Annotated in this window: 57 protein-coding genes and 1 riboswitch (2 of these 58 cut by a window edge); of the genes, 24 read left to right on the top strand and 33 right to left on the bottom strand. The window is 74.6% G+C overall.

The features are described 5' to 3' along the window. A protein-coding gene (locus IE109_RS14120) for a uracil-DNA glycosylase (RefSeq protein ID WP_189551180.1) crosses the window boundary here: on the top strand, positions 1-326 show its 3' portion. The gene continues 457 nt to the left of window position 1, outside the view; only the last 326 of its 783 coding nucleotides appear in the window; the start codon falls outside the window, past its left edge; it ends in the stop codon at positions 324-326. On the opposite strand, the gene IE109_RS14115 is transcribed toward IE109_RS14120, so the two are convergent. Genes IE109_RS14115 through IE109_RS14105 form a run of 3 tightly spaced genes read right to left on the bottom strand, consistent with a single transcriptional unit; the run spans position 313 to position 4261 of the window. Next, positions 313-1452, bottom strand: coding sequence for an FAD-dependent oxidoreductase (locus tag IE109_RS14115; RefSeq protein ID WP_229891005.1), 1140 nt, complete (start codon positions 1450-1452; stop codon positions 313-315). The two genes, IE109_RS14120 and IE109_RS14115, sit on opposite strands and share 14 nt — an antisense overlap. Beyond that, positions 1449-2828: an FAD-dependent oxidoreductase gene (locus IE109_RS14110; RefSeq protein WP_189551179.1), complete on the bottom strand. Its 1380-nt coding sequence runs from the start codon at positions 2826-2828 to the stop codon at positions 1449-1451. Before IE109_RS14110 ends, IE109_RS14115 begins: the two co-directional genes overlap by 4 nt. Beyond that, the gene (locus IE109_RS14105; RefSeq protein WP_189551178.1) at positions 2825-4261 is read right to left on the bottom strand and encodes an FGGY family carbohydrate kinase; all 1437 of its coding nucleotides are present in this window, start codon (positions 4259-4261) and stop codon (positions 2825-2827) included. Before IE109_RS14105 ends, IE109_RS14110 begins: the two co-directional genes overlap by 4 nt. Positions 4262-4691: 430 nt before the next feature. On the opposite strand from IE109_RS14105, the gene IE109_RS14100 reads away from it, so the two are divergent. Continuing rightward, the gene (locus IE109_RS14100) at positions 4692-5687 is read left to right on the top strand and encodes a hypothetical protein (protein ID WP_189551177.1); all 996 of its coding nucleotides are present in this window, start codon (positions 4692-4694) and stop codon (positions 5685-5687) included. A gap of 35 nt (positions 5688-5722) precedes the next feature. Then, positions 5723-7249, top strand: a complete 1527-nt coding sequence (locus IE109_RS14095; protein WP_189551176.1) for an amino acid permease — start codon at positions 5723-5725, stop codon at positions 7247-7249. A gap of 10 nt (positions 7250-7259) precedes the next feature. Here the strand turns inward: IE109_RS14095 and IE109_RS14090 are convergent, their stop codons facing one another. Continuing rightward, positions 7260-7991, bottom strand: coding sequence for a GntR family transcriptional regulator (locus tag IE109_RS14090; protein ID WP_189551175.1), 732 nt, complete (start codon positions 7989-7991; stop codon positions 7260-7262). A gap of 194 nt (positions 7992-8185) precedes the next feature. Between IE109_RS14090 and IE109_RS14085 the strand changes: the two genes are divergently transcribed. Further along, positions 8186-9376: a zinc-dependent alcohol dehydrogenase gene (locus IE109_RS14085; protein WP_189551174.1), complete on the top strand. Its 1191-nt coding sequence runs from the start codon at positions 8186-8188 to the stop codon at positions 9374-9376. 61 nt (positions 9377-9437) lie between these two features. Here the strand turns inward: IE109_RS14085 and IE109_RS14080 are convergent, their stop codons facing one another. Then, positions 9438-10871: an FAD-dependent oxidoreductase gene (locus IE109_RS14080; protein ID WP_189551173.1), complete on the bottom strand. Its 1434-nt coding sequence runs from the start codon at positions 10869-10871 to the stop codon at positions 9438-9440. Positions 10872-10894: 23 nt separating this feature from the next. Then, positions 10895-11272, bottom strand: a complete 378-nt coding sequence (locus IE109_RS14075) for an ArsR/SmtB family transcription factor (protein WP_189551172.1) — start codon at positions 11270-11272, stop codon at positions 10895-10897. Between the two features lie 104 nt (positions 11273-11376). On the opposite strand from IE109_RS14075, the gene IE109_RS14070 reads away from it, so the two are divergent. Then, complete coding sequence (locus IE109_RS14070; protein ID WP_189551171.1) at positions 11377-13305, top strand: heavy metal translocating P-type ATPase; 1929 nt, start codon at positions 11377-11379, stop codon at positions 13303-13305. Between the two features lie 79 nt (positions 13306-13384). Here IE109_RS14070 and IE109_RS14065 read toward each other — a convergent pair whose 3' ends face one another. From IE109_RS14065 to IE109_RS14005, 13 genes are all read right to left on the bottom strand, one after another. Beyond that, positions 13385-13633 (bottom strand): hypothetical protein, encoded by a 249-nt coding sequence (locus IE109_RS14065; RefSeq protein WP_189551170.1) that lies wholly within the window; start codon positions 13631-13633, stop codon positions 13385-13387. Positions 13634-13834: 201 nt separating this feature from the next. Further along, complete coding sequence (rpmF, locus tag IE109_RS14060) at positions 13835-14005, bottom strand: 50S ribosomal protein L32 (protein WP_189551169.1); 171 nt, start codon at positions 14003-14005, stop codon at positions 13835-13837. 59 nt (positions 14006-14064) lie between these two features. Next, complete coding sequence (locus tag IE109_RS14055) at positions 14065-14619, bottom strand: PadR family transcriptional regulator (protein ID WP_189551168.1); 555 nt, start codon at positions 14617-14619, stop codon at positions 14065-14067. A 26-nt stretch (positions 14620-14645) separates the two neighbouring features. Then, on the bottom strand, positions 14646-16673 hold the full coding sequence (locus IE109_RS14050) for an NADPH-dependent 2,4-dienoyl-CoA reductase (protein ID WP_189551167.1): 2028 nt from the start codon (positions 16671-16673) through the stop codon (positions 14646-14648). 205 nt (positions 16674-16878) lie between these two features. Next, complete coding sequence (locus IE109_RS14045) at positions 16879-17724, bottom strand: energy-coupling factor ABC transporter ATP-binding protein (protein ID WP_189551166.1); 846 nt, start codon at positions 17722-17724, stop codon at positions 16879-16881. Then, positions 17721-18470, bottom strand: coding sequence for a cobalt ECF transporter T component CbiQ (gene cbiQ, locus IE109_RS14040; protein ID WP_189551165.1), 750 nt, complete (start codon positions 18468-18470; stop codon positions 17721-17723). The genes IE109_RS14045 and cbiQ overlap by 4 nt, the downstream gene beginning before the upstream one ends. A 6-nt stretch (positions 18471-18476) precedes the next feature. Continuing rightward, the gene (locus IE109_RS14035) at positions 18477-18962 is read right to left on the bottom strand and encodes an energy-coupling factor ABC transporter substrate-binding protein (RefSeq protein WP_189551164.1); all 486 of its coding nucleotides are present in this window, start codon (positions 18960-18962) and stop codon (positions 18477-18479) included. Continuing rightward, positions 18959-19642: an energy-coupling factor ABC transporter permease gene (locus IE109_RS14030; RefSeq protein ID WP_189551163.1), complete on the bottom strand. Its 684-nt coding sequence runs from the start codon at positions 19640-19642 to the stop codon at positions 18959-18961. Before IE109_RS14030 ends, IE109_RS14035 begins: the two co-directional genes overlap by 4 nt. Positions 19643-19672: 30 nt before the next feature. Continuing rightward, a riboswitch (cobalamin riboswitch) is annotated at positions 19673-19877 on the bottom strand. Positions 19878-19944: 67 nt separating this feature from the next. Beyond that, positions 19945-20349 (bottom strand): PTS-dependent dihydroxyacetone kinase phosphotransferase subunit DhaM, encoded by a 405-nt coding sequence (locus IE109_RS14025; protein WP_189551162.1) that lies wholly within the window; start codon positions 20347-20349, stop codon positions 19945-19947. Then, on the bottom strand, positions 20346-20960 hold the full coding sequence (gene dhaL, locus IE109_RS14020) for a dihydroxyacetone kinase subunit DhaL (RefSeq protein WP_189551308.1): 615 nt from the start codon (positions 20958-20960) through the stop codon (positions 20346-20348). The genes IE109_RS14025 and dhaL overlap by 4 nt, the downstream gene beginning before the upstream one ends. Before the next feature lie 8 nt (positions 20961-20968). Continuing rightward, on the bottom strand, positions 20969-21955 hold the full coding sequence (gene dhaK / locus IE109_RS14015; RefSeq protein WP_189551161.1) for a dihydroxyacetone kinase subunit DhaK: 987 nt from the start codon (positions 21953-21955) through the stop codon (positions 20969-20971). 295 nt (positions 21956-22250) lie between these two features. Next, on the bottom strand, positions 22251-22472 hold the full coding sequence (locus IE109_RS14010; protein WP_189551160.1) for a hypervirulence associated TUDOR domain-containing protein: 222 nt from the start codon (positions 22470-22472) through the stop codon (positions 22251-22253). 69 nt (positions 22473-22541) lie between these two features. Then, positions 22542-22721 carry a DUF6480 family protein gene (locus tag IE109_RS14005; RefSeq protein ID WP_189551159.1) on the bottom strand — a complete coding sequence of 60 codons (180 nt, stop codon included), beginning with the start codon at positions 22719-22721 and terminating at the stop codon, positions 22542-22544. Between the two features lie 301 nt (positions 22722-23022). Here IE109_RS14005 and IE109_RS14000 point away from each other — a divergent pair, with 301 nt between their 5' ends. Continuing rightward, entirely contained in the window at positions 23023-23763 is a 741-nt protein-coding gene (locus IE109_RS14000; protein WP_189551158.1) for a class I SAM-dependent methyltransferase, read from the top strand. A 155-nt stretch (positions 23764-23918) separates the two neighbouring features. On the opposite strand, the gene IE109_RS13995 is transcribed toward IE109_RS14000, so the two are convergent. Beyond that, positions 23919-26021: an MMPL family transporter gene (locus tag IE109_RS13995; RefSeq protein WP_229891003.1), complete on the bottom strand. Its 2103-nt coding sequence runs from the start codon at positions 26019-26021 to the stop codon at positions 23919-23921. 77 nt (positions 26022-26098) lie between these two features. On the opposite strand from IE109_RS13995, the gene IE109_RS13990 reads away from it, so the two are divergent. Beyond that, entirely contained in the window at positions 26099-26614 is a 516-nt protein-coding gene (locus IE109_RS13990) for a MarR family transcriptional regulator (protein WP_189551156.1), read from the top strand. 42 nt (positions 26615-26656) lie between these two features. On the opposite strand, the gene IE109_RS13985 is transcribed toward IE109_RS13990, so the two are convergent. Then, complete coding sequence (locus IE109_RS13985; protein WP_189551155.1) at positions 26657-27457, bottom strand: N-formylglutamate amidohydrolase; 801 nt, start codon at positions 27455-27457, stop codon at positions 26657-26659. 53 nt (positions 27458-27510) lie between these two features. On the opposite strand from IE109_RS13985, the gene IE109_RS13980 reads away from it, so the two are divergent. The 9 genes from IE109_RS13980 (at position 27511) to IE109_RS13940 (ending at position 36877) form a co-directional block, all read left to right on the top strand. Next, a complete protein-coding gene (locus IE109_RS13980; RefSeq protein WP_189551154.1) occupies positions 27511-28386 on the top strand; it encodes a DUF72 domain-containing protein in 876 nt (291 codons plus the stop codon). Between the two features lie 30 nt (positions 28387-28416). Next, the gene (locus IE109_RS13975) at positions 28417-28563 is read left to right on the top strand and encodes a hypothetical protein (protein ID WP_189551153.1); all 147 of its coding nucleotides are present in this window, start codon (positions 28417-28419) and stop codon (positions 28561-28563) included. A 28-nt stretch (positions 28564-28591) separates the two neighbouring features. Continuing rightward, positions 28592-28999, top strand: coding sequence for a DUF3662 domain-containing protein (locus tag IE109_RS13970; protein ID WP_189551152.1), 408 nt, complete (start codon positions 28592-28594; stop codon positions 28997-28999). Between the two features lie 100 nt (positions 29000-29099). Further along, positions 29100-31499 carry a SpoIIE family protein phosphatase gene (locus tag IE109_RS13965; RefSeq protein ID WP_189551151.1) on the top strand — a complete coding sequence of 800 codons (2400 nt, stop codon included), beginning with the start codon at positions 29100-29102 and terminating at the stop codon, positions 31497-31499. Between the two features lie 10 nt (positions 31500-31509). Next, complete coding sequence (locus tag IE109_RS13960; RefSeq protein ID WP_189551150.1) at positions 31510-32646, top strand: sugar ABC transporter substrate-binding protein; 1137 nt, start codon at positions 31510-31512, stop codon at positions 32644-32646. 3 nt (positions 32647-32649) lie between these two features. Beyond that, entirely contained in the window at positions 32650-33435 is a 786-nt protein-coding gene (locus IE109_RS13955; protein ID WP_189551149.1) for an ATP-binding cassette domain-containing protein, read from the top strand. Further along, complete coding sequence (locus IE109_RS13950; RefSeq protein ID WP_189551148.1) at positions 33435-34703, top strand: sugar ABC transporter permease; 1269 nt, start codon at positions 33435-33437, stop codon at positions 34701-34703. Before IE109_RS13955 ends, IE109_RS13950 begins: the two co-directional genes overlap by 1 nt. 61 nt (positions 34704-34764) lie before the next feature. Beyond that, a complete protein-coding gene (locus IE109_RS13945) occupies positions 34765-35241 on the top strand; it encodes a MarR family winged helix-turn-helix transcriptional regulator (RefSeq protein ID WP_189551147.1) in 477 nt (158 codons plus the stop codon). A gap of 46 nt (positions 35242-35287) precedes the next feature. Continuing rightward, positions 35288-36877 (top strand): MFS transporter, encoded by a 1590-nt coding sequence (locus tag IE109_RS13940; RefSeq protein WP_189551146.1) that lies wholly within the window; start codon positions 35288-35290, stop codon positions 36875-36877. Positions 36878-37001: 124 nt separating this feature from the next. On the opposite strand, the gene IE109_RS13935 is transcribed toward IE109_RS13940, so the two are convergent. The 4 genes from IE109_RS13935 to IE109_RS33145 form a co-directional block, all read right to left on the bottom strand. Continuing rightward, positions 37002-37448, bottom strand: coding sequence for a DUF4383 domain-containing protein (locus tag IE109_RS13935; protein ID WP_189551145.1), 447 nt, complete (start codon positions 37446-37448; stop codon positions 37002-37004). A gap of 215 nt (positions 37449-37663) precedes the next feature. After that, positions 37664-38002 carry a DUF3140 domain-containing protein gene (locus IE109_RS13930; protein WP_189551144.1) on the bottom strand — a complete coding sequence of 113 codons (339 nt, stop codon included), beginning with the start codon at positions 38000-38002 and terminating at the stop codon, positions 37664-37666. 331 nt (positions 38003-38333) lie between these two features. Further along, a complete protein-coding gene (locus IE109_RS13925) occupies positions 38334-39026 on the bottom strand; it encodes a type 1 glutamine amidotransferase domain-containing protein (protein ID WP_189551143.1) in 693 nt (230 codons plus the stop codon). A 94-nt stretch (positions 39027-39120) separates the two neighbouring features. After that, on the bottom strand, positions 39121-39477 hold the full coding sequence (locus IE109_RS33145) for a hypothetical protein (RefSeq protein WP_229891001.1): 357 nt from the start codon (positions 39475-39477) through the stop codon (positions 39121-39123). Between the two features lie 171 nt (positions 39478-39648). Here IE109_RS33145 and IE109_RS13915 point away from each other — a divergent pair, with 171 nt between their 5' ends. Next, a complete protein-coding gene (locus IE109_RS13915) occupies positions 39649-39924 on the top strand; it encodes a DUF1876 domain-containing protein (RefSeq protein ID WP_189551142.1) in 276 nt (91 codons plus the stop codon). A gap of 429 nt (positions 39925-40353) precedes the next feature. On the opposite strand, the gene IE109_RS13910 is transcribed toward IE109_RS13915, so the two are convergent. Then, entirely contained in the window at positions 40354-40758 is a 405-nt protein-coding gene (locus IE109_RS13910) for a ChaB family protein (RefSeq protein WP_189551141.1), read from the bottom strand. 180 nt (positions 40759-40938) lie between these two features. Here IE109_RS13910 and IE109_RS13905 point away from each other — a divergent pair, with 180 nt between their 5' ends. From IE109_RS13905 to IE109_RS13895, 3 genes are all read left to right on the top strand, one after another. Then, positions 40939-41388, top strand: a complete 450-nt coding sequence (locus IE109_RS13905; RefSeq protein WP_189551140.1) for an SRPBCC family protein — start codon at positions 40939-40941, stop codon at positions 41386-41388. 309 nt (positions 41389-41697) lie between these two features. After that, the gene (locus IE109_RS13900; protein ID WP_189551139.1) at positions 41698-42117 is read left to right on the top strand and encodes a DUF6153 family protein; all 420 of its coding nucleotides are present in this window, start codon (positions 41698-41700) and stop codon (positions 42115-42117) included. A gap of 91 nt (positions 42118-42208) precedes the next feature. Further along, on the top strand, positions 42209-42862 hold the full coding sequence (locus IE109_RS13895; protein WP_189551138.1) for a DUF305 domain-containing protein: 654 nt from the start codon (positions 42209-42211) through the stop codon (positions 42860-42862). A gap of 69 nt (positions 42863-42931) precedes the next feature. Here IE109_RS13895 and IE109_RS13890 read toward each other — a convergent pair whose 3' ends face one another. Continuing rightward, complete coding sequence (locus IE109_RS13890; protein ID WP_189551137.1) at positions 42932-44017, bottom strand: ABC transporter permease; 1086 nt, start codon at positions 44015-44017, stop codon at positions 42932-42934. A 137-nt stretch (positions 44018-44154) separates the two neighbouring features. Between IE109_RS13890 and IE109_RS13885 the strand changes: the two genes are divergently transcribed. After that, the gene (locus IE109_RS13885) at positions 44155-44505 is read left to right on the top strand and encodes an STAS domain-containing protein (protein WP_189551136.1); all 351 of its coding nucleotides are present in this window, start codon (positions 44155-44157) and stop codon (positions 44503-44505) included. 5 nt (positions 44506-44510) lie between these two features. Next, on the top strand, positions 44511-45476 hold the full coding sequence (locus IE109_RS13880) for an anti-sigma factor RsbA family regulatory protein (protein ID WP_189551135.1): 966 nt from the start codon (positions 44511-44513) through the stop codon (positions 45474-45476). Between the two features lie 218 nt (positions 45477-45694). Here IE109_RS13880 and IE109_RS33715 read toward each other — a convergent pair whose 3' ends face one another. Beyond that, positions 45695-46684, bottom strand: a complete 990-nt coding sequence (locus IE109_RS33715) for a DUF6777 domain-containing protein (RefSeq protein ID WP_268251474.1) — start codon at positions 46682-46684, stop codon at positions 45695-45697. 415 nt (positions 46685-47099) lie between these two features. Between IE109_RS33715 and IE109_RS13870 the strand changes: the two genes are divergently transcribed. Continuing rightward, positions 47100-48413, top strand: a complete 1314-nt coding sequence (locus IE109_RS13870) for a streptophobe family protein (RefSeq protein ID WP_268251473.1) — start codon at positions 47100-47102, stop codon at positions 48411-48413. A gap of 9 nt (positions 48414-48422) precedes the next feature. Here the strand turns inward: IE109_RS13870 and IE109_RS13865 are convergent, their stop codons facing one another. The 5 genes from IE109_RS13865 to IE109_RS13845 all read right to left on the bottom strand — a co-directional run bounded on the left by IE109_RS13865 (position 48423) and on the right by IE109_RS13845 (position 54555). After that, on the bottom strand, positions 48423-49376 hold the full coding sequence (locus IE109_RS13865) for a serine/threonine-protein kinase (RefSeq protein WP_189551133.1): 954 nt from the start codon (positions 49374-49376) through the stop codon (positions 48423-48425). Continuing rightward, positions 49376-50290, bottom strand: a complete 915-nt coding sequence (locus IE109_RS33135) for a hypothetical protein (protein WP_229890999.1) — start codon at positions 50288-50290, stop codon at positions 49376-49378. The genes IE109_RS13865 and IE109_RS33135 overlap by 1 nt, the downstream gene beginning before the upstream one ends. Before the next feature lie 9 nt (positions 50291-50299). After that, positions 50300-52768, bottom strand: a complete 2469-nt coding sequence (locus tag IE109_RS13855; RefSeq protein ID WP_189551132.1) for an FHA domain-containing protein — start codon at positions 52766-52768, stop codon at positions 50300-50302. A gap of 142 nt (positions 52769-52910) precedes the next feature. Continuing rightward, positions 52911-53855: a zinc-dependent metalloprotease family protein gene (locus tag IE109_RS13850; RefSeq protein ID WP_189551131.1), complete on the bottom strand. Its 945-nt coding sequence runs from the start codon at positions 53853-53855 to the stop codon at positions 52911-52913. A 136-nt stretch (positions 53856-53991) separates the two neighbouring features. Then, positions 53992-54555, bottom strand: a complete 564-nt coding sequence (locus IE109_RS13845) for a TetR/AcrR family transcriptional regulator (protein WP_189551130.1) — start codon at positions 54553-54555, stop codon at positions 53992-53994. Positions 54556-54646: 91 nt separating this feature from the next. Between IE109_RS13845 and IE109_RS13840 the strand changes: the two genes are divergently transcribed. Continuing rightward, positions 54647-54678, top strand: the start of a protein-coding gene (locus IE109_RS13840) for a nuclear transport factor 2 family protein (RefSeq protein ID WP_189551129.1). Its footprint extends 379 nt past the window's final position; the window shows 32 of its 411 coding nt (coding positions 1-32); its start codon is at positions 54647-54649; its stop codon lies beyond the right edge, outside the window.

The following is a 54678-nucleotide window of genomic DNA, read 5'->3' as shown; positions in this document are numbered from 1 at the left end:
AACGCGACACGTGCCGCCCCTGGCTCGCCGGCGAACTGCGGCTGCTGCGCCCCACCCTGCGTGCCGTCGTCGTCCTCGGTGCCTTCGGCTGGCAGGCCACCCTGCCGGCCCTGGCGGCGGGCGGCTGGACGGTGCCCAGGCCCCGGCCGGTGTTCGCCCACGGGGCGCACACCACCCTGGCCGCCACCGACGGGGGAGCGGACCTGGAACTCTTCGGCTGCTACCACGTCAGCCAGCGCAACACCTTCACCGGCCGGCTCACCCCCGCGATGCTCACGGACGTCCTCGGCCGCGCCGCCACGGCCGCCGGCCTCACCACACCCTGACGCGCACCGGCCCACCGCCCGGATCGACCCGCGCCGCCCACCCGGCGGGCAGCGGCAGCGAACGGGACGGCACGAGCGCGCGCCACACGCGGCGCCGCAGCAGCAGCACGCCGTCCTGGCTCACCACCACCACGGGCCGCACCAGCGGCCGGGCCGCCCGCACCAGGAACCGCCCGCCTCCGGCCCCGAGCCGGTTCGGCACCACCCACCGCAGCGGCGCGTCCGCCACCACCGGCACACCGGCCCCCGGCCAGGGCGCGCGGCCCGACAGGTACGCCAGCACCGGCGCCGCCACCGCCCGTCCCCGCACGACCGCCCCCACGGTCGATGCACCGCCGTGCAGCAGGGCACCCACCGCGAACACGCCCGCCACCGACGTGCGGAACGCGCCGTCCACCGCCGGACCGCGCGTCCCCGGAGCCAGGGCCACCCCGCCCGACCGCGCCAGTTCGTGCTCCGGGACCCACTCACCGGTGAACACCACGGTGTCGCACGCCAGCGTCGCCTCGCGCCCGTCCCCGCGCCGCACCCGCACGCCCGACAACCGACCCCGCCCCAGCAGCCCGGTGACCGCCGTGCCGTCCAGCACCGGCAGCCGCCCGGTGAGCGCGCCGGGCGCCCGCCACCGCTCCCGGGTGACCAGCGCCGCCACCTCCACGCCCGCCCGGCGCAGCGTCCGCACCGCCCGCCGGGCGGCGTCCGGCTCGGTCCCCACGACCACCGCGCGCGTGCCCACGTCCTGGCGGTGGCGGCGCACCGCCCGCCGGAGCTCGCCCCCGGTCAGCACCCCCGCCGGGCGCGTCCCCGGCACCAGCCGGGCCGCGCGCGGGCGTTCCCGGGCGCCCGTCGCCAGAACCACCGCCCGCGCCGCGACCCGCTCCCGGCCGGCCGGGCTCGTCGTGTCGAGCGTCAGCGGGCCCGCCCAGCCCGTGACGGTGACACCGGTACGGAGCACCGCCCCGGCCCGCCGCGCCGCGACCGCCCATCGCCTCACGGCCCCGAGGTCCCGCTCCCGCTCCAGCACCTCCACGGTGCCCGCGCCCAGGGCGGCCAGCCGGGCGGCGGCGCCGAGCCCGGCGGGCCCCGCCCCCACGACGAGCACGTCGACCGTACGCACCGGGGTCACCGCGCCTCCTCGAACAGCGCCCGGACCGCCGCGCCGCAGTAGTACCCCTGGCAGCGCCCGGCGCCGGCCCGGGTCCGGCGCCGCAGCCCGGCCGGTGAGGCGGGCGGGACCGCCGAGGCGAGCGCGTCGCGGATCTCCCCGCGCGTCACCCGCTCGCAGAAGCACACGATCTCGCCGTACGCCGGATCGGCGGCGATGGCCCGCGCGTCGGCGTACGGACGGGGGAACGCCTCGCCCAGGTTGGGCATCCGCACGGCGGGCAGTTCGCGCGCGGGGCCCGGTTCCAGCCCGGCGCCGGCCAGCAGGTCCACCACGTGGGCGGCGATCGCCATGGAGGCGGTCAGTCCCGTCGAGCGGATGCCGCCGACGGTGACGTACCGCTGTCCGGGGTGGCAGGCGATTCGGTAGTCGTCCTCCTCGGTGGCCGCCCGCAGTCCGGCGTAGACGGCCGTGACCTCCTCGTCCAGCAGCGCGGGCACGATCCGCCGGCCCTTCTCCCGCAGGAACGCCAGGCCCTCGGCCGTCGACCCGGTCGCCGTCCTGTCGTCGACGTCCTCGGCGGTGGGGCCGAGCAGGACCTTGCCGTGGACGGTGGGGGAGACCAGCACCCCCTTGCCCAGGGCGGTCGGCACCGGCAGCAGGATGTGCCGGACCAGGTCCCGGGCGAACGCGTCGAACACGATCAGCTGGCCGCGCCGGGGCCGCACGTTGAAGTCGCGGTGTCCGAGCAGCCGGTCCAGCTCGTCCGCGTACAGCCCCGCCGCGTTGACCAGGTACCGGGCGCGCAGCACGCCCCGCGTCGTCACCAGTTCGTGCCCCGGCCGGACGTCGCGCACTTCGCAGCCCAGCAGCAGGTCCACGCCCGCGCGGACGGCCTGCGTGGCGTAGGCGAGCACGGTGGTCCACGGGCAGATGACGCCCTCGCCGGGCACGTCCAGCGCGCCGAGCGCGCCCGGCCCCAGGTGCGGTTCCCGGGCGCGCAGTTCAGCGGCGCCGATCGGCCGGGCGTCCCGGTAGCCGTTCTCCCGTGCCTTGCGCGCCAGCCCCGGCAGCGCGGCGAGCTGCTCCTCGTCCCAGGCGACGAGCAGCGCGCCCAGCGGTTCCACCGGGATGCCGGCCTCGGCGGCGTACCGGGTGAGGAGCCGCTGCCCCTCCCGCACCAGCCGGGCCTCCAGCGAACCGGGGACGGCGTCGAAACCGGTGTGCAGGATCGCGGTGTTGGCCTTCGAGGTGCCTTCGCCGACGTCGTCCGCGGCGTCCACCAGGGCCGTGCGCAGCGGGTAGCGGGCCAGCTCCCTGGCGATGGCCGAGCCGACGACCCCGGCGCCGACGACGACCACGTCGTACGGCTCGGCCGGCAGCGGGCCGCCGGTCACGGCGCGCGCTCCGGCAGCGCGTCCACCGCGGCGCGGAAGGCCGCCATCCGCTCGGCGGCCCTGTCGGCGCCGAGGCGCGGCTCGTACACGGCGGACGGCCGCCACCGGGGCACCGCCTCCCGGAGCGGCAGGCGCGGGTCGAGGCCCAGTCGGGCGAGGGCGCCCGCGCCGAGCGCGGTGGCGTCCGGTGACTCGGCCACCTCCACGGGCAGTCGCAGGAGGTCCGCCTGCGTCTGCATCAGGAGCGCCGAGCGGGTCAGGCCGCCGTCGACGCGCAGGGACGTGAGCGGGGCGCCCAGGTCGGCCCCGGCCGCGGCGGCCAGTTCCACCACCTGGGCGGCGATGCCCTCGCACAGCGCCCGGACCAGGTGCCCGGCCGTCGTGTCGAGCCCGAGGCCGGTCACCGACCCCCGGGCGTCCCCGCGCCACCAGGGGGCGGCGAGACCGGCCAGCGCCGGTACGAAGGTGACGCCGCCCGCGTCCGGGACGGTGGCCCCCACCCGGTCGAGGTCGGCGGCCCCACCGATCACGCCGAGGTCGGTGAGCCAGCGCACGGCGGAGGCGGCGGTGTACACCTGCCCGTCCAGGCAGTACGAGGCGCGCCCGGCGAGCCGCCAGGCCACGCAGCTGACCAGCCCCGAGCCGCCGCGCCGGGGCCGGTCGCCGGTCTGCGCGAGCAGGAACGCCCCCGTACCGTAGGTGCACTTGGCGGCGCCTGGCTCGACGGCGCCCTGGGCCAGCAGCGCGGCCTGCTGGTCGACCAGCAACCCGGTCAGCGGTACGTCGGGGCCGAACGCGCGTGTGCCGCCCACGGGGCCCGCCGCGTCCACGACGCGCGGCAGCCGCTCGCCGGACAGCCCGTACGTCTCCAGCGCCTCCGGCGACCAGGCCACCCGGTCCAGGTCGAGCAGCTGGGTGCGCCCGGCCGTCGCCGCGTCCGTGACGAACTCCCCGGTGAGCCGGTGCACCAGCCAGGCGTCGCTGGTCGTCACCACACCTTCGCGGGTCAGGTGGCGACGGATCCAGGCCATCTTCGGGGCGGCGAAGTACGGATCGAGCGGCAGTCCGGTCAGCTCCCGCAACCGGTCGGCGTGCGGGGCGAGTTCGGAGCAGATCCCCGCGGCGCGTCTGTCCTGCCAGACGACCGCGTCGGTCAGCGGCGTGCCGGTCGCTGGGTCCCAGGCCAGGACCGTCTCGCCCTGGTTGGACAGGCCCACGGCGGCGATCGGCTCCCCGGCGGCGGCCACCGCGCGCCGCCCGGCGTCGACGACCGAACCGAGCAGCTCCTCCGGGTCGACCTCCACCCGGCCGTCCGGCAGGTGACGCGGCCGCACCGGGGAGCGGGCGGAGCCGATGACGCCGCGTTCCGGGCAGATCACCAGGGCTTTGGTGCCCGACGTGCCCTGGTCGACGGCCAGTACGGGGCCCGTCATCGCCCACTCCCGTCCGTTCGTGTCCGTTCGTTCCGGTTCCGTGTCCGCGAGGGGGCGCCGACCCGGCCGGTTGCGGCCGGTCCGGCCCGTCGCGGAACGGTGAAGATCACCGATCGGAAGCGTGGTCCAGACCGGCTCCCCACGTCAAGACCCGTCCGTGACCGGGTGGACACGGAGGGAGGCGGAACCGGCACCGAAGGTTACTGACGGATCATCAATGTCCGCTTCCGAGCGCCTGGTTGCCCTTCTCGCTCGAAAGGCGACCACGATCGTCCACCTGGGCCTATAGTGATCGCCGATCAACGGCCGGTAGTCGTGGAGTGTGTGACCGCTCTCCGTGGCGCGCCGGCCGCACCCCCCACCGTGTGCCCAGAGGACCCATGACCACCGTCTCACCGATACCGGCCTGCCCACCGACGGGGACGGGGTGATGCCCGGCCAGGATTTCCGGCCGGTGTACCACCCGGCGGGCCACGACAGCGCCCTGCGCGGTGTCCTCCAGGACCTGCGTACCGGGCGGTGGCTGTCCATGGCCCAGCTCCTGGCCGACACCGCCCGGACCGCCGACCGCTCGTCATGGACCCGGCGCACCCAGGTGCTGGCCGCGGTGGCCGCCGGCTCCGACGTCGTCCAGGCCTGGCGCGTCGAACAGCCCCACAGCATCGCGGCGACGGTCATGCACGCCAGGGTCGTCGTGGAGCGCTCCCTGCGTGCCCACCGCGAGGGGCACCCGCGCACCGGTGAGCTGTGGCGGCTCGCCTGGGAGGCGTGCCGCGACGCCGCCCGCGTGGCCCCCGCGGACCCGGTGCCCTGGGTGTGCCTCCTGGCCCTCGCGGTGCTGGACGACGACCGGACCATGGACGAGCACCGGGTGCGGCCGCCCGGGCCCATGCTGCCGCCCGGGCCGTGGGGCCTGCTCGCCGAGGCGGACAAGCGCGACCCGCACAACCGTGAGGCGTACCACCGGATGCTCCAGTTCCTGTACGCCGGCCGCGCGGGCGGCGCGTCCTTGTCGCAGGCCGTCAACTTCGTCCAGTGGGCGGCCGCCTCGGCACCGCCCGGGTCGGCGCTGCACGTGCTGCCGCTGTACACCCGGGTCGAGCGGTACCGCCGCGACCGGGGGCAGGAGCGGGCCCTTGACCTGCACTGGGTCGCCGAGGACGCGACGCGTGACGCCGACCGGGCCCTGCGCGCCTGGTTCGACCACGCCGACCCTGCCGGTGAGTCGCTCCTCGACCTCAACCACCTGGCGCACGCGCTGTGGGGAGCCCTCCGGTTCGACGACGCCGCCCGCGTCTTCGAGGCGCTGGGCCCGTACTACACGCCGCAGCCGTGGGCGTACCGCACCCGCGACCCGGGCGACCAGGCCCTGGCCGAGGAGCTGTTCACCCGCGCCCGCGCCCGCTGCCTGCACGCCCCCAGCTGACCACCACACCCCACCCACCACTCGGAGGTAGCGCCATGTCCCGCACCCTATGGGCCGGCCCGGAGCAGCCGGCCCCGGTCACGGACGAGGAGGAGCGGCTGAGGGAACTCGGCTACCAGCCGGTCCTGGCCCGCCGCATGGGGGGCTTCGGCAACTTCGCCATCAGCTTCTCCGTCATCTCCGTGCTGTCCGGCTGCATGACCCTCTACGGCTTCGGCCTCGGCACCGGTGGCCCCGCCGTGATGATGTGGGGGTGGGCCGGCGTCGGCCTGTTCGTGTTGTGCGTCGGCCTGGCGCTCGCCGAGGTGACCAGCGCGTACCCGACCTCCGGCGCCCTTTACTACATGGCCGACCGGCTCGGCGGGCGCCGCTGGGGCTGGTACACGGGTTGGCTCAATCTGCTCGGTCTGCTCGGCGCGATCGCCGGCATCGACTACGGCGCCGCCCTGTTCACGGGGGCCTTCCTCAACCTGCGCTTCGGCTTTGAGCCCACGCCCGGCTCCACCTTCGTCATCTTCCTGTGCATCCTGCTGCTGCACGCCGTGCTGAACCTCTTCGGCGTCCGCCTGGTCAGCGTGCTCAACTCCATCAGCGTGTGGTGGCACCTGACCGGTGTCGCGGTCATCGTCGGGGCCCTGGCGATCGTCCCCGACCAGCACCGGTCCGCCTCGTTCGTCTTCACCGAGTTCGTCAACGACACCGGCTGGTCGAACCCCCTCTATGTGGCGGCGATCGGCCTGCTGCTCGCCCAGTACACCTTCTCCGGGTACGACGCCTCCGCCCACCTCTCCGAGGAGACGTCCAACGCCTCCGTGTCCGCGGCCAAGGGCATCGTGCGGGCCATCTGGGTGTCCTGGCTCGCCGGGTTCGCCCTCCTCGCCGGGCTGACCTTCGCCATCCAGGACTACGCCGGCACGCAGAACAGCGCCACCGGCGTACCGCCCGCGCAGATCATGCTGGACGCGCTCGGCTCCGGAGGGGCCACCGCGCTGCTCCTGGTGGTGATCGTGGCGCAGTTGTTCTGCGGCAACGCCGAAGTGGCCGCCGCCAGCCGCATGGTGTTCGCCTTCAGCCGGGACAACGCGCTGCCCGGCTCGGCACTCTGGCGCAGGGTGAGCGGCCGGACCCAGACCCCGGTCCCCGCGGTGTGGCTGTCGGTCGCCGTCGCCGCCGTGCTCGCCGTGCCGTCGCTGTACTCGGCCACCGCCTATGGCGCGGTCACCGCCATCAACGTCATCGGGATCACCCCCGCGTACGCGATCCCGATCTACCTGCGCCTGCGGGCCGGCAACCGGTTCCGGCCGGGGCCCTGGTCGCTGGGCCGCTGGAGCCGGCCGGTCGGCTGGACGGCGGTCGTGTGGGTGGCGGTGGTGACCGTCCTGTTCTGTCTGCCGCAGAAGTCCCCGGTGACGATGGACACGATGAACTACGCGGTCATCGCCCTCGCGGTGGTGCTCGTCCTGGCGACCGCCTGGTGGTACGTCGCCCGCCGCTCCTACGGCACCCCGGCCTCGTACGGGACCGCCCGTGAGCAGGCGGAGCTCTCCGAGGGCATCGTCTGACGCCGACGCCCTAGCTCATGAACTCGTAGGTCCAGGAGGCGGACTCGGGCGAGAACCGGATGTCCGTCACCTCCAGCACGTGGCCGTGCTGGTCGCTCACCACCCGGTGCACCGTGAGGCACGTGGTGGCGATCGGGCCGGGGCCGACGCCGATCGACTCGCGGCGGGTGAGCCGCAGCCCCGCGCGGTGCATCCAGTGGTACAGCAGTCGCAGGTCGGGCCGCGCCGGCCAGGACTCGGGCCGCCGGTAGCGGGCGAGTTCGGGCACCTCGGCGAGCGCGTGCCGGGAGAACCGGGACAGCGCCTCCTGCACGGGCGTCTCGCCGGCGCCCGGCACCTGGTGGCGGTGCACCAGCGACGGCTCGCCGGGCGGCAGGCCCAGCTGTTCGGCGAGGCCAGTCGGCGTGGGCTCCCAGGCGAGGCCGGTCACGGCGGACACGTCGGGAGCGCCGGTGACGTAGGGGAAGTGCAGCCGGCTCGGCGCGAGGACCGGACCGGAGGTGTCCGGCGCGGTCGCCGCCGCGAAGGTGCCGCGCCGCTCGGTCACCACGAGCCGCTCGTCGCGCAGCAGTTGCAGCGCGTTGCGCACGGTGTGCCGGTTCACCCGGAAGCGGTGCACCAGCGAGCGCTCGGACGGCAGCCGGGCGCCGGGGGCGATGCGCCGCTGGGTGAGGTCATCGCGCAGCGCGGCGGCGACGCGGAGGTAGAGCGGAAGTCCCGCGGAGGTCTGGGGCTCAGCCATGTTCAACCCTCAATTTCCTTCGCTCACAGTAGTCGAGCGTGCCGTGTCGGTGAGCAATCACTATCATTGGTCTAAACCTTTACGGAAGGGGTTCCCCCGCATTGCCCCGCACTCTGGCCGAATCGGATTCACCGGCGCGCGGCACGGGTACCCGGGCCGCGCCCCCGCAGGAGACCGGCGAAGGGAAGCGCACGATGAGGGCCGTGACATGGCAGGGAAAGCGCGACGTACGGGTGGAGACGGTGCCCGACCCGAGGATCGAGGAGCCGACCGACGCGGTCATCAAGGTCACCTCCAGCGGTCTGTGCGGCTCGGACCTGCACCTCTACGAGGTCCTCACCCCCTTCATGACCCCCGGTGACATCCTGGGGCACGAGCCGATGGGCATCGTCGAGGAGGTCGGCGCCGGTGTTCCGCACCTCAAGCCGGGCGACCGCGTGGTCGTTCCCTTCCAGATCGCCTGCGGGCACTGCTGGATGTGCACCTCCGGCCTGCCGACCCAGTGCGAGACCACCCAGGTCACCGAGGAGGGCATGGGCGCCGCGCTCTTCGGCTACACCAGGCTCTACGGCGCCGTACCCGGCGGCCAGGCCGAGTACCTGCGCGTCCCGCAGGCCCAGTTCGGCCCCATCAAGGTCCCCGAGGGCCCGGCGGACGACCGCTTCCTGTACCTCTCGGACGTCCTGCCCACCGCCTGGCAGGCCGTCGAGTACGCGGCCGTCCCGCCGGGCGGCTCGGTCGCCGTCCTGGGCCTCGGCCCCATCGGCGACATGAGCTGCCGCATCGCCCTCCACCGGGGCGCCGCGCAGGTGATCGGCGTCGACCTGGTACCCGAACGCCTCCAGCGCGCCCGCGAGCGCGGCGTCGAGGTGTTCGACCTGAACGCGTTCGACAAACAGGGCGAACTCGTCGACGCCATCAGGGAACGCACCGCGGGCCGCGGCCCCGACGCCGTCATCGACGCGGTCGGCACCGAGGCCCACGGCAGCCCGGTCGCCCGCACCCAGCAGAACGCGGCGGGCCTCCTGCCCAAGGCGTGGGCGGCGCGGCTGCACCAGAAGATGGGCGCCGACCGGCTGGCCGCCCTCTACCTGGCGATCGACCTGGTGCGCCGCGGCGGCACCATCTCACTGAGCGGGGTCTACGGCGGGGCGGCCGACCCGCTGCCGATGCTGACGCTCTTCGACAAGCAGGTCCAGCTGCGCATGGGCCAGGCCAACGTCCGGCGCTGGGTCGACGACATCCTGCCGCTCCTCACCGACGACGACCCGCTCGGCGTGGACGGCTTCGCCACTCACCACGTCCCGCTGACCGACGCGCCGCACGCGTACAAGATGTTCCAGCAGAAGCAGGACGGCGCGGTGAAGGTCGTCATGCACCCCTGACCCGCGCCGGCCGGTACGGGGCCGGGCGCCGGTACCGGGCCGGGCCGGCACCGGCACGGGGTCAGCCGGTGCCGCCTCCGGGGGCGTCGGTGTCCGTGGCCTCCGTCGTGCGCTCCGCCCGCAGTGGTGGCTCCGCCGGGGACGGCGGCACCGGCGAGAACAGCACCGCGCGGGCGACCCGCGGGGCGAACAGGGCGGACAGCGGCTTCGTGAGCGTCAGCACGGAGCGGAAGGCGCGCCCCACGACGGGGTCACCGGTGTACCGCTCCTGCACCCGCTCCAGGTACCACGCGGCGGGCCGGTCCAGGGGGCCGGCCCGCAGCGCGTTCCCGACGGCGCCCGGCATCGTGCGGTCGGACCCGGCGGAGATGTCCCAGGCCTGCGCGGACGCCCGGCACAGGGCACGCTGTACGCGCAGCGTCGTCGGCGTCCTGCGCGGGTCCGCCAGCGCGTCGCGCAGCGCCACGGCGCTCATCGCGGCGACCGCCATGCCCTGCCCGTAGATCGGGTTGAACGTGCACAGCGCGTCCCCGGTGGCGAGGAAGCCCGCCGGGCGGCGCCCCGGCCGGTCGTAGCGCCGCCGCACGTTGGCCGTCCGGCGGAAGCTCCGCACGGTGGACTCGGGGTGCGCCCGGGTCAGCCAGTCGTGCACGATCGGGTGCGGGAGCCGCTTCGCGTACTCGACGAACGCGTCGCCGTCCGTGGGCGGTTCGTCGCCGCGCAGCCCCGACAGGGTGACCAGGAAGCGCCCGTCCTCGATGGGCAGCGCCCCGCCGCCGTACGTCTGCGAGGCGTTGGGAACGATGTAGTAGCCGAGGCAGTCGGCCAGAGTGCCGTCCGAGCCGTCCCGGTACACGCCCGTCGCGTACGCGAGGCCGGTCTCGATGGTCTCCTCGTGCGGCGGCTCGGCGCCGATCGCGGACAGCCACTGGGGCGCCTGCGAACCGCGGCCCGACGCGTCCACCACCAGGTCCGCCTCCAGAGGCCGGGGTTCGCCCCCCGCGCCGCGCTCGCGCACCAGCACCCCGCGCACGCGCGTGGCGTCACCGAGCAGCCCGACGGCGTCCGCGCCCTCCACCGTCCCGATCCGCGGATCCGCCAGGACGCGCCGCCGGACGAGGTGTTCCAGCCGGGGCCTGGCACCGGTGTAGAGGTAGGACGTGCTGGCGGTGCGGCGGAACCACCGGCCGCCCTGCCACTGCACCATGTCGCCCGGCATCCCCAGCCGCGGCGCCCCCTGGTCCCGCAGCTCCGCCGTCACGCCGGGCAGCAGCTGCTCCAGGGCCAGTTGCCCGCCCTCCAGCAGGACGTGCGTGTGCCGCCCCTGCGGCACCCCCGCGCGGTGCTCGGGTTCGTCGGGGAAGCGGTCGCGCTCGACGACGGTGACCCGCTCCGCGTGCTCGGCCAGCACCCGTGCCGCCAGCAGTCCCGCGATGCTCCCGCCGATGACCACGGCGTGCCGTGCCCCGCGCCTCGTACCCAACCCGTCGGCCATGCGAGCCCCTTCGCGTCGTCGGTCTACGACTGACCAGTATCCACGGTGGGTTGGGGAAGATCACGCGCTCCGAGACGGAGGTGCTCGATGTGGTACACGGCTTCGTCGAGGAGCTGGGCGACGTGGTTGTCGTAGAGGCTGTACTCGATGCGCCGGCCCTGGCGCGTGCCGGTGACCAGGCTCAGCGCGCGCAGGAGCCGCAGCTGGTGCGAGACGGCCGACTGCTCCATGGCGACCGATTCGGCCAGTTCCGTCACCCCGCACGGTCCCTGGCGCAACCGGGTGAGGATCATCAGCCGGGACGGGGTGGCGAGGGCCTGGAGCGTGGCGGCGATGGTGGCCGCGGACTCCGCGTCCAGGCGTGCCGCCGGGGTCGTCTCACCGTTCGCTCCGTGTCCCATGCGGGTCATCGTAACCGCGCGTACGGTGGCATGAATGAAGAGATCTTCATGTGTTCCGCTATGGTGGTGCCGTTCCCGCCCGCTCCGTGAAGAGGTGCACGCCCATGGCTTCCCCGGTGCTCGACGCCAGGCTCGCGGCCACGCCCGCCGATGCCGCCCCGCCACCCCGACGGACCAGGGTGTTCGCCCTGCCGGAGGTCCGCTGGGCCGCGCTGTCCGCCGCGGCCTTCCTCGCCGCGCTGCCGCTCGACCTGGCCGGGGCGCCGGCGTGGGCCTGGGGCCCGCTGTACGCCGTCTGCTACGTCGCCGGGGGCTGGGAGCCCGGCTGGGCGGGACTGTGCGCCCTGCGGGAGAAGTCCCTCGACGTCGACCTGCTGATGGTGGTCGCCGCCGTCGGCGCCGCCGCGATCGGGCAGTACCTGGACGGCGGGCTGCTCATCGTCATCTTCGCCGTCTCCGGCGCCCTGGAGGCGCTCGCCACCCGGCGCACCGCCGACTCCGTGCGGGGCCTGCTGGACCTGGCGCCCGCCACGGCCGTCCGGCTGACGGCCGGCGGCGAGGAGCCGGTGGAGGTGGCGGACCTGCGGGTCGGGGACACCGTCCTCGTACGGCCGGGGGAGCGGCTGCCGGCGGACGGCACCGTCCTGGACGGCGCGAGCGAGGTCGACCAGGCCACCATCACCGGCGAGCCGCTGCCGGTCCCCAAGGCGCCCGGCGACGAGGTCTTCGCGGGCACCCTCAACGGCACCGGGGCGCTGCGCGTACGGGTCGGGAAGGACGCCTCCGGGTCGGTCATCGCCCGGATCGTCGCCATGGTGGAGGAGGCCAGCGCCACCAAGGCCCCCACCCAGCTGCTCATCGAGAGGATCGAGCAGCGCTACTCCGTCGGCGTCGTGGTCGCCACCCTCGCCCTGTTCGCCGTGCCGCTCGCCTTCGGGGCGGACCTCACCGAGACGCTGCTGCGGGCCATGACGTTCATGATCGTGGCGTCGCCCTGCGCGGTGGTCCTCGCCACCATGCCGCCGCTGCTCTCGGCGATCGCCAACGCCGGCCGGCACGGCGTCCTGGTCAAGTCGGCCGTGGTGATGGAACGGCTGGGCCAGGTGGACCGGGTGGCGCTCGACAAGACCGGCACGCTGACCGAGGGCACGCCCCGGGTCGACGCGGTACGGCTGACCGGGGCCCTGGCGGAGGCGGAGGTCCTCGCCCTGGCCGCCGGTGCCGAGCTGCCGAGCGAACACCCGCTGGCGCGCGCGGTGGTGGCCGCCGCCCGTGAACGGGGCCTGCCGGTGCCCCGCGCCACCGAGTTCTCGTCCACCCCCGGGCGGGGCGTGCGCGCCCTGGTCGAGGGACGCGAGGTCACGGTGGGCCGCCCCGCCGAACCGTGGCCCGCCGTCCGGGAGCTGGAGGCCGCCGGCCGGACGGCCGTCGTGGTGACCGTCGACGGCGCGCCCGCCGCCGTTCTCGGCGTCGCCGACCGGCTGCGCGACGGGGCCGCGTCCGCCGTCGCCGCGCTGGCCCGGCTCAGCGGCACCGGCCCGGTGCTCCTGACCGGCGACAACGACCGCGCGGCGCGCCGCGTCGCCGCCGACGCCGGGATCACCGACGTACGGGCGGGGCTGCTGCCCGAGGACAAGGTCGCGGCCGTACGGGAGTGGGAAAGCGCCGGCCTGCGCACCCTCGTGGTCGGTGACGGCGTCAACGACGCGCCCGCGCTCGCCGCCGCGCACACCGGCGTCGCGATGGGCCGGGCCGGGTCCGACCTCGCCCTGGAGACCGCCGACGCCGTCGTCGTGCGCGACGAACTGGCCACCGTCCCCGCCGTCGTGGCCCTCTCGCGGCGCGCCAGGCGGCTCGTCGTGCAGAACCTGGTGATCGCGGGCGGGTGCATCGGCGCCCTGGTGGTCTGGGACCTCGCCGGCCACCTGCCGCTGCCCCTCGGGGTGGCGGGTCACGAGGGTTCCACGGTCCTCGTCGGCCTCAACGGCCTGCGGCTGCTGCGCGAGTCGGCCTGGCGGAAGGCCGGCGCGTGAGCGTGTCGGCGCCTGAGCGGCGTGGCGCGCGTGGGGGTCCGACCGCGTGGCGAGCGGGGAGGGCGGGCCACGCGCGGAGTCAGTAGACGTAGTGCCGCGAGAAGGGATGCGGACAGTTCTCGCATTCGATGCGCCACGGCTGCGTGTTGGGCTCCCATGCCTCGCAGTGGCAGCCGTCGGCCAGGCAGAAGGGTCGGGGCCCGTCGAACCGCACGTCCGCCGTGGCCAGGCGGGCCCGGGCTTCCTCGAACGCCCTGTCGAGGTAGGAGGCGGCCTCCTCGACGGCCTGCCGCTGTTCGCCGGTCAGTTTTCCGTCATTGGGCAACATGGCGTGCCCTCCGTGGGGTGCGGTGTGTCACTGGGGGGGCGCGGCCCGTGGCCGACCCTGCCTCCTTCCAGGACAGCACGCGTCCCCCGCTCCGGCAACCGGTGAACGGCCCGCGTGAAGCAGGGCCGTTCACCGCCGTATCCGCAAGCCGCAGCAGCCGCAAGCAGCAGCCGCAAGCCGCAGCCGTGAGCCCTCGCCGGCTCAGCCCGCCGGGTGGATCAGGCCGCGCTCGTACGCCTTCACCAGGCGCTGCGGCACCTGGTACACGGTTCCGTCCACCGTGACGGGTACCAGCTGGGGGGTGGACGCCTTCCACTGGGCGCGGCGGTGGCGGGTGTTGGAGCGGGACATCTTCCGCTTGGGTACGGCCATGACCGGGGAACCTCCGTCGTCGGTGCGATGGCCGCCACGCTACATGAAAATGATTACCGTTAACAATTTGTGGGGCCATCCCGGCCGTCGAACTCCGCCAGCGCCTCCGTCAGCCACGCCGTCCAGAACCGCTCCAGCTCGATGCCCCCGCGCAGCACCAGGTGCCGCAGCCGGTCCGCCTCCGCGGTGCGGCGTTCCGGCGGGAACTGCCGGTCCTCCATGTCCCGGTACTCGTCCAGCTGGGTCCGGTGCAGCGCGAGGTGGCGGCGCAGCTCGTCGGCGAAGCCCTCCGTCCCCACCACCGCCGCCGCCCGCAGCCGCAGCAGCAGGGCGTCCCGGATCGGCTTGGGGTCCTCGGCGCGCCGTACCCAGTCGGTCAGCTCCGCGCGGCCGGCGGGGAGCACCTCGTACTCCTTCTTCTGCCCCCGGGAGGGGACCGGGGCCGGCAGGGCGCGGATGTGCCCCGCCTGCTCCAGCTTCCCCAGCTCGCGATAGATCTGCTGGTGCGTCGCCGACCAGAAGTAGCCGATCGACCGGTCGAAGCGCCTGGTCAGCTCCAGACCCGAGGACGGCTTCTCGAGCAGAGCGGTGAGGATCGCGTGCGGGAGTGACATGACCGCATCCTAGGGAGGCGGGACGGTCACAGGACGGCCGCCAGTCGCGTTCCCTGGTCGATGGCACGCTTGGCGTCCAGCTCCGCCGCCACGTCGGCCCCGCCGATGAGGTGGACCGACGCCCCCGCCGCCACGAGCTCCTCGTACAGGTCGCGCCGCGGCTCCTGGCCGGTGCACAGCACCACGGTGTCCACCGGTACGGTGCGGGCCTCGCCGTCCACGGTGATGTGCAGGCCCTCGTCGTCGATCCGCTCGTACGTCGCGCCCGCGACCATGGTCACGCCCCGGTGCTTCAGCTCGGTGCGGTGGATCCAGCCCGTCGTCTTGCCGAGCCCGGCGCCCACCTTGGACGCCTTGCGCTGGAGCAGGTGCACGGTGCGCGGCGGCTTCGGCCGCTCCGGCGCGCGCAGCCCGCCGCGCCCCGCGTACGACGTGTCGACGCCCCACTGCCGGAAGTACGTCTCGGCGTCCCGGCTCGCGCCCTCCCCGCCGTCCGTCAGGAACTCCGCCACGTCGAAGCCGATCCCGCCCGCCCCGATGACCGCGACCCGCTCGCCGACCGGCGCCCCGTCGCGCAGCACGTCCAGGTAGCTGACCACGGACGGGTGGTCGACGCCCTCGATCGCGGGCGTGCGCGGGGTGACCCCGGTCGCGACCACCACCTCGTCGTAACCGCCCAGCAGCTCGGCGGTGGCGTACGTACCGAGCCTCACCTCCACGCCGCGCAGCGCCAGTTGCGTGCGGAAGTAGCGCAGCGTCTCGTCGAACTCCTCCTTGCCCGGTACGCGCCGGGCGACGTTCAGCTGTCCGCCGATCTCGTCCGCCGCGTCGAACAGCGTGACGTCGTGGCCGCGTTCGGCGGCCGAGACGGAACAGGCGAGTCCGGCCGGGCCCGCGCCGACGACGGCGATCCGCTTGCGCAGCCGGGTGGGGGAGAGGACCAGCTCGGTCTCGTGGCAGGCGCGGGGGTTGACCAGGCAGGAGGTGATCTTCCCGCTGAAGGTGTGGTCCAGGCACGCCTGGTTGCAGCCGATGCAGGTGTTGATGGTCTCCGGCCGGCCGTCGGCCGCCTTGGCCACGAACTCGGGGTCGGCGAGGAAGGGACGGGCCATGGAGACCATGTCCGCGCGTCCCTCGGCCAGGATCGCCTCGGCGACCTCGGGGGTGTTGACGCGGTTGCTGGTGATCAGCGGGACGGACACCGCGCCCATGAGCCGCTTGGTGACCCAGGTGTACGCGCCGCGCGGCACCGAGGTCGCGATGGTGGGGATGCGGGCCTCGTGCCAGCCGATCCCCGTGTTGATCATTGTGGCGCCGGCCGCCTCGATCTCCTTGGCGAGGGCGACGACCTCCTCCAGGGTGGAGCCGCCCGGCACCAGGTCCAGCATGGAGAGCCGGTAGATGAGGATGAAGTCCTCGCCGACCCGCTCCCGGGTGCGGCGGACGATCTCCAGCGGGAAGCGGACCCGGTTCTCGTAGCTGCCGCCCCAGCGGTCCTCGCGCCGGTTGGTCGCCGCGGCGATGAACTCGTTGATCAGGTAGCCCTCGGAGCCCATGATCTCCACGCCGTCGTAGCCGGCCGACCTCGCCAGCTCCGCCGCCCGGACGTAGTCCTCGATCGTCCGCTCGATCTCGGCGTCGGTCAGCTCGTTCGGCACGAAGGGGCTGATCGGCGCCTGGAGGGCGCTCGGGGCGACCAGGTCGCGGTGGTAGGCGTACCGCCCGAAGTGCAGGATCTGCATGGCGATCCGCCCGCCGGCCGCGTGCACCGCGTCCGTCACGACGCGGTGCTCCGCGGCCTCCTCCTCGGTGGTGAGCCTGGCCCCGCCCTCGTAGGGCCGGCCCGCGTCGTTGGGCGCGATGCCGCCGGTGACGATCAGGCCGACGCCGCCGCGGGCGCGCTCGGCGTAGAACGCGGCCATGCGCGCGAACCCGTTCTCGGCCTCCTCCAGCCCGACGTGCATCGACCCCATGAGCACCCGGTTGGGCAGGGTGGTGAACCCGAGGTCCAGGGGCTGGAGCAGATGCGGGTACGGGGTCGGGGTCGCAGTCATGGGGGCGCCTCCTCGCGCGGTGTCGTCGCCCCAGTTGTAGACGACGCCCGACCCCTTGTGCAACAAGTTGCATAACGATCGGAGGGTGACCTGCGCTACGTGGCGCGCCGAGGCCGCCGTCTGGACCGTCGCCGCCCCGGACCGTCGCCCCGGAGCGCCCGCCCCCTGCGTCCCCTGCACCCTGCGTCCCGCACCCTGCGGCCCCTCAGGCCCCCCGCGTCGCCGCCGCCCACTCGTCCAGCTCCTCCGCGGTGCGCGGGCCCGGCGCGTCGTCCTCCAGCAGCCCCCGGTCCCGCAGCACCCGGGCCACCGCCATGCCCCAGGGCCGCCGCAGCCCGGCCGCGTCCAGCAGCGCCCGGTCGGCGAGCAGGCCGGCGACCGGCCCGGTGCGCAGGCCGTCCGGGGTGAGGACGGCCGCGTCGTCGGCCCAGCGCAGGGCCAGGTCCACGTCGTGCGTCGCCATGACGACCGTGGTCCCCGAGGCGCGCAGCCGGTCCAGTACGGCCAGCAGCCGCTCCTGGCCGTGCGGATCGAGGCCGGCCGTCGGTTCGTCCAGGACGAGGACCCGGGGGCGCATGGCGACGGCGCCCGCTATCGCGGCCCGCTTGCGCTGGCCGTACGACAGCAGGTGGGTCGGCCGGTCCTCCAGTGCCGTGATGTCCAGCGCCTCCAGGGCCTCGCGCACCCGCTCCCGGACCTCCGGCTCCGGCAGCCCCAGGTTCAACGGCCCGAACGACACGTCCTGGCCCACCGACGCCGCGAACAACTGGTCGTCCGGGTCCTGCACGACCAGCTGCACCGTGGTGCGCAGCCGGGTCAGCCCCGCCCTGTCGTACGACACCTCCCGCCCGTCCAGGCGCAGCCGGCCGCTCCCGCACCGCAGACCGCCGCTCAGCAGCCGGAGCATCGTCGTCTTGCCGCTGCCGTTGCGGCCGAGCAGCGCGATCGACCGCCCCTCCGGCACGGCGAAGTCCACGCCCCGCAGGACGGCGGGCCCGTCCTCGTAGGCGTATCCCGCGCCCACGAGCTCCACGACGGCAGAAGGGTTCACGGCAGCAGCCTTTCGAGTACGAGGGTGAGGGCGACGAGCCCCGCGAGCAGCGCGCCCGTCGCCCCCAGGAACCGCCGGGACACCGCAGTCCGCGGCACCAGCACCCGCAGCGTGCCGTCGTAGCCGCGTCCGGCCAGCCCCGTCTGGAGCCGGGCGGCCCGGTCGAAGGCGCGCACGAACGCCGTCGCGCCCAGGCCCGCCAGGGAACGCCAGGCGGCCGCCCGGCCGGTCAGTCCGAGCCGCGCCGCCTGCGCCTCCCGGATCCGGCGGACGGCGTCCAGCAGCAGGAAGCTGATCCGGTACATCACGAGCGCGACGTCCACCACCGGGGCCGGCACCCCCGCCCGTACCAGTCGCGGCAGCACGTCGGACACCGGCGTGGTGAACGCGAACAGCAGCACGCCCAGCGAGGCCGCCGACGTGCGCAGCAGCAGCCGCGCCGCGTGCAACGGCCCGTCCGGGGCGAGTGTGACGAGCCCGCCCGCCCCGCCCACCTGGAACAGCAGGGGCACGGCACCGGTCACGCAGAACCCCAGCGGGATGCGCCACGCCCGCCACAACTGCCGCGGTGGTACCCCGGCCGGGCCCAGCAGCACCGAGAGGGCCGCGGCGGCCACCAGCACGGCCCCCGGCCAGGGCGGCAGGCACACCGCCAGCGCCGTCAGGCCGAAACCCAGCACGGCCTTCTCGCACGGATGACGGCGGCGCCAGCGACTGCTGTGCGCCGCCGCGTCGATCGGCAGCACCGGCGGCTAGGCCGGGGTCCGGGGCGAACCGGCCTCGGTGCCGGCCGGACCGGAGCCCGCCTTGGCGACCGGACGTCCCGCGTCCGAGGGCTGCGCCGCCGGAACCTCACCGTCCGGAACGCCGCCGTCCGAGGGTTTCGCGTCCGGGAGGCCCGGGTCCGGGCGGTCCCCGGCGGGGGGTGCGGCCTGCGCCCGGGCCTCCCCCTGCCGGCGCCCGCGCCGCAGGCCGAAGTAGTACGCGAGCACACCGGCGCCCAGCGCGGCCTGGAGCGAGAAGAGCGCCGACTCGATCTCACCGGACGGCGGTTCGTACAGGGGGCTGAACCACGGCTCGTAGTCCGGGTGCGTCTCCGTGATCGCCGTCTCGGCCTGACTGTCCGCGCCCGTGAACGGCTCCTCCTTGTGGTCGCCCATCCCCAGCGCCAGCGGCAGGACGGCGAGCGCGACCACCACGAGCAGCAGCAGCGTGTTGATCCTGGCGTTACGGCTCATCGGGCCACCGCCTCCTTCCGGACGGAGACGACGCCGAGCCGGGCGAGATCGCCCTTGCTGGACTGCATCAGCAGCCGCATCACCAGCACCGTGAGCAGCCCCTCGCTGACCGCCAGCGGTACCTGCGTCACCGCGAAGATCCCGCCGAACTTCGCCAGCGCGCCGGCCACACCGCTGCCCGGGTCGGGGAAGGCCAGCGCGAGCTGCACGCTGGTGACGCAGTACGTGGACAGGTCGGCGACGAAGGCCCCGAAGAACACGCTCACCATCAGCGGCGCGGCGCAGCGGCGCAGCAGGCGGTACGCCCCGTAACCCGCCCACGGGCCGACGATCGCCATGGAGAACGCGTTGGCGCCCAGGGTCGTCAGGCCGCCGTGGGCCAGCAGCAGTGCCTGGAAGAGCAGCGTGATGGTGCCCAGCACCGCCATGACCGGCGGCCGGAAGAGGATCGCGCCCAGCCCCGTGCCGGTCGGGTGCGAACAACTGCCCGTCACCGAGGGGAGCTTCAGGGCGGAAAGGACAAAAGTGAAGGCACCGGACGCGCCGAGCAGGAGAGTGGATTCGGGGTTGGCCCTGACCTCGCGGGTCAGGGCACGGACGCCGTGGACGACGAAGGGGGCGGCCGCGACGCTCCAGGCGGCCGCGTGCACGGGGGGCAGATAGCCCTCGGCGATATGCATGTTGGGGGAGACCCTCTCCAGCACCTCGTGGATGGACAACGCGCCCTGGCCGGTCTCCTGGCTGACGGGTCATGCCGCCGCGGCTCCGCCTTCCCGGACCCCGCGGTCTCCTGCGGCGTTCCAGTGGCTTCCCGAGGTGGTTCCCCGGGGGTGGAGCCGGACTTCCCGATCACAGTGGCGAGGGCCGCACCGGTACCGCACCGGTTTCCCGTACACCAAGGCCCTGCGACAGTAGTGCGTTGACCAGGTACATCACAAGCCGCGCGTCGGCGCACGGCCCGGCTCCACCCCGTGGGCGCGCCTCACTCCTTGCGGTAGCCGTACGCCTCCGACGCGGCCGCCGCCACCGCGTCCAGATCCCCGCCCGCCGACGCGGTGACCACCGCCGCCACCGCGCCCTCGACGAACGGCGCGTCCACCAGCCGCGTGCCGCCGGGCAGCTCGTCGCCCTCCGCGAGCAGGGCCTTCACCGTCAGCACGGCGCTGCCCAGGTCCACCAGGACCGCCACGCCCGCCCCGCCGTCGACCGCCGTCGCCGCCCGCTGGATCAGCTCCGCGCTGGTACCGAGCCCGCCGTCGGCCGTGCCGCCCGCCGCCGCGACCGGAGCGGTGCCCCCGCCGCCGGCGAGGCCCAGCGCCAGCTCGGCGACCGAGGAGGCGACCGCCGCGCTGTGAGAGACGAGCACGATGCCCACCTTCGCGCTCACCGTGCCCCCCGCGCCGCCGCCAGCGTGGCGACCAGCAGCGCCGCGGACGCCGCGCCCGGATCCTGGTGCCCCACACTGCGCTCCCCGAGATAGCCGGCCCTTCCCTTGCGGGCCCGCATGGGTACGGTCGCCAGGGCGCCCTGGTCCGCGGCGTCCGCCGCCGCCGCGAACGACTCGCCGAGCGACTCGGCCAGCGCCTCGACCGCCGGCTCCAGCGCGTCCAGCATCGTCTTGTCCCCGGCCTTCGCCCCGCCGAGCTGCGCCACCGCGGCCACGCCCACGCGCAGCGCCTCGGCCAGCTGGACGGGCGCGACCTCGGCGGCGTCGCCGAGCGCCTTGCCGGCGCGCCGCAGCAGCGTGCCGTACAACGGCCCCGACGCGCCGCCGACCGTGGAGATCAGCTGCCGCCCCGCGAGCACGAGCAGCGATCCCGGCGTACCGGACGGCTCCTCCTCCAGGGCCTTGACCACCGCGGCGAACCCGCGTCGCAGGTTGGCGCCGTGGTCGGCGTCCCCGATCGCCGAGTCCAGCTCGGTGAGCCGGTCCGCCTCCCGGTCCACGGCCGCCGCCATCCCGGTCATCCAGCGCCGGAAGAAATCCGCGTCGAGCATCACGCCGCTCACACCCCCCACTGCAGGGCGGCCGTGCGCACCGGCGCGTCCCACAGCCGCAGCAACTCCTCGTCCGCCTGGCACAGGGTCACCGAGCAGCCGGCCATGTCGAGCGAGGTCACGTAGGAGCCGACGAGGGTCCTGGCCACCGGCACGCCCCGCTCGCCCAGCACCCGCTGCACCTCGGCGTTGAACCCGTACAGCTCCAGCAGCGGCGTCGCCCCCATGCCGTTCACCAGCACCAGCACCGGGCCGCCCGGCCTCAAATCCTCCAGGACCGCGTCCACCGCGAGGTCGGCGATCTCTCCCGAGGTCATCATCGGCCGCCGCTCCCGGCCGGGCTCACCGTGGATGCCGATGCCCAGCTCCAGCTCGCCCGGGGGCAGGTCGAAGGTCGGGCTGCCCTTGGCCGGTGTGGTGCAGGAGCCGAGCGCCACCCCGAAGCTCCGGCAGCGGGCGTTCACCTCCCGGGCGATCGCCTCCACCCGTTCCAGCGGCGCTCCCTCCTCGGCGGCGGCCCCGGCGATCTTCTCCACGAACAGGGTGCCCCCGGTGCCGCGCCGCCCCGCCGTGTACGTGCTGTCGGTGACGGCCACGTCGTCGTCGACCAGCACCCTGGCGACCCGCACGCCCTCGTCCTCGGCGAGTTCGGCCGCCATCTCGAAGTTCAGTACGTCCCCCGTGTAGTTCTTCACCACGAACAGCACCCCGTGCCCGCTGTCCACGGCCGCCGCCGCGCGCACCATCTGGTCGGGCACGGGGGAGGTGAACACCTCACCGGGACAGGCCGCCGCCAGCATCCCGGGGCCGACGAATCCGGCGTGCAGCGGCTCGTGCCCCGACCCGCCCCCCGACACCAGCGCGACCTTCCCGGCGACGGGCGCGTCCCGCCGTACGACGACCCGGTTCTCCACGTCCACGGTGAGCTCGGGATGCGCCGCGGCCATCCCGCGCAGCGCGTCGGCGACAACGGTCTCGGGAACGTTGATCAGCATCCGCAACGTCAACTCCTGGGAAAGGTGGCCTGGTCGGCCCCGGCGTCGTACGCCGGAGCCGGACGGTGACGCGCCACCAGCCTACGTACGGGCGGCCGGGCCGTGGTGCAGGAATCGCCCAGCCGCCGGGCGGGCGCGCGGTCGGTGACGGCGCCCACCCGGCGCGACAACGGGCGGCCGGCGGACGCGGCCCGCCGCCCCGTGCCGGACGCGGCGGCCGGTGCGGCCCCGGCAGGGCGGAGCGGGGTGGTTCCGCGCCGGGCCCCGGCCGGTCACCGTGCCCGGGCCCGACCCCTCAGGACTTGCCCTTCTTGCGCAGGGCGTTCGGCTTGTGGACGGCCGAGCGGCCCGACTTGTCGCTCTCCACCTCGTACTGGGGCTCGTCCTTCGACGCGTCGACGGTCCGGCCCGCCGCCTCGGTCCGGTCGGTGATCTTCTTCCGCACCTTCCCGGTCACGTTCTGGCCGTGGCTCTTCCACGACACCTTGTCACCCTTCTTGATGTTCTCCTTGGCCATGCTGAACTCCTTCGGCGCGGCCCGGCGCCGCGCTGGGGGACGGTATGGGGACGGTGGGTGGGGCGTGACTCACAGGAAGAAGACGCGCGCGACGAAGTAGCCCGCCACGATCACGGAGCCGGCGACGATCAGCCACACCCAGATCCCCGGGTGCTCCCACATGCCGCCGTCCGCGCGTTCCTCGTGAGCCTCGGCCGTGGAACCCTCGACCGGGGGAGTCTCCCCGGGAGGCACGAGTGGGTCTGTCATGTCTCCAGCCTCCGACAGGACACCCGCGAGCGCATCCGCTGATCGCGTCCTGGCCGGCCGCGCGTGGGGGCGTACCCGCGGGTGGGCCCGCATCCGTTGGCGGCCGGCATGCCGAAGACGGGGTGGACGGGGCGCATCGCCCCGCCCCGGGACCGGCGCCCGGCCTCCCGTCCGTCCCGGACCCCGGGCGGCGCCCATGGCGCACGCGCCGTCCTGGCGGCCCGCGACCACCACCCGGACGGCCCGGAGCCGGAACACCGTCCTGCCGCCGCCCGTCCCCACCGCGAGGAGAGAAGCCCCGATGACCCTGCTCCACGACCGCGACCTGGCACGCGCCTTCGACCACGCCTCACGCCGCTACGACCGGCTGACCGCGCTCAATCCCGGCCACCGCGCCGGCCTCCTCCGCTCCGCCCGACGGCTGCGGCTGCCCCGCGACGGGGCCGGTCTGCACGTGCTCGACCTGGGCTGCGGGACCGGCGCGTCCACCGCGGCGCTCCTGCGGGCCGCGCCCCTGGCCCGTGTCACCGGGGTGGACGCCTCGTCCGGAATGCTCGACCGCGCGCTCGCCAAGCGGTGGCCCGCCCGGGTGCGCTTCCTGCACCTGACCGCCGAGGAGGTGGGAGGCGCCGGGGAGGGCCCGTTCGACGCGGTGTTCGCCGCCTACCTGTTCCGCAACGTGACCGACCCGGACCGGGTCCTGGCCTCCGTACGCGCGTTGCTGCGGCCGGGCGGGCGGCTGGTCGTCCACGACTACAGCCTCAGCGGCTCGCCCGTGCACCGTGCCCTGTGGACGGCCGTGTGCCGGGCGGTGATCGTCCCGGCCGGCACGGTCGGCGGCGACCGGGCCCTGTACCGCCACCTGTGGCGCAGCGTCCTCGACTTCGACACCGCCCCCGCGTTCACGGACCGGCTGCGACGGGCGGGTTTCACCGGGGTGCGCGCCGCCCCCGTGCCGGGGTGGCAGACGGGCATCGTGCACACCTTCACGGCCTGTGCCGGCCGCGCCGGGACGGAGCCGCCCGGGTGGCGGCGGGCGTAGGCCGGGGACCGCTCACCCCACCCCGTCGCCCGCTGGACCAGGCGGGTGAACCCCTCGTACGTCACGGGCCGGCGCCCGCCCCGGGCCGCGGACCGGCGGCGGGCGTGGTCCGCGATCTCCGCCTCCCGCCGCCGCGGCCCGTACCGGGCGCGCCGCTACGCCGGCCGTCCCGCTGCGCCGGCGCCGGCCCTGCTCAGGGAGCTGGGCCACCATGCCCGCGGACCGATGTCGATGACCAGCGCCGGGACCAGGAGCGAGCGGACCACGAGGGTGTCGAGCAGGACGCCGAACGCCACGATGAACGCGATCTGGAGCAGGAAGGCCAGCGGGATGACCATCAGGGCCGCGAACGTCGCCGCGAGGACCACGCCCGCCGACGTGATCACCCCGCCGGTCGTGGTGAGCCCGCGCAGCACTCCCCGCCGGGGGCCGTGCGCCAGGGACTCCTCCCGGACGCGGGACATCAGGAAGATGTTGTAGTCGACGCCGAGCGCCACCAGGAACACGAACCCGTACAGCGGGACCGACGCGTCCGTGCCGCTGAAGCCGAGGAGGTGCTCGAAGACGAGGGCGGACACCCCGAGCGTCGCGAGGAAGTTGAGCCCCACGGTCGCCACCAGCAGGACGGGCACCAGCAGCGAGCGCAGCAGCAGCACCAGGATCAGCAGGATGATGCCGAGCACGACCGGGACGATGAGGGCCCGGTCCCGGGCGGCGGTCCGCTGGGTGTCGTACTGCTGGGCCGTGTATCCGCCGACCAGCGCGTCCGCGCCGGGCACCGCGTGCACCTCGTCGCGCAGGCGCTCGACGGTGTCCTTGGCGGCGTCGCTGTCCGCCGAGGCCTCCAGGGTGGCGTCGATGCGCACCCGCCCGTCGACGACCAGCGGCGGGCCCCCGCCGGGGCGTCCGGACGCGGAGACCGCACCGGCCGTGGCCACGCCCTCGGTGTCCCGTGCCGCCTGTGCCACCCGCTGGGCACGGTCGGCGTCGGCGATGATGACGGCCGGGTTGCCGGAACCGCCGGGGAAGTGGGCGCCGAGCGTCTCCTGGGCGGTGACCGAGGACGCCTCGCCCACGAAGATCTCGTCGAGCGGCACGCCCTTGGAGGACAGGGACGGGGAGAAGGCCGCGAGGACGCCGAGCGCCAGCGCGGTCACCAGCCACGTCCGGCGCGGCCGGGCGTCCACCTTCGCGGCGACCTTGTGCCACACGCCGTGCCCCTCCACGGTCGCGTCCGAGGGCTTGGGCCGGGAGGGCCAGAAGGCGGTGCGGCCCAGCAGCGCCAGGACGGCGGGCAGGAAGGTGAGCGAGGAGAGCACGGCGCACACGATGCCGATGGCACCGACCGGCCCGAGGGCCCGGTTGTTCGTCAGATCGCTGGCCAGCAGTGCCAGCAGGCCCAGTGCCACGGTGGCGGCGCTGGCCGTGATCGCCGCGGCCGACCGGCGCACCGCGGCCACCGCGGCGGCGACGCGGTCGTCGCGGACGGCGAGCTCCTCGCGGAAGCGCGCGGTCAGCAGCAGCGCGTAGTCGGTGGCGGCACCGATCACCAGGATGGAGAGGATGCCCTGCACCTGGCCGTCCACCCGCACCACGTCCCGGTCGGCGAGCGCGTAGACGACGGCGCACGCGAGGCCCAGCGCGAACACCGAGCCCAGGATGATCAGGAACGGCAGCAGGACGCTGCGGTGGACGAGCAGCAGGATCACCAGCACGGCGCCGAGCGCGACCCCGAGGAGAAGTCCGTCGATCCCGGCGAACGCGTCCGACAGGTCGGCCTGGCTCGCGGCGGGGCCGGCGATGAGCGCGGCGGCGCCCGGCACGCCGTCGGCGGCCCGGCGCACGGCGTCGAGGGTCGCGGGCAGCTCCTCACCCAGGTCCGGCTCCAGCTGGACCACGGCCTGCAGGGCCTGCCCGTCCTCGGAGAGGAGGGCGGGCGAGGGTCGGCCGACGACACCGGCGTGCCCGGCGAGAGCGGTGACGGCGCGGGTCGCGGCGGCCTGCTGGGCCTCGGTGACCCGGTCGCCCTCCGCCGTCCAGACCACGATCGCGGGCAGGGTCTCCGACTGGTCGAACGCCTCGCGCGCTTCGAGCACCTTGGTGGACTCCGCGCTGCGCGGCAGGAAGGCCGCCTGGTCGTTGGTGGCGACTTCGCCCAGCTTGCCCGCGTAGGGCCCGAGCGCTCCCCCCACCCCGAGCCAGACGAGCAGCAGCACGACGGGCACGAGCCACCGGGTTCGTCGCTGTGCGGTTTTCACGGGCACCCCCATGGGAGGACGACGGAGTATCTCAATCATCGAGTAGCTCAATGATTGAGTGATCTTATACTGAAGCCATGAGCGGTTCCGGCACGCACCTGCCCTCTCTTCCCGACGACGACCCGACCGGGTTGCAGTCCTTCGCCGTCCTGCTGCGCCGGTTGAACGGCGAGTTCAACCGGATCGCCCAGGAGTTCGCCCAGGCGCAGGGCCTGCACCTCACGGACGTGCAGGCCCTCATCGCGATCCTCGACGCCGACGCGGATGCCGACGCGGACGCCGAGGGCGCGGGCGAGCCCATGACGCCGGGCCGGCTGCGCCGGCAGCTCAACCTGACCTCCGGTGCGGTCACCGCGTGCCTCGACCGGCTGGAGAGGGCGGGCCACATCCGCCGTGTCCGGGCCGCCGACGACCGCCGCGTCGTCCACCTGCACTACGCGGAAGCGGGCAGGAAACTGGCCAGGGACTACTTCCGGCCCCTGGCGCGGAGCACCGACACGGCCCGCGGCCGCTTCACGCCCGGGGAACTGGCGGTCGTCGTCCGGTTCCTCACCGAGATGAACCGGGAACTCGTCCTCCTGCGCCGCGACTAGGCGGTCACGGGGTCGCCGCGACAGGACTCGTGGCCGGCCCGCTCAGGAAGAGAGCCGCTCCACGAGATCGGCCAGCGCCCCCGCGAGCGCGTCGACCCTCTCGGCGCGGGGGGCGCCCCGCTCGTCGACGTACAGGTCGCGCCGGATCTCCACCATGAGGGCGCCCACGCGCGCGTCCCGCCCGTAGTACCGCAGCGGCACGTACGTCCCGGCGAACGGACTGTCCAGCGCCGTGCCGAAGTCCGCGAACGCCCGCCGCGCCGCGTCGAGCAGCGGGCCGGGCGTGTGGAAGGAATCGGTGCCCAGGCAGATCGGCGGACGGGGCCCGTCACCGTGGAGCTCGTACGGCAGTGCCTTCTCCGGGTACGAGTGGACGTCGACGACCACGGCCCGCCCGGTCGCCTCCAGCCGGCCGGCCACCGCCGCCGTCATGGCCTCCGCGTACGGGTGGAAGTAACGCTCGATCAGCGGCCGGACGTCGGCGTCCGCCGGGCGCAGCTCCTGGCGGTGAGTGGTGCGGCGGTACACCGCGCCCATGCCCACCGCCAGCATCTCCTCGCGCTCGTCGGGGAAGCGCTCGGGGTCGACGACCAGGCGGGACAGCCGGTTGACGAACCGCCAGGGCCGCACCGGTGCCACCCGCGCCGCCTCGCCGGCGATCCGCTCCGTGTACGCGTCGGTGATGTGGTCCAGCTCCGCCTCCAGCGCGCGGTCGTCCAGGACGATCCCCGCCCGGACGGCGGCCGGCACCACCCGCGAGGAGTGGGGGACATGGAGGATCACGGGGGATCGGGGCGCGCCCGGGTGGAGCATGAAGGCGGCCGAGTCGTCGGCGTCGGTCATTCGGTTCCTCGCTGGCGTCGTGGCGGAAGCCCGTCCGGGGGTAGGCGGACGGCATGGGCGACATCCTGATCGGTACATGTTCCTGGACGGACAAGGCACTTGTGGGCAGCGGGTGGTACCCGCCGGGGCGACGCGACGCCGAGGGGCGGCTGCGGCACTACGCCGAACGCTTCCCCGTGGTGGAGGTCGACGCCACGTACTACGCCCTCCCCAGCGCGCGCAACAGCCTCCTGTGGGCCGAACGCACGCCCGCGGGCTTCCGCTTCGACGTCAAGGCGTTCTCCCTGCTGACCGGCCACCCCACCCGGACGGCCACCCTCCCCGCCGACCTGCGCGACCGCGACACCGGTGACCCCGGCCTCCTGGACGAGATCTGGCACCGTTTCAGCGAGGCGCTGCGGCCCCTGCGGGAGGCCGACCGCCTGGGCACCCTGCTGTTCCAGTTCCCGCCCTGGTTCGCCCCCGGCGCCCGGGCCGAGGCGGCCCTGCACCGCACCAGGCGGCGCGCCGAGGGCTGGCCCGTGGCCGTCGAGTTCCGGCATCCCGACTGGTGGCGGGAGGCCCGGCGGGACCGCACCGCCGCCCTGCTCGCCGACCTGGACGCGGCGGCCGTGGCCGTGGACATGGCCCAGGACCTGCCCACGTCGATACCCCCGCTCACCCCGGTCACCTCCGGCGACCTCGCGGTGGTCCGGTTCCACGGGCGCAGCGACGCCTGGGGCACCGGCACGAAGGAGGACCGGTTCCGGCACACGTACGAGCCGGACGAACTGATGGAGTGGCGCCCCCGGCTCCACTCCCTGGCCGACCGGGCCGCACAGGTGCACGTGCTGTTCAACAACTGCTGCGCCGATGCCGCCGTACGCGCCGCCGAGACCATGCGGGACCTGATGTGCCCGGCGACACATCGTCGGGGTGCGACCGGGTAGGCGTGACCTAGGCACTCTGGAGGAGGTTCCATGTCCGGACTCATCACACGCATCAAGCAGTTCACCCGCAGTCCGCAGGGACAGCGGGCGATGACCTCGGCGCGCCGCGCCGCCGCCGACCCGCGCAAGCGCGCCCAGGCCCGCCAACTGCTGGGCCGGCTGCGCGGACGGCGGTGACGACCTGGCGAGGAGGGCGAGCGGGCACATGGCGAAGGGAACCCTGACACGCTGGGAACGGGCCCTGGAGCGCTGGCAGAGCGCCCTGGTCTCCAAGGTGGTCCGGCACGAGCCGGTCGAGCTGCTGGACGCGCTGCGCCGCGAGTGCGACGAGCACGCCGTGGTGTGCAGCGGGACCAGAGTGGTCGTGCCGAACGCGTACGAGGTCGAGCTGGCGGCCGGCGTCCACGACCAGCTGCTGCGGCACGGCGGCGGGGACGTTGGGCAGGCCCTTACCGACGCCCTGGCCCGCCACGGCGAGAGCCGCGGCTACGAGTGGGCGGGACCGCTGACCGTACGCGTCACCGCGGCCGCCCGCCCGGCCGGCGACCCCTACCGGGTCTGCAGCAGCCCGATGCCGCACGTCCGCGCCGACAGGTTCCCCGCGGCCGGATGACGGGCTGACTGGCTGCAGGTACCCGGGAAGCGCAGCATGGAAGAGGCGACGGACGGCGCCGCACGCTGATGACTTCCCGGGTACGGAGGCGGTGCACCCCTTGAGCGGGCAGATCTTCGCGACCTGCGGGGTGGAGTTCGCCGCTGTCTACGTGCCGTCCGACGACATCGACGAGCTGCGGCTCGCCGAGGTCGCCGGGGACTCCCGCGGCCGGTACGACCTGCCACCGGCGTACGCCCTCTCCGGGCGCTCGGCGGTGGCCGACGCCTGCCGAGCGGGCCGCCCGCTGTGGCTGACCTCCGAAGAGCTCGCCCCCGACGGGACGGCCGGCCCGGTGTCGCTGGGCGCGCTCCCGCTGGGCGGCGACCCGCTCCTGCTGGGCTGCCTGCTCGTGGTCCGCAAGGACGGCGACGGCTTCGACGCCGATCAGCGGGCCTTCCTGGAGCTGTACGCCGACCAGGCGGCGGCCGGCCTGGAGGCCGCCGCCGCCCGGATCGCCCCGCCCGTCGACACCGGCTCACCCGGCCCCGCCCTGCTGCCGCTGCGGGGCGGCACCTTCGCGCTGACCCTGCGGACCGGCCGCATGGACGTGGACGGGCAGGTGCTGCACCTCCTCGGGGTGGCCCCCGCGGACTTCGACGGACATGTCACGACCCTCCTGGAGTGCGCCGTCCCGGACGACGTCCCGGCGCTCATGTCGATCGTCGAACCCGACCGGGCGGCCGGTCCCCGGCAGCTGGCGTTCCGCGTCCGCCGGCCGGGCGGCGAGCTGCGCTGGCTGGGGCTGCGCTGCCGCGTCCTGCCGGCGGCCGACGGACGGCCCGAGCGCGTCCTCGGAGTGGTGGGCGACGCCTCCTACCTGCGCCCCACCCCCGACGAGGTGTCCCTGGTGCAGCGGCTGTCCGCCGCGCTGGCCGGCGCCACGACCATCCGCGACGTCAGCAGGGTGGTCGTCGAGTCCTTGCGCGCCCCGCTCGCCGCCAGCCGCGTCGCGGTCGCCGAACTGGAGGGCGACCGGCTCGTCGTCACGCTGCTCGACCCGCCGGACCCCGACGCCTGGCCCGGGGTGTGGCGCTCCGAGTGGCGCTCGGAGTGGCCCGACGCGTCCTGCCACACGCTGCCCACCCTGGAGGGCGCCCTGCGCGAGGGCCATGTGGCCCTGTGGCCGCCGGGCACCCCCCTCGAACCCGGCCTCGCCGGCATCGGACCCGGCGGCCTCGCCGTCCTGCCGCTGCCGGCGGAGGGCCGGATGGTCGGCGTGTGCCTCGTCGGCTGGGACGGCGAGCACCGCTTCGGCCCCGAGGAGCGCTCCCTGCTCACGGCGACCGCCGGCCTGGTGGGCCAGGCCCTCACCCGCGCCCACGCCCTGAACGCCGGGCACGAACTCGCCACGATGCTCCAGCGCAGCCTCCTGCCCCGCAAGCTCCCCCAACTGCACGGCGGGGAGGCCGTCGCCCGTTACCTGCCGGCGACGGTCGGCCTGGAGGTGGGCGGTGACTGGTACGACGTCATCCCGCTCGCCGACGGGCACGTGGCACTGGTCATCGGCGACGTCCAGGGGCACAGCGCCGGCGCCGCCACGATCATGGGACAGATGCGTACCGCGATCCGCGCCTACGCGGTCGAGGGCCACCCGCCCGACGTCGTCGTGGCCCACGCCAACCGGCTCCTCGTCGGCATGGAGACCGACCTCTTCGCCACCTGCTGCTACGTCGACCTCGACATGGAGGAGGGTCTGGCCTGGATCGTCCGGGCCGGGCACCTGCCGCCGCTGCTGCGCCTGCCGGACGGCACCACGGAGGCGATCGAGGTCGAGGGCGGCCCCCCGCTGGGCGTCATGGCGGACGCCGAGTTCCCGCTGACCGAGGCCGGGCTCGCCCCCGGGGCGCTCATCGCGCTGCTCACCGACGGGCTGGTGGAGTCGGCGAGCCTGACCCTGGAGGACGGGATGCGCGCCGTCTGCCGCGTCCTGCGCGGGGCCGACCCGGCCGATCCCGGGCGCGTCGCCGACGAACTCGTCGCGGGCACCCGCCGGCGCGACGACGACGTGGCGGTGCTGCTGCTGCGCTACGACGGGACACGGGTCCGCCCGCTACGCGCCCGCTGGGCGGTGTGGCGGCTGCCCGACGCCGTCATGCACGCCCGGCGCTTCACGGCCCGCACCCTGCGCGCCTGGGGGGTGACCGAGGAGGTGGACGTGGCGCTGCTGGTGGTCTCCGAACTGGTGACGAACGCCGTCGCGCACACCCAGGGGGAGGTGAGGCTCGACCTGACCCTGACGGCGGACCGGCTGCGCGTCGCCGTGAACGACGCCTCGCCCCGCGCCCCCGTCAAGTCCGCCGGCATGGACTGGGAGGCCACCGGCGGCCGGGGGCTCCTGCTCGTCGAGGCGATGTCGACGGCCTGGGGCTCCGTGCCGCTCGGCGGCGGCAAGCAGGTGTGGTGCGAGGTCGCCCTGTCGCCGCGTGAGCGGAGCGGCGGAGGGCGGAGGGACGAGTGAGGTGAGCGCGATGGACAAGCCGCACCGGATCCGGAGGCGAGAGCGGCGCCGTCGCCGGGCCGTGCCCGCGGCCCTCGCGGCGGCCGGGCTGGCCCTCACCGCCGGGCTCACCGCCTGCGGGAACGCCGCCGAAGTACGCGAGCCGGGTACGCGGGTCGCCCGGGACGGCCGGTCGATCGGGCTGCTGCTCCCCGACAACACCGACCGTTTCGACACCTTCGACCGGCCCCTGATCGAGCGGCGGATCGCCGAGCTGTGCCGCGAGTGCCGGGTGGAGTTCGCCAGTGCCCAGGCCGATGTGGCGACCCAGCAGCAGCAGGTCGACGCGATGATCACCAAAGGGGTCCGGGTGCTGGTCCTGGACGCCGTGGACTCCCGGTCGCTGCGCTCGTCGGTCGAACGGGCGAGGGAGGCGGGCATCGAGGTCGTCGCCTACGACCGGCTCGTGGAGGGCCCGGTCTCCGCGTACGTCTCCTTCGACGGCGAGCAGGTCGGGCGGCTCCAGGGCGAGGCGCTGCTGCGCGCCCTCGGCGACGACGCCCGGGGCGGGCAGATCGTGATGATGAACGGTGCCGCCACCGACCCGAACTCGGCGTCGTTCAAGAAGGGCGCGCTCGCCCCCCTCCGGGGCAAGGTCACCATCGGGAAGGCGTACGACACGGCCGAGTGGCGCCCGGTGAACGCCCACATCAACATGTCCGGTGCCATCGCCTCCCTGGGCGCCGACAACATCGACGGGGTGTACTCCGCGAACGACGGCCTCGCCGCCGGGGTCGTCTCGGCCCTGAAGTCGGCCGGGATCCGGCCGCTGCCGCCGGTGACCGGGCAGGACGCGGAGCTCGCGGGAATCCAGCGGATCGTCGCGGGCGACCAGTACATGAGCGTCTACAAGCCGTTCCGCCTGGAGGCCCGCGCGGCAGCGGAGATGGCCGTCGCGCTCGTCCGGGGCCAGGCGCCAAACCGCGTCGCCACCGGCACGGTGGACAGTCCCACCACCCGCGACATCCCTTCCGTGCTGCTCACACCGATCGCCGTGACGGCCGCCGACATCGAGGACACCGTCATCGCGGACGGGATGTACACGGTCGAACAGATCTGTGTCCCCAAGTTCGCCGCCGACTGCGAACGGGCCGGCCTGACCCCCTAGGACGTGGTTCACATGGCTGCACCGCCCCTGCTGGCGCTGAAGGGCATCTCCAAGCGGTTCGGCGCGGTGCGGGCGCTCGCCGGCATCGACCTGGAGGTCCGGGCCGGGGAGGTCGTCGCGCTGGTGGGTGACAACGGAGCCGGCAAGTCCACCCTCGTCAAGGTCGTCGCAGGGGTGGACCCGGCCGATCGCGGTGTCATCGCCTGGGACGGGCACCCCGTCCACATCGCCCGGCCGCACGACGCGCAGGCGCTCGGCATCGCGACCGTCTACCAGGACCTGGCGCTGTGCGACAACCTCGACGTCGTGGGGAACCTCTTCCTGGGCCGGGAGATCCACCGGATCGGCGTCCTGGACGAGGTGGAGATGGAGCGCCGCACCCTCGGCCTGCTCGACACCTTCTCCATCCGGATGCCCAGCGTGCGCGTCCCCGTCGCCTCGCTGTCCGGCGGCCAGCGGCAGACCGTCGCCATCTCCCGCTCCCTGCTGGGCGAGCCGCGCCTCGTCCTGCTCGACGAGCCGACCGCGGCGCTGGGCATCGAGCAGACCGCGCAGGTCCTCGACCTCGTCGACCGGTTGCGCGAACGGGGTCTGGGCGTCCTGCTCATCAGCCACAACATGGGGGACGTCAAGGCCGTCGCGGACTGGATCGCGGTCCTCCGCCTCGGCCGCAACAACGGGTTCTTCGACGTGACGACGACCTCCCACGAGCAGATCATCTCCTCCATCACCGGGGCCACCGACAACGCCGTCTCCCGGCGGGGCACCCACGAGTGGGAGGCGGGCTGATGAGCGGCCGCGGTGACGCCCGTGACCGTGGTGGCGGGGGCGGTGCCGGCGACCGCAGAGGCGCCGGTGACGGGAGTGGCGGTGGCGCTCGGGCGCCGCACCTGCGGACGTTCGGGGAGAGCCTGCGCAGCGGTGAGCTCGGCTCGCTGCCGGTCCTGCTGAGCCTGGTGTCGATCTGGCTCGTCTTCGTGGCCCTCGACGACAGCTTCCTCTCGCCCCGCAACCTGTCCAACCTGAGCGTGGACATCGTCGGCACCGGGCTGATCGCCGTGGGAGTGGTCTTCGTCCTGCTGGTCGGGGAGATCGACCTGTCGGTGGGTTCGGTCAGCGGCCTCGCGGCGGCCGTCTTCGCCGTGCTGAACGTCCACCACGGCATGCCGGAGGGCCTCGCCGTGCTGCTCGCCGTGGTCATGGGGGCGGCCATCGGGGCCCTGCACGGGTTCTTCTTCGCACGGGTCGGCGTGCCGGCGTTCGTGGTCACCCTGGCCGGGCTGCTGGGCTGGAACGGCCTGATGCTGTACGTCCTGGGCACGAGCGGCACCATCAACCTCGACGACGAGGGCCTGGTGGCGATGCTCACCGGCCACTACTTCCACGACGTGTCGGTCGCCTACGGGGTGGCGGCGCTCGGCACGGCCGGCTATCTCCTCGTCTCCCTGCGCGACGCCCGGCGCCGCGTCGCGGCGGGAGTGCCGTCCCGGTCGCGGGGCGGGATCGCCGTGCGCACCGCCGTCCTCGGCGCGGCGGCCTTCGCCACCGCGTTCGTGCTCAACCGGTTCCAGGGCCTGCCGCTCGCCCTGCTGCTGTTCATCGTCGTCCTGGTGGGCCTGGACCACGTCCTGCGGCGAACCACCTACGGGCGCATGATCTTCGCGATCGGCGGTGGCGTGGACGCCGCCCGGCGGGCCGGCCTGGGAGTGGTGTGGGTGCGGATCTCGGTGTTCGCGGTCTCGGGCACGATGGCCGCGGTCGGCGGGCTGTTCCTGGCGTCCCGGGTCACCTCGGCCGGCCAGTCCTCCGGCGGCGGCAACCTGCTGATGAACGTGATCGCGGCGGCGGTCATCGGCGGCACCAGCCTGTTCGGCGGCCGCGGCAGGGTCTGGTCCGCGCTGCTCGGGGTCCTGGTCATCCAGTCGATCGCCTCGGGCGTCGCGCTGCTGGGCATCCAGGCATCCGTGCAGTTCATGATCACGGGCGGGGTGCTGCTGGTGGCGGTGGTCATCGACTCCCTGTCGCGACGGGCGCAGAAGGCCCACGGCCGGGTCTGACGCCATGTCCGCCAGGTACCTATGTTGACATAGGTATGTAGACGTACCTAAGCTTGCCGGCATGCCCGCCTCCGACACGTCCGCGCAGGACACCGGCGACGTCGCCGCCCGGCTCGCCGCCGTCCTGCCCGTGCTCCAGCGGGCCCTCGACCGGCGCCTCGCCCAGGACTTCCCGCACCCCAGGCCGCCCGAGGGGCAGCTCGCCCTGCTGCGGCTGGTGGGGGAGCGGGACGGGATCACCGTGCGCGAGGCCGCCGACGTCCTGCTGATGAAGCCCAACAACGTGAGCGCCCTGGTCTCGCAGATGACCGCCGGCGGCATGCTGGAGCGCCGCCGGGACCCGGCGGACAAGCGCGTCGCGCACCTGCACCTCACGGCCGAGGCCCGCAGCCGCCTGGCGGCCGTCCGGGAGCTGTTCGACGGGTACGTCGCCGAGGCGCTGCACGCGCTGACGGACGGGGAGCGGGACGCCCTGGGCTCCGCCCTCGGCGCCCTGCACGGACTGGCGCGGCACCTCCACCCCGCCGCCGCCCGCTGAGACGGGCACCGTCCGTCCGCACCGCACCAGGAAGCACCCCACTCCCATGCCCTCCACCACCGTGGACCGCTCACCCCTGCCCGCGCACTCCACGCCCGCCGCCCCGGCCACCCCGCGAGGCCGCCGAGGCAACCCCTGGCTGACCCTGATCGCCGTCGCGTTCGGCCTGTTCATGGTCGGCCTGGACGGCTCCGTCGTCGCGATCGCCAACCCGGAGATCGGCCGCGACCTGCACGCCTCCACCGCCGACCTCCAGTGGGTCACCAACTCCTACCTGCTGGCCCTGGCCGCCGCGCTGATCCTCGGCGGCAAGCTGGGCGACCGCTTCGGACGGCGCACGTACTACCTGATCGGCGTCGCCGGCTTCACCTGCGCCTCCGTCGCCATCGGCCTGGCCGGCTCCATCGAGGGCGTCATCGCCTTCCGGGCGGCCCAGGGCTTCTTCGGCGCGCTGCTGATGCCCAACACCCTCGGTCTGCTGCGGGCGGTGTTCCCGCCGAAGAAGTTCGGCATGGCCGTCGGCATCTGGGCCATGGTGTCCTCCGTCTCCACCGCGCTCGGCCCCATCGTCGGCGGACTGCTCGTCGAGCACGTCACCTGGGAGTCGGTCTTCTACATCAACGCCCCCATCGGCGTCCTCGCGCTCGCCTTCAGCGCCTTCGTCCTCCCGCAGAGCAAGAGCCCGGAGGGCCGCCACCGCTTCGACGTCCCCGGCGTGGTCCTGCTGGCGCTCGGCCTGCTCGTCGTGGTCTTCGGCGTCGTCAAGGGCGAGACATGGGGCTGGGCCTCCGGGTCGACCTTCGCCACGCTCGCCGCCGGACTCGTCGTCCTGGTGGTGTTCGGCTGGTACGAGACGCGCGTCGCGCACCCGCTGCTGCCGATGCGGCTGTTCCGCAGTCCCGCGCTGACCATCGGCACGGTCATCACCGCCGTCAACTTCTTCGTGCTCCTCGGCGTGATCTTCTTCGTCATGCTGTACCTGCAGAACGTCCGCGGCTTCAGCCCCGTCGAGGCGGGCGTGCGCACCCTGCCCCTGAGCCTCGCCTCCGTCGTCGCCTCGCCGCTGGGCGCCAAGCTCACGGAGCGGTTCGGCGCCCGCCTGACGATGCCGCTCGGGATGGCCCTCCAGGCCGGGGCCTCGTTCGGGCTGCTCGGCTGGGGGGTGCACTCCTCGTACGCCGCGATGTGGCCGCCCTTCATCGCGCTCGGCCTCGGCGTCGGCATGGTGATGGCGGCCTCCTCCGACGCCATCGTCGGCAGCGCCCCGGTCGCGGACGCCGGTGTGGCCGGCGGCCTCCAGGCCACCGCGCTCCAGGTGGGCGGCGCGCTCGGCACCTCGGTGCTGGTGTCCCTCATCAGCAGCCGGGTCGGCTCCACGCTCACCGGCGAACTCACCGGCTCCGGCGTACCCGCGCCCCTCGCCGCGCGGCTGCACGAGGCCGAGGACGCGGTGTCGATGGGTGTCGCCCCGGTGGGCGGGGACATGTCCGCACAGCTGAGGGCCGCCGTCGTCGAGGGCAGCGGCCAGGCGTTCATGAACGGCGTCCACACCGCCGCCCTCGTCACCGGTGTGCTGTGCGCGGCGGGCGCCGTCCTGGCCGCGGTCGGCGTACGGCGGGGCGAGCCGCGCGACTGACCCGGACCGCGCGAGGGAAGGACCCGCGCCCCGGAGCCGGGCCCGGAGCGCCGGCGCGGCGAACCCGCCGGGCCGGCGCCGCGGCGCGGGCGGACGAACCTGGACGCCGGCCCGCGCCGTCGCGTCAGCGGACCGCTCGGCGGCGGCCCAGCAGGTAGCCGAGGGCGATCATGGTGACCCCCAGCGCGAAGTGCAGCCAGTTGGCGGCGGTGTTGAACGGTACGAAGTTGGCGCTGCTGTCGTGGTCGATGAACAGCCCGTACAGCCACAGCACCAGGTAGATCACGCCACCCACGATGAGGAAGGACCGGGCGGCCGAGGCCGTGCGGGCCATCGAGAGGCCGGCCAGGCCGAACAGGACGTGGACCAGGTTGTGCAGCACCGACACCTGGAACAAGCCCAGCAGCTTGGCCTCCGAGTCGTGCTCGGCGAACCGCAGCGAGTCGTAGTCGGTGGTGATCCCGGGGATGAACCCCAGCACGCCCAACAGAAGGAACACGGCACCCACCAGCAGCGCGGCCTGCTGCACGGGGGTCCGGGGGGTCGCGGCGGTACCACGCCTGCTGTTCATGATCAGGCTTCTCTCTCCCGGGGACGACCGCACCGGCCGCCCGGATCATCGCTTAAGGCGCGATTACCCCTGCTGATCCCCTTTATCCCGTTTTTACTCCGGCGTCCCACCCGCCTGGGCGCCGCGAGGGCGCGTCCGGGTGGGACGGCGGGGTGCCCGGCGGGGCGGCGGGGGCTCCATGACGGGGCGGCGGGTGCTCCCGGGTGGACGCCCGGTCACTTCGACGGGTCGTGGCCCCAGTTCATCAGGGAGTGGCGCCAGCGGGTGCCGGTGACGTCCCCCTCGGGGCGCTGCGCGAGGTGCCGGTGCACGTACCCCACGACCTTGCGCATGTGGGCCAGGTCGTCGTCCGTCAGATCCGGCTTCTTGGTGCGCAGCAGGTCGACGATGCGGCGCCCGGACGCGTGGCCGACGCTCTCACCGGAGCCGTCCGTCTGCCCGGCGCCGCGGGACTCCTCCGTACCCAGCCACTCCTCCAGCTCCCCGGCGGTCATGTTCACCGCCTCGTCGAAACGCCGCAGGGTCTCCTCCCGGTCGGTGCCGCCCCCGCTCATGAGCGGCGCCCGCCCTTGTCGCGCGGGGATCCGCAACGGTCCGCCGCGGTCCGGCCGGACGGGGCGCGCCCGGCCTCGTACCGTGATTCGTCCTTCGTCATGGGGGTCTTCCTTCCGCTCGCCTCACGGGGCCCGGCCGTGTGGGCTCCCCCCGGACCCTTCCCGCCGGGGCGCGCCCCCCGTCGCACGGTGGCGCCCGCCGGGGGAAGACCACCCCAATGCCGCAGCGGGTACGGGGGCCGCGCCGCCCGCCGGGGCCTTCCCGCGCGGCAGGCGGGCGCGTGCCCGCCGGGCGCCGGGCCGGCGGGCACAGCGGACGCCGCGCGAACGGCTACAGCAGCTTCAGCAGCTCGGCGGCCAGGGGTGCGGAGGAGGCGGGGTTCTGGCCGGTCACCAGGTTGCGGTCGACGACCACCTTCGGGGCCCAGGGCTCGCCCTCCTCGAAGCGGACGCCGATCTCCTCCAGACGGTCCTGGAGCAGCCACTTCGCCTTGTCGGCGAGGCCGCCCTGGACCTCCTCGGCGTTGGTGAAGCCGGTCATCCGGTAGCCCGCGAAGGGGTTGCCGCCGTCGTCCCCCCGGGCCGCGAGGAGCGCCGCCGGGCCGTGGCAGACCACGCCGAGCGGCCGGCCCGACGCCAGGGCGTCGACCAGCAGCCGGCCCGACTCGGCGTCGACGGCGAGATCCTCCATGGGGCCGTGGCCTCCGGGGTAGAACACCGCGGCGTACTCGTCGAGCTTCACGTCCGCCAGGGCCATCGGGTTCAGCAGCGCGGTGAAGGACGCGAGGCCCTTCGCCACGCGGTCGGCGTTCTCCTGGCCGCCGTTGACCTCGGGGGCGAGGCTCGCCCGGTCCACCGTCGGCACGACACCGCCGGGCGTGGCGACCACGACCTCGTGCCCGGCCGCCGTGAAGGCCTCGTACGGGGCGAGGGCCTCCTCGGCCCAGAAGCCGCTGGGGTGCTCGGTGCCGTCAGCGAGCGTCCAGTGGTCGGCGCCGGTCAGTACGAAAAGGATCTTCGACATGGTGTTTCTCCCAGGGTGTGCGGTCGATGCTCCGACCGTAGGCGGCACAGTGCGGAAGATCCAATGGGCAGGCCGATCGCAGCCATCGGTATTCCTATGCCTGCCGCGCGGGGTGCGCGGTGATCGACGCGACCGGCGCGGTCTCGCTCAGGTGTCCCACCTGGTGCCGTGCCCGCTCCGGCACGGTCGCCGGGGCGCCGGAGAGAGCCGCGGCGGGGGCGGGCGGTGCCGCCTTGCTCCGCTCGTCGGGGGCGTTCGCCACTGAGGACCAGGTACGCAGCCGGTGGCTGGCCGCGTCGTCCAGGCTCACCGGGGCGCCGCGCTGCTCGGCCAGCCGGCTCGCCTCCCGGCCCAGCGCCGCGATGTCGTCCCAGCGCAGCCGCAGTACCACGGCGACCTCCGCGCCACCGTCCTGGAGTCCTCGCACCGTCGGCTCGTCGCGCTCGTCCATCACCGCTCCTGTCGTTGCCGCAGAGACGTTTCACCGCCTAGTACGGAGGGTGTCCGCGCCCTGTTCAGCGCCCGGGCCGGAGCGGCCCTCACCGGCGCCTCCCCCGAACGGGCGTGCCCGCACCCGCGGGTGCACGCTGGAGGGGTGACGGAGTGACTGGAGGTGTGTGGGATGAAGACGATCGTCGGCTGGCACGTGGACATCGAGTTCACCGAGGACGAGGAGTCGGGCAGGACCCGCGCGGCCTGCCTGGTCAGGCTCCCGGACGGCACCGAAGTGCGCGCCCACGGCCACGCCAAGCGGCACCCCGGCGACAGCGACCAGCAGCGCGTCGGCGAGGAGATCGCTGCGGCCCGGTGTCTCAACGAGCTGTCGCGCAATCTGATGAAGAAGGCCGGGGGCGAGATCGAGGAGGTGACGCACATCCCGGCGCACCTCGTCATGTGAGCCCCGCGCGCGGGGGAGCGGGCGGGGTCGGCGGGTCCGGTCGAGGCGGCGACCCGCCGGGGCCGGTCGGCGACACGACGCCGCCGGGCGCCCATCCCGGGCGCGGCGCTGCGGGCCCACCTGGCCGGCCCGCGTTCCCGGCCCGCCGCAACACCCGGCACCACCCCGGGCGCCGCGGCGCCCGGCCCGCCACGGCAGCCGGCCCGACGCCGCCGCCCGGCGCGACCCTCGATCGTCTCCGGCCTGCCAGGGCCCGCGACCGGCCACGCCACCGGACGTCACGCGGCAGCGCACGTCGCCGCACGCCGCCGCCCCGGGCCCCCACCGCGCCGGGCACCGCCCTCGCGCTCGCCCTCGACGTGACACCCGCGCCCGTCGCCCGCACCGGCACCGGCACCCATGAGTCCCGCCCGCACCGGGGCCGGACGCTCAGGACGAACGGGCCTGCCGCGTGCGGGCCCTGTTCTCCTTGCGGACGGCCTCCAGCAGCTCCGCCCTGGAGATCCGGGACCGGCCGGCGATGTCCAGCCGCCCGGCGATCTCGTAGAGGTGCCGCTTGGTGGCGTTCTCGTCGACGCCCTCGCCACTGCGGCCGCCCCGCTGCCGGGGCCGGGCCGCCAGCGGGTCCGACGGGCCCTTGCGACCACCCTCCTTGCGCTCCCAGTGGTCGCCCACCTTCTCGTGCGTGTGCTTCAGGGCGCTGTACGCGACCCGGTGCGCCCGCTCGCCCTCGCCGTACTCCCCGACCGCCGAGTCGTGGGCCTTGACCCAGGTGCGCCGCGCGCTGTCCGGTGAGCGCCGCAAGGTCGAGGGCAGCTCCTGCTCTCCCGGCATGTTCCTCACCTCCCTGCCGTGCCCCCGCGCGACGGGTGTCCGTGCGTGGCCGGGACGAACGGGCCCGAACGAAGGGCCATGACCTTGGGAGTCGGGGGCATACGAGGGCCCGAGGAACCGATGCGGTCGATGCCCGGCGTACGGCCGGGCGGTCGGAACCAGGGAAGGACGCAACAGCACATGTCGCAGGTCGAGGAATCCATCGAAGTCCGCGTGCCGGTGCGCGCCGCCTACAACCAGTGGACGCAGTTCGAGACCTTTCCGCAGTTCATGGAGGGCGTGGAGCGCATCGAGCAGCGCACCGAGACCCTCACCCACTGGGTGACCCAGGTGAACGGCGCGGCGCGGGAGTTCGACGCCGAGATCACCGAGCAGATCCCGGACGAGCGGGTCGCCTGGACCACCGTCGGCGGTGAGGCGAAGCAGGCCGGTGTGGTGACCTTCCACCGCATCGACGACACGACCACGAAGGTGATGCTCCAGATGGACTTCGAGCCCGAGGGGCTCACCGAGACCGTCGGCGACAAGCTCGGGTTCGTCAAGCGGCAGGTCACCGGCGACCTCAAGCGGTTCAAGTCCTTCATGGAGTCACGCGGTACGGAGACCGGGGCCTGGCGCGGCCAGGTCTGAGGTACGCACGGGGTCGCCGGTACGCACGGGGTCGCCCAGGGCAGGCCCGGGTGGTGAAGAACCACGCCGTCCGGGAGCCGCCCGTCCCCGCGCTCCGGGGCCGGACAGGTGACGGCGCGCCGTGTCCGGGCCCTGCCTGCCGGGGCGTGGGGCGCCACGGTGGCACGGTGGCCCCGTTAACTCCAAGCGCCCCCGAGGGGTTGCTGGGCCGGGCCCCCGGACGGGCGACCGTCCGGGGGGCCCCGGTCTGTCCACAGGTGCCCGGCTCCCTACGGCGCGCCCGACACGAGGGCCCTTACGATGGGCGCCATGAGCACCCGCCGGCACCCCCGCAGCGCACGCCCCCCGGCGTACCGGAAAGCGCTGCTGATCCTGGCCGTGCTGGCCGGGGTGCTCGCCATGCACGGACTGGCGCCCGGCACGGCCGTCCCCGCACACGCCGGGGGACACGCCCACGCCGGGCCGGCGGCCCACCTACGGCCGGCGGCCCACGTCACGGGTGACGCCTGCGAGCACGTCGACGCCGACCGCGACGGGGCGGGCCACGCCCGGCACGCGGACTCCACCTGCGCGGCCGCCGGGGTGTCCGGCGCACCCGCACAGCCGACCCTGCCCGCCGGCACCGTCCCGGTGGCGGACGGCACCGCGCCCCCCGCCCGCCCGGCCGGCGCGACGGCGCCCGGCCGCGCTCCGCCCGACCTGGCCCAGCTGCAACTCCTGCGCATATAGGGACGCCCGCGCGGCGCACCGTCCTCCCCGAGGGCGGCCGGCGCCGCGCCCGTGAGCCCTTCCACCACGCGTACGAGGAGTCGCACCACCCATGACCGCACGACGTCTTTCCCCCGCCCGTACGGCCGCCGTCACCGCCGCCGCCGTCACCGCCGCACTCGCCCTCACCGCCTGCGGCGGCACCGACGACGCGGAGCCGTCCCGCCACTCGGGCCACGGCAGCGCGCCGTCCGCCTCCGCGCCGGCCACCGCCGGCCAGGGCGCGCACAACGCCGCCGACGTGGCCTTCGCGCAGGGGATGATCCCTCACCACCGCCAGGCCGTCGACATGGCGGACATGGCGCGGGACCGGGCCTCCGCCACGGAGGTCAAGGAGCTGGCCGCCGCGATCAAGAAGGCGCAGGGCCCCGAGATCCGGACCCTGAGCGGGTGGCTGACCACCTGGGGCGAGCGGGTTCCCGCCGAGGACGCCTCCGCCGGCCACTCGGCCCACGCCGGTCACGGCGACGGCATGACGGGGATGATGACCGAGCAGGAGATGGAGCAGCTGGAGCGGTCCTCGGGCAGGGCCTTCGACACGGCGTTCCTGAAGCTGATGGTCAAGCACCACGAGGGCGCGGTGGCGATGGCGAGGACCGAGCGGGACAAGGGCTCCTACCCGCCCGCCAAGGCCATGGCCACGGACATCGTCGCCTCCCAGTCCGCCGAGATCGCCCGGATGAAGAAGCTGCTCGGCGCGGACTGACCCCGCGCCCGGCCCGGCGACGGCACCGCTGTCACGGCGCTCCGTCGCCGGGCGCCCGGCCGGGGAGGGTCAGGCCGCGTGCGCCGGAACCCGGTCGCGGCCGCCCGGGTGGCGGTGGCGCCAGAACCAGAACACGGCACAGGACACCAGCGCCCACCCGCCCAGCACCGCGAACGGGAACAGGTGCTGGTGTCCGCCGAAGTACACGGCCGTGTGCTGGGCGTTGACCGACGCCCCGGGCGGCAGCCAGCGCCCGACGTGCCCGAGTGCCGACGGCAGCAGCGGCCAGGAGACGGCCCCGCCCGAGGAGGGGTTGCCCAGCAGCACCATCAGCCCCCAGGTCGGCAGCATCGCCCACCGCCCCATGAGCGTGTTGAACATGGTGAAGACCATCCCGGAGGTGAACATCGTCAGCGCGAGGATCAGCCAGGACTCCGCGAACGGCAGGTCCAGGGCGCCCAGCAGCCAGTCCACGGCCGCCGCGATCGCGAAGCCGCCGAGCAGCGCGTACGCCACGGTGAAGACGATCCGCTCGGCGGGGTCCAGCCCCCGCGCGTGCACGCTCAGCTGGATCGCCCCCACGAAGCCGATGATCACCGCGGCGAGCGAGATGTAGAACAGCGCGAGTCCCCGGGGGTCGCCCTTCTGGAGCGGCTTGATGTCCCGCACCACGACCGGCACGCCCGTCGTCCGGCCCACCTTCGTCCCGGCCTCGGCCAGCAGCTGTGCCACGGACGCCCCCGCGGCGCCGACCACGTCCAGCCGGACCCCCGAGCCGCCCGGACGGCCGGTGAGCACGGCGAAGACCTCCTGGTCGTCCACCGCGCGGCGCGCCTCGGCCGCGCCGTCGTACCGGCGCAGCTTCAGCGAGGCGTTCAGCGCCCGTTCCATGCCGTCGACGAACCTCGCGCCCTGCGCCGTGTCCACCGGCCCGACCACCGCCGTGGGGATGTGGCGCGGCGTCGGGTTGGCCATGGTGTACGTGTACGAGCCGGCGAACAGGGCGGCCGCCGCGGCCAGGATCAGCACCAGTACGGTGGCCGGCAGGAAGGGCGACGCCTTGAAGGACGCCCAGGTGTCGGCCGGCGTCGGCGGACGGCCGTGGGCCCCGTGGGACGGGCCCCGGGATTCCTTGGCATCATGCGTATCGGACATGCCGCCAGGCTAAAGCGAACATATCTGTCGAAAAGGTGAGAACGCGCGCGTGGAACCGGCGCAGGGGGAGGAACCGACTTCGTTCCCGGAGGCGAGGGCTGTACCGTCGGATGCGGGGCAGAGATCACGGAGGGACGATGGCGGTGCCGCACACCGAGGACGTGTCCGTGTCCGGGCATCCACGGCGCCCCTTGGTTTCCGACGAGTGCGGGCCCAAGGACTGCGTCCGGGTATCGGGGCAGGTCTACCTCGATACGCTCCCCGCCTGGGAGCGGCTCCTGGGCGACCTGGTGGACCGCGAGGGTGACATCCTCATGGACATGTCCGGGATCACCTTCGTCGACGTGGCCGGCGCGAGTTCGCTCGCGCGCACGGCGCAGTGCCTGCCGGACGGGCGGCGGCTGGTGATCCGCAAGCCGCCGGCCTCGCTGACGCGGGTGCTGGAGCTGTTCTGGCCGGAGCTGGTGGCAATCGAGGTGGTGGAGTGAGCGACATGGCGCCAACGGCCGAGCCGTTCACGCACCCTGCCCTGTTCTACGCGGACGAGACGGACTACCTCGCCGGGACGCTCCCCTTCGTCGAAGGGGGCCTTGCCGCCGGCGAGCCGGTCGCGGTCGCCGTTCCCGGGCAGAAACTGGCCCTGCTGCGCGAGGCGCTGGGCGGCGACGCCGACCGCGTGAAGCTGCTCGACATGGAGCAGGCGGGCCGCAACCCCGGCCGCATCATCCCGCGCGTCCTGCGCGGCTTCGCCGACGCCCACCCCGGCCGCCGCGTACGCATCATCGGCGAACCGATCTGGCAGGGCCGCACCGCCGGCGAGTACCCGGCCTGCGCACAGCACGAGGCACTGATCAACCACGCGTTCGCCGGGCGCGACGCGACCATCCTGTGTCCCTACGACACCGCGAAGCTGGACGAGGCGGTGCTGGCCGACGCCCGCGTCACCCACCCGGTGCTGATCGAGGACGGCGTCGAGCGGGCCAGCGACGCCTACGCCCCGGACCTGATCGTCAGCGGCTACAACCTCCCCCTGTCCCGCCCGCCGGGCGCGGCGCGGCTGGCCTACGACGCCGACCGGCTCCCCGACGCGCGCCATTTCGCGCTGGAGCGGGCGGGCCGGATGGGCCTGCCCGCCGACCGGCACGACGACGTGGCCCTGGCGGTGGCGGAGCTGACCACCAACAGCGTCGTCCACGGCGGCGGCGCCGGCACGCTGTGGGTGTGGGCCGAGGACGACCACCTGGTGTGCGAGGTGCGCGACCGCGGCCGGCTGACCGACCCCCTCGCCGGGCGCCGCCCGGCCCGGCCGGGCCAGATCGGCGGCCGGGGCCTGCTCCTGGTCAACTACCTCTCCGATCTCGTACGCGTCCACACCGGGGACGAGGGCACCACCGTCCGCTGCTATTTCCGGCTGCGCCGCCACGACCCCTCCTTCCGCGGGGTCCAGACGCCCGTGTGAACTCCCGCCGCCGGACGGCACGACCCCCGTCGCGGCGGCGCGGGACCGGCGGACGGCCCGCCGGAGCGGCGCGACGCCGAATCGCTGATCTCCCGAAACCCGCTGCTGAGCCCGAGCCTGGCCCGGTCCGTCCGCACGGCCGTGCCCGGTGGACGGAGCCCCGCCCCGCGCACGAACCCGCCCGGTGCCGAAAGGAGCACCGGGCGGGTTCGCGGCCGTCAGGACGCGGGCGCCGACGGGGCGGACGGCGGGCCGTCGCCGGGGGGCTGCTCGGCCGTCGTCTCACCGCCGGGTGGCTCGGGGGTCGTGCCCGTGCCCGTGTCCGTGTCCGTGTTCGTGTCCGGGGACCGCGGCGCGTCCGGCGTGTCCGGGCTCACCGGAGGCTCGGGGGGCTGGTCGCCGGGGGAGGACGGCGGCTTCGGCTTGGGTGAGGACGGGGGCGGGGACGTCGCGGTGTCGGTGGGGGCGATCGTCGGCGCCTCGGTCTTCCGGTCACGGTCGGCGTTGGAGTCACCGGGGCGGCGGGCGACCCACTCACCGCTGTCGATGTCGACGATGACGAAGACCTTCACCACCCGCGGGGCCGGCTTCACGACGACCGTGTTCGACATCCGGTAGCCGGGCCAGGGTGTGCCGACGGGACGTGGAGCGGTCTTGGTGATCACCGGCTCGCCGAGCGGATTGCCGCAGGCGCACCGGACGCGGGGCACCCCGCGGTTGTCGACCAGCACGGCGGTGCCGGCCTGGAGGACCGCCTGGTACGCGCGGGGCGCCCCGTCCCGGTACCCGTGGTTGGTCACCCAGGTGTCGGCCCGCAACCGCAGCGGCGTCAGCGCCCGCAGGTAGTCGGGCACCGTCGGCGGCTGGATGCGCAGGGCGTCGGCGAACGCCCGGTTCTTGGCCGGCTCCGCGGTCAGGTACTCGATCTGGCGCTCGACGTCGCAACTCGCCGTGTTCTTGGTGCCGCCGTACAGGCCGCGCCGGGCCCCGTCGTACTGCCGGACGGCGTTGTCGCCGGGCGGGGGCGCGGTCGTGGGCACCTGCACCGAAGGGGAGGCCGGGTCGGCCGGCTCGCGCGCGGTGGAGTCCGTGAACGGGTCCGGGCCGGTGGCCGCGGCGTTCTGCAGGGAGATCGTCCCGCCCCCGCCACCACCCCCGCCCTCCTTGCCCCCGCCGCTCGGACGGGTCAGGACGACGGCCAGCACCACCGCGACGACGATCGCGGCGGCGGCGAGCGCGACGCGGGGGACGGAGCGCCACCATGGCCGGTCTCCGCCGCCCGGGCCGCCGGCGCCACCGCCGGCCCCGCCGCCCGGACCTCCCGGCCCGCCGGCCTGGTGCGAACCGCCGGACCCTCCTCCTCCGGGGGCGGAGGGAGGTGGCGGGCTGCCGGGAGGAGGCGTGGAGTGACCCGAGATGGGGCCCGCGGGAGGGCCGGTCGGGCGATCGGAGGGCGGTTGGGAAGTCACGTTTTTCCCTTTCTTCCGTTCCGCGCCCATTGTGTGCTCCCATCGGGTGCGGTACGCAAGCGGAGGGCGTCCGCCCGGTGACACGCCGCAGCCGTCCGGAGCCGTCCGGAGCCGTCCGCAGGCGGGCGTCCGTCGACGCGCTTACCGTGGCACCGTGATCCGCCAGGGACCCCACGCACCGAACCCCGCAGAGCCGCCCTCGGCCGGCGGCGCCCACAGCGCCGTACGCGACTGGGGCGACGCCCTCGTCGCCGTGCTCGCCCCGCTGGCAGCCATGGCCGTCGTGGCCGCCCTCGGCCTGTGGGCGGCCGGCGCCGCCGACCTGCCGGGCGGCGCGTTCCCGCGCGTCGTCGCCGCCGTCGTGGTCATCGCCGCCGGCGGCTCGGTGAGCGTCTCCGGCCAGGCCGGGGGTCTCGCCGGCACGGACGCGGAACTCACCCTCATGCCGCTGTCCGTCACCCTCACGGGCGCACTGGTGGCCGGCTGGTCCTTCCTGCGGCCGCTGCGGCACCGCGCCGTGGCCGGAACCGGCGAACTCCTCGCCCGCGTCGCCCGCACCGCCGTCCTGTGGCTCGCCGGGCTCGCCGCCCTGGCGGCCCTGGCCCGGCACAGCTTCTCCCTCGCGCCGCCCGGCTCACCCGTCGACGTCATCGGCGGGCTGCTCGACGCGACGCCCACCGTCGGCTTCCGCGCCGACGTCGGCCCCACCCTGCTGTTCGGCCTCGTCTGGCTGCTCGGCGTCCTCGCCATGGCCCTGCTGGTCTCGCGCCGCGCCCCGCTCCCCACCCGGCTGGTACGCCACCAGGAGGCGGTCCGTCCGGCCGCCTTCGCCATGCTGCTCCTGCTCCTCGCGTACGTCGTCATCGGCCTGGTCGCCGGCCTGTTCGTGGCGGCGACCAGGGGCCACGCCGCCGAGACGTTCGCCGTCGTCCTGCTGGGCCTGCCCAACGTCGTCTGGCTCGCCCTGGGCCTGGGCATCGGCGCGTCCTGGGAGGGCAGGGTCGAGGGCCCGTTCGGCCTGCCGATGCCGCAGGTCCTGGACGCGGCACTGCGCGGCCCGGAGGACACCACGCTGGACGTGGCCGCCCTCGCCCAGCACGACGGGCGGGCCTGGTGGCTCATCCCCGTCGCCGCCCTGCTGCTGCTGGCCGCCGCGTTCGCCATGGCGGTGCGCTCCCCGGCGGGTACCCGGCTGTGGCGGTACGCCCTCCACTTCGGCGTCGCCTTCGCGCTCACCATGCTCGCGGTCGCCCCCGTCACCCGGGTCGTCGCCCGGCTGGGCCTTTCGATCCTGGGCATCGTGGAGATCGACGACCTCGGCGGCCAGGTGGCGCTGCACCCGCACCTGTGGACCGCCGTCGGCCTCGCGCTGCTGTGGGGCCTGGTCGCCGGCCCCCTCGGCGGCCTGCTGGCTTCCCGCGTACGCCGGCGCGGCAGGGCCCCCACGCGGCCCGGCACCCCGGCCTGAGGCGTGTCCTCACCGCTCCCGGAACACCGGCAGCGCCCAGGCGGGCGGCGCGGGCGGCGGTAGCGCGGCGCCGGGGCCGCCCATCAGCGCGGCCCGCAGTTCGGCCACGAACTGCAGGCACGTGTCGTACCGCTCCTCCGGGGCCTTCGCCAGCGCCTTGCCCAGCACCGCGTCGACCGCCGACGGCAACCCCCGGCGCTCCTCGGTGAGCGGGGGCGGCGGGTCGTACTGGTGGGCCCAGAGCAGCGCCATGTCATCGTCCCGCCGGAACGGCGGCACCCCGGCCAGCGTCTCGTAGACCACGCACCCCAGGCTGTACACGTCGCACCGGCCGTCCACCGGGCGCCCCGAGATCTGCTCCGGTGCCACGTAGTCGAGCGTCCCGACGAACTGGCCCACACTGGTGAACCCGGTCAGGGACAGGGACTTCTTCGTCAGACCGAAGTCCGTGAGGTACACGTGCTCGGGGTGTTCGCTGTCGGTGCCCGGCGCGACCAGGATGTTGCCCGGCTTGACGTCCCGGTGCACCAGGTCGTGCGCGTGTGCCGCGTCCAGCGCCGACGCCACCTGCGCGGCGATCCGCCCCGCCTGCTCGGGCGGCAGCGGCCCCGCCCGGTCCAGCAGCGCCCGCAGGTCCTGCCCGGCGACGTACCGCATGGCGATGTACAGCACGCCCTCGGTCTCGCCCGCCTCGAACACCGGGACGATGTGCGGGTGGTCGATCGCGGCGGCCACCCGCGACTCGTGCGCGAACCGCTTGCGGAAGGTGTCGTTGCGGGCCAGCTCGGGAGCGAGGAGCTTCAACGCCACCGCGCGGTCCAGCCGCAGGTCGAGCGCCCGGTACACCACGGCCATGCCGCCCCGCCCGATCTCGCTCTCCACCCGGTAGTCCGCGATCCGCTTGCCGACCAGCCCGGAGGGCCGCCCGCCGGGCAGGTCGTCGCGGGTGACGCGGTCCGTCATCAGCCCTCACCCGTCCGGTCCGGCGGACCGTCCGCGTCGTCGTCATCGGGAGCCGTCCCGGCGGGAGCCACCTGGTCGACCACGCGGGTGGGTTCGGGGCCGGTGTCGGGTGTGGGTGCCTGGTCGACCACGCGGGTGGGTTCGGGGTCGGTGTCGGGTGTGGGTGCCTGGTCGACCACGCGGGTGGGTTCGGGGTCGGTGTCGGGTGTGGGTGCCTGGTCGACCACGCGGGTGGGTTCGGGGCCGGTGTCGGGTGTGGGTGCCTGGTCGACCACGCGAGTGGGTTCGTGACCCGCGGGCGCGTGCGGGCCCGGCACCGCGGTCGCACCCGCGGCTGGGGCGGCCACCGGCGGGGGCTCCTCGCCGACGGCCGGACCGGTCCCGGCGGCGGACGGGCCGGCCGAGGTGGCGTACGTACTCAGCCGCGCGCCGTCGCAGTACAGCCACCGCTCACGCCGCGCGTCGTACATCCACAGCGACTCGCCGTCCACGACGAGCCCGATCCGCAGACCCTGCGTCCGGCGCCGGAACACCTCACCGTCCGCGCGCCCCGCCGCCAGGTCCTCCGCCGCCAGCCGATAGCGGCTCACCGCCTCCTCGGCCCTGGCGAGCAGCGGACGCGGATCGGTGGCCGTGCCCATGGGCAGGCCCGCCGCCGGAGGGTCGGGCGGAACGGCCACCAGCAGCCGCCCGTCCACCCAGGCGGACCACCCGTTGGCGCACAGCACCCGGCCCCAGTCGCCCAGCCGCTCCAGCAGCAGCACGGGCAGGAACGGGTCCAGCGGCACCGTCGGACGGCCCGGATCCGGCGCCTCCCAGGCGGGCAGCCCCTCGGCCGGCACGACATGGCTGGGCCGGAAGCCGTCGTCCGGGGACTCGTACGCGCCGGAGGGGCCGGAGCCGGGAAAGACCATCGACCGTGCCTACTTCCGCATGATCACCGGTTCATGCCGGCGCAGCAGCCTCGCCACCAGGAACCCCAGGACGACGGAGAGGACCACCAGCATCCCCATGTCGAGCAGCCATGCCGCCACCGTGTGGTCGAACAGCGGGTCCGCCGTCTTGTCGGTCGGCGACAGCTTCCGGATGTCGACCGTCGAACCCATCGCCCCGAACGCCCACCGGGAGGGGATGAGCCACGACAACTGCTCCAGGACGAGCGCCCCGTGGATCTTCAGCAGGCCACCGCAGAACACCACCTGCACGATCGCGAGGAGCACCAGGAGCGGCATGGTGACCTCCTCCTTGCGCACCAGCGCCGACACGAACAGGCCCAGCATCATCGCGGTGAACGACAGCAGGGCGACGGCCAGGGTGATCTCCACGAGCGGCGGCATGAGCACGCCCTTGCCGCCCGGGGCGTTCAGCGGGACGCCGATCAGCGCGACCAGGGTCAGGACCACGGCCTGCACGACCGTGATCACCCCGAGGACGACCACCTTGGACATCAGGTACGCCGATCTCGACAGGCCGACGGCTCTCTCCCTCCGGTAGATCGTCCGTTCCTTCACCAGCTCCCGGACCGCGTTGGCCGCGCCCGTCAGCACGCCGCCGACGCACAGGATCAGCAGCACGTTCATCGTCGACTCGGGGCCGAAGCGGCCCTCGGACAGGGCTCTGGCCATCGCTCCCATCACGAACGGCAGCGCGATCATGATGGCGATGAACGTCCGGTCGGCGCTGAGCGCGGCCGTGTAGCGCCGCACGAGCGTCCGCAGCTGGGCGCCCCAGCTCTGCGCCTTGGGCGGTGGCGCCGGCGGCGCGGCCGTCCCCGCGCCGTCGGGCAGCGGTGGCCGCTGCATGGCGCCCGCGATGTACTGCTGGTGGAGCCGAGAGGCGCGGTACTGACCCGCCCAGTCGCGGTCCCGGTCGTTCTCGAACGCCTCGAAGGCCTCGGGCCACGCGGTGAAGCCGAAGTAGCCCAGCGCGTCCTCGGGCGGCCCGTAGTACGCGATCCGCCCGCCCGGTGCCAGGACCAGCAGCCGGTCGCACACGTCCAGGCTCAGCACGCTGTGGGTGACGACGATGACGGTACGGCCGTCGTCGGCGAGCCCGCGCAGCATGTGCATCACCGACCGGTCCATGCCGGGGTCCAGGCCGGAGGTCGGCTCGTCGAGGAACAGCAGCGACGGTTTCGTCAGCAGTTCCAGCGCCACGCTGACCCGCTTGCGCTGTCCGCCGGACAGGCTGTGGATCGGCTGGTCGACGCGCTGCCGCAGGCCCAGCTCCTCGATGACCTCGTCGACCCGGGCCTGCCGCTCGGAGCGGGCGGTGTCATCGGGGAAGCGCAGCTCGGCGGCGTACGTCAGGGCGCGGCGCACGGTCAGCTGGAGGTGCAGGATGTCGTCCTGCGGGACGAGGCCGATGCGGCGGCGCAGCTCGGCGTAGTCCCGGTACAGGTCGCGGCCGTCGTACAGCACCGTGCCCCGGTCCGCGGGGCGCAGCCCGGTCAGGGCGTTGAGCAGCGTCGACTTGCCCGAACCGCTGGGTCCGACGACGCCGAGCAGGCACTTCTCGCCGACCGGGAAGGACACCTCGTCGATGAGGGTCTTGCGGCCCCGGTCCACCGTGACCGCCAGGTCCTGCACGTCGAGGGACACCTCGCCGGTGTCGGTGAACTCCACCAGCTGGGAGCCGACGAGGCAGAACGCCGAGTGCCCGACGCCGACGATGTCGTCGGGCGTCACCCGGGCGCTGGTGACCGGCTGTCCGTTGAGGAACGTGCCGTTGTGGCTGTCCAGGTCGTGGATCCAGTAGGTGCCGTCCGGGTGGGCGAGCAGTTCGGCGTGCCGGCGCGAGACCGTGAGGTCGTCGACGACCAGGTCGTTGTCGGCGCCACGTCCGATGCGTACGGTCCGGGTGGGCAGCGGGCGTATCGAGGTCGGCTGCCGGAACGTGCCGGTGGCCGCGGGCATCGACACCGAGGACGGCCGTGGTGCGGACGGCGGGACCTGGGACGCGGGCGGGATCCCGGGCCCCGACGGGACGTGGGATCCCGGCGGGGCCTGCGGCCAGGACGGCGACGGGGCGGGCGCCGGGGAGGGTTCCGGCGGCGCGGGTCGCTCGGGTCGCTCGGGTGCCGTCAGCGTGGCGCGCGGCCCGTCGGCCGGGTGCCCGAAGCGCAGGACGCTGCCGGGGCCGACGTCCTCCACGTGGACGCGTCTGCCCTCGGCGAAGGTTCCGTTGGTGCTGCCCTCGTCCTGAACGGTCCACTGTCCCCCCTCGGGACGCAGCACCGCGTGATGCCAGGAGATGCGGGCGTCGGCGAGGACGATGTCGCTCGCCGGGTCACGCCCGATGTGGTACTCCCGACTCGGACTCATCACGGTGGAGTCCCCGTCGATGTCGAGGACCAGCTCGGGCGCGGTGGACTCATAAGGCCGCTCTCCCATATGGGAATTTTATCCGCTCCGACCGATATGCGCCTGGGAAGGGCGAGGTGCCGGAAGGGCGAGGAGTCCACCCGCCGTTCCTCGCCGCCGTCGCCGTCGCCGGGCAGGCCCCGCCCCTCCTGTGCCCGCCCGCCTCCACCGGTCAGGGCCCCGGGCGGCGGCGGTAGTCGGCGACGATGCCCACCACGGCGTTGAAGGCGCGGACGGTGTCGGCGGGCCTCGACCGGCCCAGCGGCGCGCCGAGCCGCTCACCGCGGTAGGTCTGCCGGGGGTTGGAGTAGCGGTTGATGCGCCGGCACGGGCCGCCGGTCGCCCTGCGGCAGCTCGACTCGTACGCCTCCAGGGTCGACCACCGGCCCGAGGGCGGGAAGTAGCCGCGGGCGCTGTTGGCGCCGCGCGGGGCGGTGACGTAGTCGTGCATGGCGCCCAGGTTGTGGGCGATCTCGTGGGCGAGCGAGTGGTGCGCGAGGGCCTTCTGGGCGACCAGGCTGTACCCGTGCGCGCTGGTCCGGGACGTCACGCGGCGGGGCCGGTTGGCCAGCCCGGCGGGCCCGTTGCTGCCCGTCACCACCGTGACCAGGTCGGCTCCCACGCGGTCGCGCAGGCCGGGCAGGTGGTCCGCCACGCCGTCGCCGCGCCGCGCGACGGCCTTCAGCAGGGCGTCCCCGGACCGGTCCAGCCGGGCGGGCACCTTGGCCTGGACGATGCCGGCGAGCCGGAGGCGGGCGTTGACCGCCCCGGCGGCGAACGCCTGGGAGGTGGAGGTGACGGCCTGCCTGATGCGGGCCCGCAGGGTGCGCTCGCCGCCCGCCTCTCCCACGGCGCGGGCGGTGAACCCGGCCAGGATGTCGATGGTGACGATCCGCTGGCCGTAGTACGGCCGGGGCACCCGTGTGCAGTGACGTTTCTTCCCGGTCGGTGTGCGGCACGTTCCGGCCGCCTCCTGCCGTGGTGGGGCGGGTGCGGCGACCGGGAGGGCGGAGAGGGCGGAGGGCTCGGGCGGCTTGCCCCGGGCGGGTGCGCATCCGGCCGTGCTCAGTACGAGGGCCAGCGCGGCGGCACCCCATGAGGAATGTGCGAGGCGCATCTCCATCCTTTCGCAGAGCGGAACCCCAGGGTGTCCTTGCGGGGAGGGCGGTGCCACATGCGCCCGGTGGTGCCGATTCACCGGTTCGGCGGTGCGGCCGCCGCACCCGGCCGGCCCGTCCGCGCGCCCGGCCCGGTCAGCGGCGTACCGCCGCGTCCAGCAGCGCCGCGGCCGCATCCCGGGCCTCGCGGGCGGGTGCGGACGAACCGGTGAGGGCGGCGGTCGTCATGGCGCCCTCCGCGAGCAGGGCCACTTGGCGCCCGGCCGAGTCGGGGGCGCCCGCCGCGGCCACCAGCCTGGTGACGTACCGGAAGAACTCCTCCTTGTGCCGTCGCGCGGCGCCGGCCACCTCCGGTGACGTGGCGCCGAGTTCACCGAAGGAGTTGATGAAGGCGCAGCCGCGGAAACCGGGTTCCTCGAACCAGTCGCGCAGCCAGTCGAAGACCGCCAGCACCCGCTCGCGCGGCGGGGCGTCCACGGCGTCCACGTACGCGGCCAGGCCCGCGCGCCAGCGGGCGTCGCGCCGCAGCAGGTAGGCCTCCACCAGTGCGCCCTTGGAGGGGAAGAGCTGGTAGAGGCGCCGCAGGGCGACCCCGGAGGCGCCGCGCACGGCGTCCATGCCGACGGTCTGAATGCCCCGGCCGTAGAACAACTCCTCGGCCGCGTCGAGGACCCGGGTCCTCGCCTCCCCGTCGTCCATCGCGCCACTCCCTTGCCTGAGAACCATCGTTCTCATAGGGTACCGGAGCGCGTGAGAACGATCGTTCTCACGCTGTCGAGAGGAGCTCGCCGTGCGACCGCCGCTGCCGCCGTTCACCGAGGA

Source organism: Streptomyces lavendofoliae (genome assembly GCF_014649735.1).
GTDB classification, from domain to species: domain Bacteria; phylum Actinomycetota; class Actinomycetes; order Streptomycetales; family Streptomycetaceae; genus Streptomyces; species Streptomyces lavendofoliae.
Note: the sequence above shows the minus strand (reverse complement) of the source record. Positions and strands in the feature narration are given on the sequence as shown.

Bases quoted from the DNA above. Each gene is read 5' to 3' on its own strand.
- IE109_RS13890 (WP_189551137.1), bottom strand. From the start codon at position 44,017: ATGTCCGATACGCATGATGCCAAGGAATCCCGGGGCCCGTCCCACGGG.
- IE109_RS13845 (WP_189551130.1), bottom strand. From the start codon at position 54,555: ATGGACGACGGGGAGGCGAGGACCCGGGTCCTCGACGCGGCCGAGGAG.
- IE109_RS14030 (WP_189551163.1), bottom strand. From the start codon at position 19,642: ATGCATATCGCCGAGGGCTATCTGCCCCCCGTGCACGCGGCCGCCTGG.
- IE109_RS14005 (WP_189551159.1), bottom strand. From the start codon at position 22,721: ATGACAGACCCACTCGTGCCTCCCGGGGAGACTCCCCCGGTCGAGGGT.
- IE109_RS13970 (WP_189551152.1), top strand. From the start codon at position 28,592: ATGGCGAAGGGAACCCTGACACGCTGGGAACGGGCCCTGGAGCGCTGG.
- IE109_RS13950 (WP_189551148.1), top strand. From the start codon at position 33,435: ATGAGCGGCCGCGGTGACGCCCGTGACCGTGGTGGCGGGGGCGGTGCC.
- IE109_RS13945 (WP_189551147.1), top strand. From the start codon at position 34,765: ATGCCCGCCTCCGACACGTCCGCGCAGGACACCGGCGACGTCGCCGCC.
- IE109_RS13910 (WP_189551141.1), bottom strand. From the start codon at position 40,758: ATGCCGGGAGAGCAGGAGCTGCCCTCGACCTTGCGGCGCTCACCGGAC.
- IE109_RS14035 (WP_189551164.1), bottom strand. From the start codon at position 18,962: ATGAGCCGTAACGCCAGGATCAACACGCTGCTGCTGCTCGTGGTGGTC.
- IE109_RS14105 (WP_189551178.1), bottom strand. From the start codon at position 4,261: ATGACGGGCCCCGTACTGGCCGTCGACCAGGGCACGTCGGGCACCAAA.
- IE109_RS14070 (WP_189551171.1), top strand. From the start codon at position 11,377: ATGGCTTCCCCGGTGCTCGACGCCAGGCTCGCGGCCACGCCCGCCGAT.
- IE109_RS13865 (WP_189551133.1), bottom strand. From the start codon at position 49,376: ATGACGGACCGCGTCACCCGCGACGACCTGCCCGGCGGGCGGCCCTCC.
- IE109_RS13930 (WP_189551144.1), bottom strand. From the start codon at position 38,002: ATGAGCGGGGGCGGCACCGACCGGGAGGAGACCCTGCGGCGTTTCGAC.
- IE109_RS13905 (WP_189551140.1), top strand. From the start codon at position 40,939: ATGTCGCAGGTCGAGGAATCCATCGAAGTCCGCGTGCCGGTGCGCGCC.
- IE109_RS13885 (WP_189551136.1), top strand. From the start codon at position 44,155: ATGGCGGTGCCGCACACCGAGGACGTGTCCGTGTCCGGGCATCCACGG.
- IE109_RS13985 (WP_189551155.1), bottom strand. From the start codon at position 27,457: ATGACCGACGCCGACGACTCGGCCGCCTTCATGCTCCACCCGGGCGCG.
- IE109_RS13895 (WP_189551138.1), top strand. From the start codon at position 42,209: ATGACCGCACGACGTCTTTCCCCCGCCCGTACGGCCGCCGTCACCGCC.
- IE109_RS13975 (WP_189551153.1), top strand. From the start codon at position 28,417: ATGTCCGGACTCATCACACGCATCAAGCAGTTCACCCGCAGTCCGCAG.
- IE109_RS14075 (WP_189551172.1), bottom strand. From the start codon at position 11,272: ATGGGACACGGAGCGAACGGTGAGACGACCCCGGCGGCACGCCTGGAC.
- IE109_RS33135 (WP_229890999.1), bottom strand. From the start codon at position 50,290: ATGGTCTTTCCCGGCTCCGGCCCCTCCGGCGCGTACGAGTCCCCGGAC.
- IE109_RS13940 (WP_189551146.1), top strand. From the start codon at position 35,288: ATGCCCTCCACCACCGTGGACCGCTCACCCCTGCCCGCGCACTCCACG.
- IE109_RS13925 (WP_189551143.1), bottom strand. From the start codon at position 39,026: ATGTCGAAGATCCTTTTCGTACTGACCGGCGCCGACCACTGGACGCTC.
- IE109_RS13855 (WP_189551132.1), bottom strand. From the start codon at position 52,768: ATGGGAGAGCGGCCTTATGAGTCCACCGCGCCCGAGCTGGTCCTCGAC.
- IE109_RS14100 (WP_189551177.1), top strand. From the start codon at position 4,692: ATGCCCGGCCAGGATTTCCGGCCGGTGTACCACCCGGCGGGCCACGAC.
- IE109_RS14055 (WP_189551168.1), bottom strand. From the start codon at position 14,619: ATGTCACTCCCGCACGCGATCCTCACCGCTCTGCTCGAGAAGCCGTCC.
- IE109_RS14065 (WP_189551170.1), bottom strand. From the start codon at position 13,633: ATGTTGCCCAATGACGGAAAACTGACCGGCGAACAGCGGCAGGCCGTC.
- IE109_RS13935 (WP_189551145.1), bottom strand. From the start codon at position 37,448: ATGAACAGCAGGCGTGGTACCGCCGCGACCCCCCGGACCCCCGTGCAG.
- IE109_RS14050 (WP_189551167.1), bottom strand. From the start codon at position 16,673: ATGACTGCGACCCCGACCCCGTACCCGCATCTGCTCCAGCCCCTGGAC.
- rpmF (WP_189551169.1), bottom strand. From the start codon at position 14,005: ATGGCCGTACCCAAGCGGAAGATGTCCCGCTCCAACACCCGCCACCGC.
- IE109_RS13960 (WP_189551150.1), top strand. From the start codon at position 31,510: ATGGACAAGCCGCACCGGATCCGGAGGCGAGAGCGGCGCCGTCGCCGG.
- IE109_RS13980 (WP_189551154.1), top strand. From the start codon at position 27,511: ATGGGCGACATCCTGATCGGTACATGTTCCTGGACGGACAAGGCACTT.
- IE109_RS14010 (WP_189551160.1), bottom strand. From the start codon at position 22,472: ATGGCCAAGGAGAACATCAAGAAGGGTGACAAGGTGTCGTGGAAGAGC.
- IE109_RS14080 (WP_189551173.1), bottom strand. From the start codon at position 10,871: ATGGCCGACGGGTTGGGTACGAGGCGCGGGGCACGGCACGCCGTGGTC.
- IE109_RS13850 (WP_189551131.1), bottom strand. From the start codon at position 53,855: ATGCGCCTCGCACATTCCTCATGGGGTGCCGCCGCGCTGGCCCTCGTA.
- IE109_RS33145 (WP_229891001.1), bottom strand. From the start codon at position 39,477: ATGGACGAGCGCGACGAGCCGACGGTGCGAGGACTCCAGGACGGTGGC.
- IE109_RS14090 (WP_189551175.1), bottom strand. From the start codon at position 7,991: ATGGCTGAGCCCCAGACCTCCGCGGGACTTCCGCTCTACCTCCGCGTC.
- IE109_RS14085 (WP_189551174.1), top strand. From the start codon at position 8,186: ATGAGGGCCGTGACATGGCAGGGAAAGCGCGACGTACGGGTGGAGACG.
- IE109_RS13915 (WP_189551142.1), top strand. From the start codon at position 39,649: ATGAAGACGATCGTCGGCTGGCACGTGGACATCGAGTTCACCGAGGAC.
- IE109_RS13900 (WP_189551139.1), top strand. From the start codon at position 41,698: ATGAGCACCCGCCGGCACCCCCGCAGCGCACGCCCCCCGGCGTACCGG.
- IE109_RS14095 (WP_189551176.1), top strand. From the start codon at position 5,723: ATGTCCCGCACCCTATGGGCCGGCCCGGAGCAGCCGGCCCCGGTCACG.
- dhaK (WP_189551161.1), bottom strand. From the start codon at position 21,955: ATGCTGATCAACGTTCCCGAGACCGTTGTCGCCGACGCGCTGCGCGGG.
- IE109_RS14000 (WP_189551158.1), top strand. From the start codon at position 23,023: ATGACCCTGCTCCACGACCGCGACCTGGCACGCGCCTTCGACCACGCC.
- IE109_RS13990 (WP_189551156.1), top strand. From the start codon at position 26,099: ATGAGCGGTTCCGGCACGCACCTGCCCTCTCTTCCCGACGACGACCCG.
- IE109_RS13880 (WP_189551135.1), top strand. From the start codon at position 44,511: ATGGCGCCAACGGCCGAGCCGTTCACGCACCCTGCCCTGTTCTACGCG.
- dhaL (WP_189551308.1), bottom strand. From the start codon at position 20,960: ATGCTCGACGCGGATTTCTTCCGGCGCTGGATGACCGGGATGGCGGCG.